Genomic DNA, 57,671 nt, shown 5'->3' with positions numbered 1-57,671 from the left:
CGACCTGGTCCTGCCGAAGGGCTCCGTCCTGCTGGCCGACGCCGAGGCCCTCGTCGTGCACGTCTCCGAGGCCACCGAGGTCTCCGAGGAAGAAGCATCCGCCGACACGACCGAAGGTTCTTCGGTCTCAGACGCAGCCGAGTAGTTCCGGCGATTTTCGGTGGCCGGGTCCCGTTGGGGCCCGGCCACCGTCGTCTGCACCGCCTGCCCACCTGCCGCCCGACCCGGACTGCCGCACCAAAGGACTGATCCATGACTGACACCTGGCTGATCGTCGGCCTCGGGAACCCCGGAGCCGAGTACGCCCACAACCGGCACAACGTCGGACAGATGGTCCTCGACGAACTCGCTTCCCGGATCGGGAGCGGCTTCAAGTCGCACAAGTCCCGGGCCCAGGTCATGGAAGGCCGCCTGGGCATCGGCGGCCCGCGCGTCGTGCTGGCCAAGCCGCTGAGCTACATGAATGTCTCCGGCGGCCCGGTCTCGGCGCTTTGCAAGTTCTACGACATTGAGCCCGGCCGCGTCATCGCCGTGCACGACGAGATCGACATTCCCTTTAATACGGTCAAGCTGAAGCTGGGCGGCGGCGAAGGGGGCCACAACGGGCTGCGCGACATCTCCAAGGCCCTTGCCACCAAGGACTACCTGCGGGTCCGGGTCGGCGTGGGACGCCCTCCGGGCAGAATGGACACCGCAGACTTTGTGCTGAAGGATTTTTCCGGTTCGGAAAAGAAGGAACTGCCGTTCCTGATCGACACCGCGGCGGACGCCGCGGAAGCCCTTGTCCACGACGGCCTGATGGCGGCGCAGCAGCAGTTCCACCCGGCGAAGACGCCGCAGCCGGAATAACCCTGGAACTTCCACCGCGGCGGAGCGCGTCACGCACCGCCGCAGACCCTCGGATTTCTTCCAAGCTTCCGGAAATGCCGATATGATCGCTCTACTCTCATGTCGGGGGATAGGGATACGCTACTTCTAAGCGGACGGTCTCAGGCTTGCTGTCCGCAAGGCGGTACGAAGGAAACAAGATGTCGAGGGATTCACTGGGCTGGGGGAATGTTTCCACTACATTGGCACCCGCCGAAGAAGGCACTGTAGGCGGTCCACTGGACCGGCACAGGTGGTCAGGTCTCGCGCGCAGCGCCGACGCCGACCGGGTTCGCAGAGCCCTGCTCGCGGAGGACCGCGTGGGCGTGGTCATCACCGGTGACCGCGGGGTGGGGAAAACCCAAGTGGGACGCGCCGCGATCGCGGGCTTCGGACCCGACGTCTACACCCTCCAGCTCCGCAGCTCCGGACCGGGCTCTGCTACGCCCTATGGTTGCCTGGCCTTCACGCTCGCCCGCCTGCCGCAAAGCTCCCTTGGCTCGCCGACAGCCATCCTGCACGGCATCACGTCCCTGATCCGCGACGACGCGGCCGGACGCAGGTGTGTCATTCTGCTGGACAACGCCGGATCCCTGGACGAGTTGAGCACCGGGGTGCTGCTCAACCTGGTGCAGACCCGGACCGCGCGGCTCGTTGCCACCGTCCAGCGCACAACGGACCTTCCTCCGGACTTTTACTGGCTCATCACGTCCGGACAGCTGGCCGAGGTCCGGCTCGCCAACCTCACGGAGGTCGAAACCCTCGAGGTGCTCCAGGCAGCGCTGGGGCACCGGGTGTCCAGCGCCCTGGCCAGCCAGCTGCACAATCTTGTGGGCGGCAGCCCGACCCTGCTGCAGGCCGTGGTCTTGGAGCAGATCGAACGGGGCAACCTCGTGCTCTCAGGATCCGTCTGGACCCTGGTGGATGAGGTGGTCCTGGACGGGCGCACCGCACTGGAAGACATCGTCCGGGCCAGGTACGCCCGCGAAACACCGGTGGCCCGGGAACTCATTGAGGTCCTGTCCTGTGCCCGCACCCTGCCGTTGGCTCGGCTGGCGCGGATGTACGGCCCCGGCGTCATCGCGGACATGGAAGATGCGGGTCAGATCGTGGTCGACCGGACGGGCCGGCACCTCGTTTCGCTCGGGGACCGCTATCTGGGCGACATCGTCCGCAACTGGCTCAGTGTGGAGCGCAGGCTGGAGTTGCGGGACAAAGTGCCCGGGCACCAGCAGGACGAGCTCAACGAGCTGACCGTGGAGGACCTGCTGGCCTACGCGGCCTGGACCCACGACTGCGATGCGCCCCTGGCGCCCGCCCACGCCGTGGCCGCTGCCGGAGCCGCTGTCCGGCTTTTCGACCCGAAATTCGCGCTCAAATGCGCTGGCAGCCTGAGCCCGAAGGATCCGGAATGGACCGAGGGCCAGCTGCAGAAATCCGCAGCCTACCTTCAGCTGGGGCTTCCCTTGCAGGCCATGGCGGCCCTGGACGATGTGTCCGAGGCACAACTCGGCGCCCTCGGCGCGGAGGCATACGCGGAACTGATCGCCGCGAAGGCGGACTGCATGTCCTGGCTCCAGGACCGGGCCGGTGCGGTCCCTGAGCTGATCCGGCAGGCCAGGCTGCGGCTCCGCGAACTCGCCGGGGGGCTGCCGACGGCGTCACCGAAAGGGCTGACCCGGGCCCGGCTGTGCCTGGACCTCTGCGAGTTCAACTACCTTTCCTTCGTCGGCGACTACGCGCCCATGATGGACCGGCTCAGTGCAGCGGCCGCCTCGGACGTGGACGACGTCGATCCCGTGCACCGGCTCAGATCAGGCATCATCCTGATGGAGGCCCTCTGCATGACGGGCAAGGAAGTCGAGGCCCGCAGGCTGATGCGCGAGATCGGCGGACAGCTGGGGGAATGGTCCAACGTTCCGCGGATCCGGGAAAACTATGCGTGGCGGTCCTTCAACGTGCTGCTCCTGTCCGGGTACTGGCGCCAGAGCATTGACATGCTCAAGGACGCCAGCGGCCGGGCCGGCCACGGGCTGCATTCCGGCAGCGCGCCGACTGATCTGGCTGTCGGTCTCGCCTATGTGTACGCGGGCCGCGGCTACATGGCCCTGGACCCGCTCCTGGCCGCGATCGCGCAGCTTGAAGTCCGGGCCAGCCTGCACTCGCTGCGGCAGGCGTATGCAGCCACCGCCTTTGCCTACGCCCAGACCGGCAACTCCGTGCAGGCCACCGTTTACCTGGACCGGGCCCGGTCAGCGGACGGTCCCGCGCGTTTCGCGGTCCGAAGCTCCGCGGATTTCTGCATGGACATGGCCTCGCGGTGGCTGGGGGATCCGGAGGCGAAGGACCGGCTGGTGCGCGCGGCCGAGGAACATCACCGGGCGGGCCGGTACACTCTGGCCGGCATCTTCATGCTTGGCGCGACGGTCAACGGCACCACCAAGGATTTCCAGTTCCTGGAGGACATCGCGGCGTTGCGTCAGGGGCCCCTCGCGGAGCTGTCCCGAACCATTGCCGTAGGCAGCCGTAAGAAGGACGCCGCCGTTATGCTTGAGGCTGCCAGCCAGGCCGCGGCCATGGAACTCGACGCCGTCCAGGCCAGATGCGCAGCCCTCGCCTTCGACTTCGCCAAGGCCGCGGGGCTGAGCGGGAAGGCCAGCGCCGCCCATGCCATCCTCGAGGGCCTCGCGGATTCCCTGCCGGCGCTGCCCATCACCCCCAGGAACAAGGGGCCGCTGCTCACGGACCGGGAGCGGCAGATCGCCACCCTCGCCGGCAACGGGGTTTCCAACAAGGACATTGCCCTGGCCATCGGCATTTCTGTGCGGACAGTGGAAGGCCACCTTTACCAGGTGTTCACCAAGCTGGGAGTTTCTTCGAGAAGTGATCTGCTTGGACTCATCTAGGAACCGCGCGGCCGCCCCCGAGGCGGCGGAAGCACCCAAAGCCCCGACCGGGCGGGTAGAGGACCTGCGGTCAGCGGTGGAGGCCATCCAGGGGAGCACCCACGTGGCAGTTCTGCTGCTCGGCGACAGCGGGATCGGCAAATCCACCCTCCTGGACGCCGTGGTGGCCGAACTGCAGCCGGCCGTGACGCCCGTCCGCATCCACGGCAGCCCCTCGCTGGCGAACGTGCCCTACGGCGTGCTGGGTCCGTTTATTGTCGGGCTGCCCGTGCAGGAGGCCACCTCGCAACTGGCGGTGCTCAGGACCTTCTGGTCGCGGCTGGAGGAAGAGCGCCGCGCTTCCCAGAAGCCCTTGCTGCTGGTCGTCGACGACGCCCATGACCTTGATGAGGCGACCGCCGGAATCCTGGTGGAACTCGCCGCCGCCGGCTGGGCGAAACTGCTTGTTGCCTCGGCCACCAGGCCGGGCTTGCCGGAACCGCTGCTGCAGCTGTGGTTTGAGGGTATAGCGGAACGCCTTGACCTCCGTCCCCTGACCCAGCAGCAGACCTACGACATCCTCGATCACACGCTGGATTCCCAGATCCTGCCGAGCGTTGCCGAAATCCTCTGGAAAGCTTCCGAAGGCAACCCACTGCTGCTCAGCGGTCTCATTGACGACGCGAAGAGCGACGGCACGCTGCTGCAACGCAACGGGGTGTGGCTGCTCACCCGTCCGCTCAACAGCCACGGTGACCGCTTGACCGACGTCGTGCGCCGGCAGTTGCTCCGGCGCTCCCCGCAGGAACGCCAGGCGCTGAACCTGATTGCCCTGGCGGAGCCGGTGTCCCGCGACTTGATTGAAGCCACGGTGGGCGAAGACCCGGTTGCGGCCCTCATCGAACACGAGATGATTCGGGTTACGCCGGCACCGCACCCGCAATTGAGGCTCTGGCACTCCATCTACGGCGACACGCTGCGCAACCTGATTTCACCGGCCCGCAGCCTCCAGCTCCGGCAGAGCCTCCTGCGGCTCATGGACAACGAACCGACATCGGCAGAAGGCTTGCTGCGCCAGGTGAGCTGGTCGATTGAATGCGGGGCGGAGGTTGACGATCGGCAGCTGCTGCGGGCAGCCGTGCTGGCCAGCCGGCTCCGCGAGGATGAACTGGCACGCAAAGCCGCCGCCCTGGTCAAGGACCCCGAGTTGCAGGTGACTGCACGGGCCGTGATGGCACGGACCTACTTCAACACCTCGGACTACGCGTCTGCCCGGGACATCCTCGATGCCGACTTCGCCAAGGGCCTCAGCGTGGCTGTCCTGCTCACGGGAACGATGATGTGGGCTGCGGTGCAGGCTGCCCTGGGCCAGGCGCCGGCCGACATCATGGACCGTGCCGGGGCTCTCCTGGAAGCGGCGGAGCAGCTGGCCCGGGACAACCCGGACGATGCCGAGCGAATCCTCGCGGAAACCCGGGAACGCTATGCCACCATTCACGCGATGGTGTTCGCGCTGGCGGGGGAATACCCGGACAGTGCCGGCATGGAAGCCGAAGGGGAGTCCGGCGCTCAGCTTCCGCCCAGCAACTCCTTGGAGGTTGCGTTCCGGCTGGCGCTGACCTCGGAACGGCTTCTCGTGCAGGGCAAGGCGCTCCAGTCGTTCGCCGCGGCGTCCGAGGCTCTGGAAAGCGCGGGCGGCGGATACGACGAACTGTACTTCCTCGCCGAGTTCCTCGTAGCGAGGGCAGCGGCGGCCGTGATCCACGGTGGCGACTGGGAAGCCGCCGAAAACCTCCTGGCCGGTGTCACCGCCGGACCGGGACGCAACCTCAACCCGTTCGACGGCGGAGTCCACGCCGCACAAGGCATCATCCTGCTATACCAAGGCAGGGCCGCTCAGGCCGTGAACACCCTCAGCGCGGCCCTGGAATCACTGCGGCTCGCTGATCCCCAGCAGCTCTTCGCCCTCACGTCCTCGATGGCCTTCGCCGCCGCCGCCGAAGTCGGAGACAAGTCCAAGGCCGGGGCATTCCTCGCCGACTACGAAGCCGCTCCGCGTGCGGTGTCACGCTACCTGCGCAACCTCTCGCAGATGGCAGTCATCTACGGAAAAGCCCGACTGGGGAACTACCCGGGCGCCGTCGACGAGTTGCGGGCGCTGGGCCGGCCCCACGGCGACGATTCCACGGCAGGCCTTGAGTTCGACTCGCTCGCCTTCTGCCTGGCACTGGGAGACCGGGACGCGGCCACCCGCCTGCTGGAACTGCAACCGGAACTGGAAGGCCCCCGGGCCGCCGCGATCTGCCGCTATGCGGCGGCGGTCAGCGCCGACCTGGCCGCCGACTATCTGGAGGCTGGCAAAAGCTGCGAAGACGCCGAGCTGTGGGGCTTCGCGGCACTTGCCTATGATGCAGCTGTGGCTGGCTACCGGGCAGCCGGCGACACACTGCGGGAACGCATGGCAATGTCCCAGCGGAAGCGGTGCCTGGACAGGGCAAACAGCATCGCCGGCCAGGAACAGGACGCCGACGCCGACGCCCTTGGCCTGCTGACGCGCCGGGAGCGCGACATCGTGGCGCTGGCGGTTCGCGGCCTGAGCGACCGCCAGATTGCCGCCGAGCTGCAGGTATCCATCCGGACAGTCGAAGGCCACCTGTACCGCAGTTACGCCAAGCTCAATATCAAAGGCAGGGACCAGTTGCCGGGAGTATCCTAGCCAGCTAGCTGGCTCCGGCCCTGTTTGCGGCCCGGCTGTTTCCGTCCCTCAGCCCTGCTGCCCGCGGCGGCCCGGTACGGACAGCGGGCATCAAGCCTTTCCCTCCCGCCGTGCGTAGCTCCGGGGGGCCGGCAAGTAGGCATCGGGCTGTCCGGGTATGGTGACCGCGTAGTCGGACCGCACAAGCGCCGCGAGCCGGACGCCGTGGCAAGTACCCTCGACGACCGGTTCAAACCGAATCCGCCACGAATTCGAGTACGGACTACCGGTGCGGGGTAGGCGTCCGAGTCGCTAGATTGTATTCAGGCACCAGGAACCACCTGAAAACCACCTGACGAAGGACTTTGAACGTGGAGCCATCAACGCGGAAGTGGCCCGGGCAGATCGATGAAGCTGCCAGGATCGCCTGCGTGGGGAACGATGGTCCGCACTGGTGCAACAGACTCTACAAACGCTCCTAATAGGTCTCCCGAATGGTTCCCGCCACGTGCGTGAACCCCTTTGACGGAGCCGACGGCGTCGGAACCTTCTGAGACCGAGGTTCCTCCCCCCAGCCGCCGTCGGCTCCCTAAGTTTTCAGTGGCCCAGTCCTGGCTCGGCCGCCCGCAGGCCGGGCGGCCGTGCCAGAACTGTGACGGCACGGAACAGGATCACACCGGGGCGCGGCAGCTTCCCAGGCCCGCGGCGACACGCACGCCAGCCGTGACAGACCCGTATGACGCGGCTACGGGCCGGTCCGACTACTTGGTTCAGAACACTTTCCGGCGCGCGGGTCCTGAGTACATCCACGTAGTTCAGGTCCCGCCCTCTCGTTGGTAATCGAGTAGCACTTACGCATCCGCAAATTTCCTGCTGTCAATAAGTTGGACGTATCGGTAGTCATTACTTTGATTGCGAAGGTCTCTCTCATGTTTCAGCAAGTAGCCGGCCTGCCTGTGGGCAGCGGCAGAACAGATGTGATTTCAGCCGTCCAACGTCCGGGGAAAGGGCGGACCGAGAAGCTCTACGCACGGCACAAAATAGTGGAAGACGTGGTGGCAGCGCTGACGTCGGGGTCGGGTTGCGGAGCTGTGCTCGTGGGGGAACACGGGACTGGAAAGTCCTTCATCGCCCAGCGGGCCCTCGAACAGCTGGGAGACGACTATCTGGTCGTCCAGGTCCGGGGCAGTTCCATTTCGTCCAAACTCCCGTACGGTGCCTTGAGCGTCCTGCTCAACGAACTCGACGCCTCCCACCTGGAACACCCGCTGATGGTGCTGCGCGGGTTGACTCAGCTGCTTCATGCCCGGGCCCAGGGCCGCAGTGTCGTGCTGTTTGTCGATAACGCCCATGACCTCGATGAGCTCTCCACCATGATGGTTGCCCAGCTCTGCGCCGGCGGCCACGTCCTGCTGCTCGCAGCATGCGTTGACCTGCCCAATCTGGGCAGCGACATCATGGGACTCTGGAAGGACGATCTGCTGCGCCGGGTGGACCTTGGCCCGTTCGATTTCCGTGAAACGGCCGACAGTCTTGCCCGGGAGTATGGCGGGCACTTCTCACACACCGCGGCGCGCGCCCTCTGGAACGCCAGTGGCGGAAACGCGCTCTTCCTGCACTCCCTGGCACGGGAACAGATCAAGCTCGGAACAATTGTCCGACACCAGGATTCCTGGGTTCTGGGGGGCAAACCGGTGGCTCTGGCCGGTGAGATCCGGGATGTGCTCAAGGCACGCCTGAACCGGCTCAGCCCCGGCCAGCGCGATGTGTTCGAGCTGTTGTCGCTTGCCGGAGCGTTGCCCCTGCAGACCCTGATGATCGTGTCCCGGGCGCAGGACATTGACACGCTGCAGGAGCGGACGCTGATCCGCGTCAACCATGACCACCCGCCCATGGTGAGCATCGCCAACCCGGTCACGGCCGGAATCGTTGCCAGTGTCGTGCCGCCCGGCCGCAGTGCGGAGCTTCGCCGCCGGCTGGGAGCTGTGCTCCAGGACCAGGACCTCGACAAATGCGCGGGGTCCACGGCCGTCGCGTGGGCCTTGGACTGCGGGGAAGAGGTGGACGCCAGGCTGGCCCTGGCGGCGGCCCGCATCGCGAACAAGGCATCCGACCCGCAGTCCGCCCTGAGGTTTGCCCGGGAAATCGCGGGCGGGGAGAAACTGGTGGAAGTGGCCGTTGAATCTGCCCGGGCGTTCATCGCCCTGCACAACGTCGAGGCCGCCCGCCGCATCCTGGCTGACGTTGAACAGCGGACCGGTGAAGGACTGGCACTGGAGGAGTGGGCCTCGCTGCAGCTGATGTGGGCTGAACTGGACCGGCGCAGCCCCGCAGCACCGGCCAGCGCACTGGCAAGGCTGCAGGAGATTGAACTGCGGCTCACGGTGGCCGGGGATGCCGGGGATGCCGGGGCGGCGCCGGGTCCGCTGGCCGAGCGGGTACGCCTGGCCTATGCCGAGCTGGCCACCTTCGAAGGCCGGTACGGCGATGTCCTGCAAATGTTCGAGGACGCGGATTCCACCGACCTCGGCAGCGAAGCGAAGATCATCGCCGCGAGCCTGCTGTGTGAGGCGAGGGCTGTCACCGGCGACGTCCTGGGAGCGGTGGGGCTCGGCAGGCAAGTCATTCAGGCCGCTGGCACCCTCGACCTTTCCGACGCGTCGATCCGGGAAATCCGTGGGAGGCTCCTGTTGCTCCTGCTGTTGTCCGCGAAGTTCCGGGAGGCAGCAGACTTCCTGGCCGACGCCTCGGAATCCTGGGACCAGCAAGCCCGGCTGGGCGGCATGTTCGAGATCGGCCAGGGGATCGTGGACCTCCATCGCGGCCATCTCACGGGGGCCGTCCAGCGGCTGCAGTCCGGGGTCTGGCAGCTCAGCGTGCACGATCCGGACGCTGTTGCCGGACTCGCAACCGCAGCCTGTGCGTACGCATTCGCGCTCCAGGGCGATGAGGAAAAAGCAGGCGCCCTGCTGGTGGACGTCGAGGAGCAGCAGCCCCGGGCATCGTGGCTGGTAAACCGCATTACCCGGTACTTTGAGCTGTCTGCCAAGGCGGAAATCGGCCAGAAGACAGAGGCCCTCCGCGCGCTGAAGCTGGAAGCTGACATCGACACTGACGCGTCGGCGCTGGCTACCGGACTGCAGTTCCTCTCAGCAGTGGCCCGGCTGGGAGACCGCCAGGCCAGCCAGAAACTCAGCGACCTTGCGGAACAGGTCACCGGGCACTTCGCCGGCCTGTGCTCTCGGCTTGCGGAAGGGCTGGCGGATGCCGACAGCGAGGAATTGCTGGCGACGTCCAAGGACGCCGACGCGGCAGGCCATGCGGTCTTCGCCAGGGACGTGACCAGGAAGGCGGTCAGCTGTGCCAACGACGCCGGGAACCGTATTTCCCTCCGGATGGCCCAGCGCACGCAGCAGTCCCTGGAAGACCGGTTCGGCAACCCCAGGAACGGCGTGCTCTCACTGCTGACCTCCACGTTGACAGCCCGGGAATCGGAGGTGGCGGTCAGGGCGGCCGCGGGTACGTCCAACCGAAAGATCGCGGACGAGATGCACGTTTCTGTCCGCACCGTTGAGGGTCACCTCTACCAGGTGTACGCAAAACTCCACGTCGCGAGCAGGTCGGAACTCAAAGATGTCATCTCCGGACCAGTGGAACACGCCCGCCTGGGCTGACCGACCCGGCGCCCTCACCTCCGGGCGGTCGGGGCGGACCCGGCACCCACGTCTCCGGTCGGCCCGGGAGCCGACGCGTGGCCGCAGGGAGGACAACAGGTGGAGAGCCTGACGGAGTCCGCCACCCTGGTGGGCCGGGCCGGCGTCGTCAAGGACATCGTCAGATGCCTGCGCGACGGCGGGAGCTCCGGTGCCCTCATCGTCGGCAACCCGGGCACCGGGAAGACCGCCGTCTCCCGGGCGGTCATCCGGGAACTCCAGCCCCACACCGCCGTGATCCGGCTCGCAGCAACATCGACACTGTCCGCCGTGCCCTTCGGCGCGCTCTCGCCCTACCTCGGCGAACTGCCCGCCCAGGACCTGGATTCCTATGCCGCCGTTGTCAAAGCCGTGACGGACAGCATCAAGTCCCAGCCCAGCAAGCCGCTATTCGTGATCGATGACGCCCAGTGCCTGGACCGCGGCACGACGCAGCTCGTTGCGCAGGCGGTCGCTACAGGTGCTGCCAGCGTCCTGGCCACATGCCGGCCGGGTTTGCTGATTCCCGAGGAATTCCTGGCCCTCTGGGATGACGGGATCGTTGCGAAGTTTGACCTTGAGCCGCTCACCCGGACCGAGGTGCACCAACTCTGCGAGCAAGTGCTCCGCGCCGATGTCTCGCCGTGGGCCAGCGCGCTGTTCGCCGATGCCTCCGCCGGAAACCCGTTCATGCTGCTGTCCCTCATCGAACACGCCCGGAGCACAGGGGCCCTGGCACTGCGCCACGGCATCTGGTTCCTCATCTCATTCCCCGGCCTGGCCGATATTCCGGTAGCTGACCTGATCGGTCACGAACTGCGGTCGATGTCACCCGAGGAAAGGACCGCCGCCGCGATAGTGGCCCTGGCCGGACCGCTGCCGCTGGGCCAACTATTGGGCTTCGGCGGGCCGAAGGCTGTCGACTCCCTGGAACGGGCCGGGATCATCAGCGTCTCACGAGGCGCCGACCGGACAGTCCGTCCCGCGAGTCCTCTGATCGGAGAGATACTTCGCCGATGGGTTCCGGCGGGAAAGAGCGCGGGATTGCGTGCCAGCTTTGTCTCACTTCCTCCGGGAGGGCCGGTGTCCCCGGCCGCATTTCTGAACCGGGTTCGGTGGGCGCTGGACTGCGGAGCCGCCGTGCCGCCGGACGAGCTCCTCAGAGCGGCGTGCACAGCCAACGCCGCCCTCGACGCCCGGTCCGCGATGCGAACCGCGGAGGCCATTTCCGATGTTGCGAAGCTGCCCGAGGCCCGCTTGCAGATCGCTTACGCGCGGTACCTGCTGGGCGACCGCCAGCAGTCCGCCAAATTCCTGCAGCTCGCGGAGCCCATGTCGAACGACAACGCCCGCTATCTGGCCGCCCTGCTCTCGGCCCGGCTGTCGGGACGAACGACGACGCCGGGGACCGGCGCGGCCGGAGCCGGGCCGTCGTGGCTGGAGCTGGCCGCGATCGCGCTGGCAGCGGGGATCGCCGCTGGCAGCAGCCAGCCGACCGCGATCCAATCTAGCGGCAGCCAGGAGGACCGTGAGGGCGGGCTAAGCAGGCTGGTGGTGGCCGCCGGGGATCGGCAGGAGCTCAAGATCCCGGCTGAGTCGCTGCTCGCCGAATTGCTCTGCGCCAAGGGCCGGGTGGTGGACGGCCTGGGGCTGGCCCGGGAGGCCTGGCAGGGCGCGCGAAGCGCCAGCCTGGCGTTGCCCCTCGTATATGAAGACCTTCTGGTGCGCTACAGCCTGAGCCTGAACTGGGCCGGAGAATGGGAAGCTCTCGCCGCAGCCCTCGATGAGTACGAGGCGGACTATCCCTCGCGGCTGCTGCTCAGCGGTGGCATCCTGCACCTGATGAGAGGCCTCGCCCGCGTCCGCCAGGGGCGCATGCCGGAGGGAATTGCCGAACTCACTCTGGGCGTCGAGGATCTCACGATTGCCGATCCCTGGGAATTGTTGCCCTTTGCCCACTCGGTCGCAGCATACGCTGCCTCCGTAGTGGGCCACGCGGGGGAGGCCGAGGAGCACGCGACCGCTTTCCGACTGTCCCGGTACCGCGGGCCGGGGGCACTCCCGTTGCTCGCCGAGGCGTACTCGACCGCGGCCGGCGGAGCGCCGGGCGGTGTCGCCGAGGTCAGCAGGAGGCTCGGCGGCCTGGCGGAGGAGGCCAGGCGGCAGGGTTTGCTGGGGATTGAGACAGACATCAGGCGACTGGCCGTGCGCCGCGGGGACACGGCGGCCGCGGAAGGTCTTGCCCGGAGCAGCCTCGCGGTTGAGGGGCGGGAGGCCGGCATGCTGCACGACTACGCGCTCGCGGTGCTTCACGCTGACGACGCCGCACTCGTCAGGATCAGTGACAAGGCGCTGCGGGCCGGCTATGTGCTGCTGGCACTCGAAGCGGCGCAACAGGCGGAACGATGCCTCGCCGAAAGCACCGACAAGCGGAAACTGCTGGCTGTCCAGCGCAAGATCCAGAACCGGATGACTGCTGCCGGCATGCCTGCCCACATTGACCTGGTCCGTCCTGAGCAGGATGCCGAACTCACCGCCCGGGAAACCGAAATCCTGGACCTGGTTTCCGGCGGAGCCACCAACGCGGAGATAGCCCAGCAGCTCTGCGTGTCCCAGCGGACCGTGGAAGGACACCTCTACCGGGTGTTTGCCAAACTGGGCGTCAGCCGCCGGGTCGACCTCATCGACACCGGCGGCGATTCGCACCGGCCCTGAGGTCCCACCCCCCAGCGGGACAACACGGGACAACACGGGACACCACGGCCCACCACGGAGCTTCGCAGAATTACCGGCAGAATCCGGTGCGCCGTTCCGTGGGATGATGGAAAGTAGTCCATTTCACCCGATCCGAGGAGGCCAGCGTGGCTTTTGTGCCGACGTCAGAGTCCCGGGCCCTGCTTTCGCCTGCCCTGAACGACGACGAAGTGTTGCGGATCCGCAATGACTTCCCCATCCTCTCCAGGCCCATGGGCGGTCACCCTCTGATCTATCTCGATTCCGGGGCGACCTCGCAGAACCCGATCAGCGTCATCGAGGCTGAGCAGGAGTTCTATGAGCAGCGGAATGCCGCCGTTCACCGCGGCGCGCACCTGCTGGCCGTGGAAGCTACGGAGTCGTTCGAGGACGCCCGCGAGACCCTGGCTGCCTTCGTCGGCGCGGGCGCCGACGAGATCATCTGGACCTCCAACGCCACCGAGGGCCTGAACCTGCTCAGCTACGCGTTCCTCAACTCGTCCCTGCCGGGCGCCCCCGGGCCGGCGGCACGATTCGCCCTGGGAGCCGGCGATGAGATTGTCGTCACCGAGATGGAACACCACGCGAACCTCATCCCGTGGCAGCAGCTCGCGCAGCGCACCGGTGCGAGACTTCGGTTCATCCCCGTCGACGATGCCGGTGTGCTGGACCTCGACTCCGCCGCCGGCCTTATCGGACCGGCCACCAAGGTCCTCGCCTTCAGCCATGCCTCGAACGTCCTGGGCACCATCAACCCGGTCAAGACCCTTGTGGCGATGGCCCGCCAGTTCGGTGCACTGACCGTGCTGGACGCCTGCCAGTCAGCTCCGCACCTGCCCCTTGACGTGAAGGACCTGGGCGTCGACTTCGCGGTCCTCTCGGGCCACAAGATGCTGGGGCCCACCGGCATCGGCGTGCTGTACGGCCGGTCGGATCTGCTGAACGCGCTGCCGCCATTCCTCACCGGGGGATCGATGATCACCACGGTGACGATGGAACGCGCTGCCTTCCTGCCCGCCCCGCAGCGCTTCGAAGCGGGGACCCAGAAGGTTTCCCAGGCCATCGCACTCGCCGCGGCGGCAAACTACCTCACCGAGACGGGCATGGACCGCGTTCACGCCTGGGAATCCCTGCTTGGGCAGCGCCTCGTCGAAGGCCTCTCATCGATTCCCGGCATCCGCGTCCTCGGGCCGGCCCCCGGAGAGGAACGGATCGGCCTCGCTTCCTTCGATGTCGCCGGTGTGCACGCGCACGACGTCGGACAGTTCCTGGACAGCAAGGGGATCGCCGTCCGGGTGGGCCACCACTGCGCGCAGCCGCTGCACCGGCGCCTGGGCCTGACGGCCAGCACCAGGGCCAGCACCTACCTGTACAACACAACGTCTGACGTGGATGCTTTCCTCGCGGCTGTCGCCGGGGTCCGAGCCTACTTTGGAGCCTAAGGACTTTTCCGCATGAGCCTTGAACAGCTGTACCAGCAGATCATTCTGGAACACGCGAAACTCCGTACCGGCAGCGGGCTGGCGGAGGCGCCGGTTCCCGCGGGGGCGACGTCCGGGCAGTCGCACCAGCTCAACCCAGTCTGCGGGGATGAGATCACGGTCCGCGTGGCGGTGTCCGACGGGAAGGTCGCCCAGCTGCGCTGGGACGGCGAGGGTTGTTCGATTTCGATGGCCTCGGCTTCGGTGCTCGCCGACCTGGCCGAAGGAATGGACGTCGGCAGCTTCACGGCGGTGATCGACAATTTCCGCGAGGTCCTGCGGTCCCGGGGGAAAGTGGCCGCGGATCCCGAGATCCTCGGCGATGCGTCTGCCTTCGAGGGCGTTGCCAAATACGCCGCCCGGGTCAAGTGCGCCATGATCTCCTGGGTCGCGGCCGAGGACGCTCTTCGCCAGGCAGGGGCCCAGCGGACCGTGACGGACTGATCACAGAAAAGCCCCGGCCGAGTAGCATCTCGACCGGGGCTGTCGTAACAGTGTGAGGAATTATCCACTGCTACTGCGGATACGTGACCATGATTCCCAGGATGAGAACCAGAAGGGTCAATGCTGTATACATTGACCAGTTTTGTCCACCGGGTTTGCGATGGTTGCCGTGCCACACACGCTCCATTCCGTCCATGCTCATGGGGCGATTCAAGTCCTGTCGGACGGCTTCGAACAGCGTGTTGTCCACTCAACTCACCGGCCTTTCGCCACTCGGTCGTCCCGGCTGCCTACTCGCACTGCTAGAGCAGGCCCGCAATCCCGATGGCCGCCGTCGCCGCCCCGAGCAGCATGGAGATGCTGACCAGGACGATGTGGACGGTGAGGAAGCGCGTGGCTTTGCCGTTCGTGTCGCGGGACCTTGGATCCTTCATGACCCGGCGCAGGAACTGCGGCCAGACCACCAGTGACCAGAGGCCGGCCACGATCAGGACGACGGCCAGGATTGCCGGCAGCTCCATGTGCTAGTGGCTTTCGAGCCAGGCCTGGGCCTGCGCGGACTGGAGGTTCAGGGCCTTGCCCACCATCGGCTCGGCCGCCTCGGCAATCTTGCCGCCCAGGAACGGGACCGAGGACGTCACGGTGCCCTCGAGCTCGATCCGGGTGCTGCCGCCGTCGGAGACGAGGCGCTGGACGGCGGTGACGTCCAGCGGCGCGCCGGAGACTTTCAGGATGATGTTGCTCAGCCGGGAGCCGTCGGCAGCAGGGGCGTCCCAGCTCTCGAGCTGCGTCACCTTCAGGCGTTCGCCGACGAACTTCCTGGCAATGTCCGGCATCCGGTTGGTCGGGATGGTCCGCACGGTTGTGGTGCTGAAGGCGCCGGCCGTGTCACCGTCGACGGAGAAGGATTCGAGCGTGCCGCCGACGAGTTCACTCGTGTGGCGCAGGAAGTCCTCATTGACGAAAACGGCGGTGACGCGGTCAACGTGGTGCGGAAGGTTGGTGGATGCACTCAATGCCATGGGGGTCCTCCGAGGGGTGGAACTGGTCGTTTCGGGCTCCAAACATCCTACGCGGTATGCCCGGCCGGCTCCGATTTCTCGTCCTGGAGAGCCTTCGCGGCGGCCGTGATATTCCGCGACATGGCAGGGAAGATCAGGCTGTGGAACGGCAGCACCGCCAGCCAGTAGAGGCGCCCGCTGAGACCCTTCGGGAAGAAGATTGCCCGCTGGCGGTACCGGCTGCCGGTTCCCTCCGGCTCCACCGAGAGCTCCAGCCAGGCCCGGCCCGGGGCCCGCATTTCGGCGCGCAGCCGCAGCAGCCGGCCGCGTTCGATCCGTTCCGCCCGCCACCAGTCCACCACCTCGCCTTCGGCCAGCTGGTGCGGGTGCCGCCGGCCGCGCAGGAGCCCGGCCCCGCCGGTGACCTTGTCCAGCAGGCCGCGGACACGCCAGGCCAGGGGCATGGAGTACCAGCCGTTCTGCCCACCGATCCCTTCGATGATGGTCCACACGTGCTTGGGATTGACGTCGCTGGAGTAGCTGCGCTCATCCAGGTAGACCAGGTGCCCGGCCCAGTCGGGGTCGGAGGGAAGCGGGTCGGCGTCGGCGCCGGCATTGGCCCACGTGGTCTGCACCTGGCCGTCGCGCTCCTTGCCCAGGGCGAGGGCCACCGCGCGGCGGTAAGGGGTGAGTCCGCCTTCCGGTGGGGGGATGTACGCGTCGATGTCGTGTTCCCGGGAGACGGCGTCGTGCTGGAGGGACTCCACGAGCGGCAGGGACATCGAGAGCGGAATCGGCGTGGTCAACGCGACCCATACGCCCGCCAGCTTGGGCGCGGGAATGGGCAGCGCCAGGACCACGCGGTGCGGGAGCCCGGCCTCCGCGGCGTATTCCTGCATCATGCCCGCGTAGCTGAGGACCTGGCGGCAGCCGATGTCGAACGTACGGTTGATCGGGCCGTCAAGCTCCGCGGCCCCGACGAGATAGTGCAGGACATCGCGCACGGCGATGGCCTCGATCTTGTTGCGCACCCAGCTGGGGGCGGGCATCAGGGGCAGTGTCTCGGACAGGTGCCGGATCATCTCGAACGACGCCGAACCGGAACCGATCACCACGCCTGCCTGAAAAACGATGGCGTCGACGGGACTGTCGAGGAAGACTTTGCCCACGGTTTCGCGGGACCGCATGTGGGTGGAGAGCTCGGCGTCGGCGGGGTGCAGGCCGCCGAGGTAGACGATCCTGTCCACGCCGGCGTCGGCTGCGGCCCGCGCCGCGGTCTCGGCCATCGCCTTTTCCTTGGATTCGAAGCCCGATCCGGCCGCCATGGAATGGACCAGGTAGTAGAGCACGTCGACGCCGTCGAGGGCCGCGCGCAGGGCATCGCCGTCGTCGAGGCTGGTCTGGACGACCTCGACGTCGGCCAGCCACGGAACGCCGGCGATCTTGGCCGGCGTCCGGACCAGGACCTTCACGGTGTGCCCGGCTTCGAGCAGCCGGGGGACCAGCCTGCCGCCGATGTAACCGGTGGCGCCGGTGACGAGTACCGTCTTCGGACTGCTGGTCGGGGCGGGAGTGGTCTGTGCGGATTCGGGGGTGCCGGTCATGGTGACTCCTTGTCGTCTATGAGGCATTCGGAGCGCCAGGCCGTTCGGACGGCCCTGTATCCTGCCAGCCTAGTCCGGCGGCCGCCTGAGCCGGGCAGGGTTCCGCGGCCCACCGCTCCCTCCTGCACCTCCTGCACCATCCGACCCAGCAGTCCCCAGAATTTCCCAAGGCCCCATGAGCAGACTGACGCCATCCAGTGAACCGAGCGACCACGTTGAGGGGGAAGCCGGTGCGACTCGATGGAGGAACGAACTATGGCGAAACATCGCAAGATCCGGGGGAGGGACGGTGGCACCCTGGCTCCAAGGACGTCACCAGGCGCCACGCGCAAAGTCGCGGCCGGTGCGCTCGCTCTCCTGCTCAGTGCCGGGGTCGTCCCGTCCGTGCTGGCGCCAGCGGTTTCCGCGGCGCCGACCGGTCAGGGATTCACGCTCAATTCCGGCGACATGCGGTTCATTCTGAAGCAGATCAAGATCGCCGAAAACCACGCCACCAAGGAGGACGCCCAGGGCAACGATGTTCCGGGCCAGCCGCTCATGGGCCAAGGCCCCAACCAGATCGCAAACCCGCTGCTGCCTTACGGTCTCCGCACGGTGGACGGCACGGAAAACAACCTGGTGGAAGGACAGAACGATTTCGGTTCGGCGAGCCGGGTGTTCCCGCGCCTCTCGGATCCTGAATGGCGCACGCCGGCCACCGGACCGGGCTACCAGTCCGTGAATGAGAACGTCACAGACAGCAACCCGCGCTTCGTCAGCAACGTGATCGTGGACCAGACCGCCGGCAACCCGGCGGCCGTGGCCGCCGCGGGGCAGGCGCACCGGACGGTCAATGACAGCCCGACCGCCGTGCCCTGCGACGGCGCGGGGCTGCCGGAAAACTGCGTGCCCGAGGGTGCGACCCTGGACATCCCGAATGTCACTACCGACTTCGGGCTCTCGCCACCTTACAACGGGATGTTCGCCTTGTTCGGACAGTTCTTCGACCACGGCGTGGATTTCACCAAGAAGACCAAGAACTACGTCATGATGCCGCTCGCCGCGGACGATCCGCTGTACGTTCCGGGCGGGCGCACGAACTTCATGCTGCTCAGCCGGGCGGAAAACCAGGCCGGCCCCGACGGCGACCTCGGCACCGCGGACGACATCCAGGACGCCACGAACACCGATTCGCCCTGGGTGGACCAGAGCCAGACCTACGCGTCCCACCCGTCCCACCAGGTGTTCCTGCGCGAATACGCGCTGAACGAGAACGGCGATCCGGTCGCCAACGGCGAGCTGATTGAGGGCGAACCGGGCGGCATGGCCACGTGGGCGCACGTCAAGGAGCAGGCCCGGGACCTTCTCGGCCTGGAACTGTCGGACTATGACGTCGCCGACATCCCCCAGATCGCGACCGACCAGTACGGCCGGTTCCTCCGCGGGCCCAACGGACTCCCGCAGTACGAGACCGCGACCGGCCGGGTGGAAGGCAACCTGGCCGACCCGGTCGCGCCGCCGGCCAACGTCAAGCGCATCGGCATCGCCTTCCTCGACGACATCGCGCATAACGCGGCGCCGTTCAATTCCCAGACCGGGCTTCCGCTGAACGCCGACGCGGGCGAAACTGCCGATCCGGTCAGTGTGCCGGTCGCGCCGGGGTTCTACGACGACGAACAGCTCGCGGCGCACTTCGTCGCCGGCGACGGACGGGTCAACGAGAACATCGGCCTGACCGCCATCCACCAGGTGTTCCACTCGGAGCACAACCGGCTGGTCGACTACATGCAGGACCTCGTCACCACGCAGAACATTGACCTGAACGAGTGGAAACTCCCGAACGGCCAGTGGAACGGTGAGCGCCTGTTCCAGGCCGCACGGTACGTCACGGAGATGGAATACCAGCACATCGTCTTCGAGGACTTCGCCCGCAAGATCCAGCCCGGTATCAACGGCTTCAACCCCTTCACCCAGTCGGACACCGGCATCGATCCCGCGATCAAGGCGGAATTCGCCCACGCCACCTACCGGTTCGGGCACTCGATGCTGACCGAGACGATTGACCGGAAGACCAACAACGGCACCGACATCGGCATGCCGCTGCTCGATGCCTTCCTCAATCCCACGGCCTACTACTCCAGCACGGCGGGCACCCTGAACCCGAAGCAGGCCGCCGGCGCCATCGCCATGGGCATGACGGACCAGGTGGGTGCCGAACTCGACGAGTTCGTCACCGACACGCTGCGGAACAACGTCCTGGGCCTGCCCCTGGACCTGGCCTCGCTGAACCTGGCCCGCGGCCGGGATACCGGTATCCCGTCGCTGAACAACTTCCGCTCCCAGCTGTACAACAGCACCGGCGAGTCCTCGCTGAAGCCGTATACCAGCTGGGTGGATTTCGGCCAGAACCTCAAGCACCCGGATTCCGTGGTGAACTTCATGGCTGCCTATGGCACGCACCCGACCATCACGGCCGCGACGTCGATCGTTGACAAGCGGGCAGCTGCCCAGCGGCTGTTCGACATGGACACAGCGGATACGCTGACTCCGACGGACTCCTTCGAGTTCGTCAACAGCACGGGCGCCTGGGCGAACGGGGCCACCGGCCTGGGCGACGTCGACCTGTGGGTCGGCGGACTCGCCGAGTACCAGAACCTCTTCGGCGGCCTGCTCGGCTCCACGTTCAACTACATCTTCGAACGTCAGATGACGGACCTGCAGGATGGGGACCGCCTCTACTACCTCTCCCGCACGTCGGGCCTGAACCTGCGGACCCAGCTGGAAGGCAACTCCTTCTCCGAGCTCATCATGCGCAACACCGATGCCGCAGCCCTCAAGGCTGACGTGTTCGGCGTCGCGGACTGCGAGTTCGAAATGAAGAACATCGTCGCCACCACCGGCAACTCTGTTGCCGATGATCCGGCCTCGTCCTGCGACGAAGCCGCACTCCTCATGAGAATGGCGGACGGCACCATCCGGTACCGCGTCAGCAACTCTGTCGACCGTCCCGGGCTCAATGCCCAGTCCACGTTCAACGGACTGGACAACGCGAACCCCGACCTTGCAGTCGACAGGATCTGGGGCGGCATCGACAACGACACCATCTGGGGCAACAACGGCGACGACATCATCGAAGGCAATGATGGCGCCGACGTTGTCCTCGGCGGCGACGGACGCGACCGCGTCACGGATTCACACGGTGACGACGTCATCAAGGGCGGACCCGGCAACGACGCGATCGACGCCGGACCGGGCCTGGACATCATCATGTCCGGTGAGGGCGACGACTTCTCCAACGGCGGCCTCAACGGCAACGAAACGTTCGCGGGTGAAGGCAACGACCTGGTCCTCTCCGGCGACGGTCCGGACGCCGTGTTCGGCGGCGGCGGCGATGACTGGCAGGAAGGCGGAAACTCCAACGACCTGCTCCAGGGCGACAGCGGCGCACCGTTCTTCGACGACATCAACGCTCCGGGCCATGACGTCCTTATCGGCGACTCGGGCGAAGATGACTACGACGCCGAAGGCGGCGACGACGTGATGGTCGCGGGCCCGGGCGTCGAACGCAACCACGGTGTCTTCGGCTTCGACTGGGTCACACACGCCCGCTCGATCGAACCGGCCGATTCCGACATGCGCCAGATCATCGTCGACGGGCCGAACGCCCTCAAGGACCGCTTCCTCCTGGTCGAGGCCCTCTCCGGCTGGGACAAGGACGACGTGCTCCGTGGCGACGATGAGGTGCCGTCAGTACCCAACACCGAAGTCAACGTCGAAGGGCTGACCAACGAGCTCGACGCGGCAGGCATCGCACGGATCAGCGGCCTCTCGGCCCTGCTGCCGGACGGTGCCACCACCTTCGGTGCCGGCAACATCATCATCGGCGGCTCCGGCAGCGACGAGATCTGGGGCAACGGCGCCGATGACATCATCGACGGCGACAAGTGGCTCAACGTCCGGCTCAGCGTTGTCAACGGCCGGGGCGAGGAAACCCGGACCGCCACGAACCTGACCGAACTACAGGCCGGCATCATGGCCGGCACCATCGATCCAGGAAATGTGAAAATCGTCCGGGAGATCCTCTCCACGCCGGGCGAGGCTGACATCGACACGGCAGCGTTCTCCGGGGCCATGGACGAGTACGACATCAGCACCGTCGACGGCGTCACCACGGTGACACATGTCGGCGGCCGGGCAGAAGACGGCACCGACCGGATCACCAACGTTGAAAGGCTGCGGTTCTCCGATCAGACCATCAACGTGGTCCCGGACGTTGTCGAGGCACCGGCTGCCCCCGCCGCTCCGACCGCCGTTGGCGGCAACACGACCGCAACCGTGAGGTTCGCAGCACCTGACGGTGCTGACACGCTCAACGTCCTGGTCCGCAACGGCAATACCGTCGTCGACACGATCGAAGGCATCGCCGCCACGGAGACGAGCCTTGTGGTGGTCGGCCTGGCCAACGGCACCGCCTACAACTTCCAGGTTGAGGCAGCCAACGCCGGAGGTACCAGCCCGCGGTCCGCGGCCTCGAACGAAGTGACACCGGCAGTTCCGGCATCGTCGATGAGGTTGAATGACTTCAACGGTGACGGCAACACGGACGTGATCTCCCGGGACGCCTCGGGTCGGCTGTGGTTGTACCCGGGCACCGGGACGGGTGACTGGGCCACCCGGATCGACCTCGGCGGCGGCTGGAACGTGATGACCTCGATCGTCAGCGCCGGCGACTTCAACGGCGACACCAAAGCCGACGTCATCGCCCGGGACACCAGCGGTGTGCTCTGGCTCTACCGGGGCACCGGGACCGGCGACTGGGAACCGCGGCAGAATCTCGGTGGCGGCTGGAACGTCATGACCTCCATCGTCGCGCCGGGGGACTTCAACGGCGACGACAAGCCGGACCTGATCGCCCGGGACAGCAGCGGTGAACTGTGGCTGTACCCGAACAACGGAGAAGGCGACTGGCACCAGCGCGTTGACCTGGGCGGCGGCTGGAACAGCATGACCTCCATCGTCGCCCCCGGGGACTTCAACGGCGACAACAAGGTGGACCTGGTGGCCCGCGACAGCAGCGGCGAACTGTGGCTCTACCCGGGCAACGGGCAGGACGAATGGTCCACCCGGGAAAGCCTCGGGTCGGGCTGGAACACCCTGAACTCCATCACCGCCCCCGGTGACATGGACAGCGACGGCCGGCCCGACGTCATCGCCCGCGACCTTGCGGGCCGGCTCTGGCTCTACCCGAACGACGGTGCAGGTGACTGGAAAACCCGCATCGACCTCGGCGCAGGCTGGAGCCCCATGACGGCGATCCTGTAACCGTCAGCTTCACAAAGGAAGGTCCTCCGCATCCCGTCCGGGAAGCGGGGGACCTTCCTCGTTGCCGCCGGGCACGCGCATCAGCCGGATCGAGCCGGACTGCGCGGTAGGCTGGACGTACCCGGGATTCTCACGAATTTCGGCTATTCGTGTTGCCTGCATCCCCGTGATCCCTTCAGGAGCTTCAGCCATGAGCCTCAACGGCCCCTCTCTCACCGGTCTGCGCCGTGTCCTCGCCGAAGACCGGAACTACGCCCGCGTCCGGGCCGAAGCCGCCCGCGGATTCGCCGCCCGCAGCGAGGACTACCAGATCAGCGCCCCCGCCGGGCTCCGCTCGGCGCTGCTCGCGGAAATGGCCGATGGGCTGGCTGCGTTAGCGGACAACACAGCGGACAACGCTTCGACGGCGGACGACAACAGCCTCGCTCCGGTCGTCCTGGCCATCACCGCGACCGGCCGTGAAGCCGAGGACCTCACCGAGGCGCTGCGCGCCTTCCTGCCGGCCGGCGCCGTCGCCGAGTTCCCCAGCTGGGAAACACTCCCGCACGAACGGCTCTCCCCGCGCTCGGACACCGTGGGCCGGCGACTGTCGGTGCTGCGCCGGCTCGCGCACCCCGAAACCTCCGCGAGCGGGGCGCTACGCGTAATCGTGGCCCCGGTGCGCGCCGTTGTGCAGCCGATCGTGGCGGGACTCGGCGATCTGGTCCCGGTCACCCTGAAGGTGGGCCAGGACGCCCCGTTCAGTGATGTCGTCCGGAGCCTCGCCGACGCCGCCTACGCCCGGGTGGACATGGTGACCCGGCGCGGCGAGTTCGCCGTCCGCGGCGGCATGCTGGATGTCTTCCCGCCCACCGAGGACCACCCCATCCGGGTGGAGTTCTTCGGCGACGAGGTGGACCAGATGCGCTGGTTCGCCGTCGCGGACCAGCGCTCGCTGTCCGCGCCCGGCGTGCACCACCCCACCGAACTGCACGCCCCGCCGTGCCGCGAAATCCTGATCACGCCCTCCGTTATGTCCCGGGCCGCGACGCTGAAATCCCAGCTGCCGGCCGCCGCGGACATGCTGGAGAAGATCGCGGGCGGCATCGCCGTAGAAGGCATGGAGTCCCTGGCGCCGGTGCTGGTGGACGCCATGGTGCCGTTCCTGGACCAGTTCCCGGCCGGTTCGATGGCCGTGGTAATCGAACCGGAAAAGGTCCGGACCCGCGCCCACGACCTCGCGGCCACCAACGAGGAATTCCTTGAGGCGGCCTGGTCGACGGCGTCCGACGGCGGGACCGCGCCCCTTGACCTGAGCTCCGCGGCGTCGGCGGCCCTGCACTCGGCCAGCTTCCGCTCCCTCACGGACACCCGCTCCGCGGCCCTCGAACACGAGGTGTCCTGGTGGTCCATCACCTCGCTGGCCACCGACGAGGAACTGCTGCCCGACGTCGACGTCCTGAACCTGCACGCCCGGGAACCCCGCGGCTACCAGGGCGACGTCGCCGAGATGATGGACTTCATCGGCTCCCACGTCCGGGAGCAGTGGCGGATCGTCGTCGTCACCGAAGGTCCCGGCCCGGCCCAGCGGCTCGCCGAACTCTTCCACGACAACGACATCCCCTGCGCCCGGGTCGATTCCCTCGACGATGACCCGCAGGCCGGGCTGATCGAGGTGACGACGGCCGCCGTCGGACGCGGTTTCGTCCTGGAGCCGCTCAAGCTCGCGCTGCTGACCGAGGCGGACCTGCTGGGGCGGACCTCCGCCGGCTCCACCAAGGACATGCGCCGGATGCCGTCGAAGCGGCGGAACGCCGTGGACCCGCTGCAGCTCGTGACCGGGGACTCCGTGGTGCACGAACAGCACGGCATCGGCCGGTTCGTGGAACTGATCCAGCGCCGTGTGGCCGGGGGCGGGGACGGGGTGCGCGAATACCTCGTCCTGGAATACGCGCCGTCCAAGCGCGGCGCCCCGGGCGACCGGCTGTTTGTGCCCACCGACCAGCTGGACCAGGTCACCCGCTATGTCGGCGGGGACACCCCGGCGCTGAGCAAGATGGGCGGCGCGGACTGGGCCAGCACCAAGTCCCGGGCCCGCAAGGCCGTCAAGGAAATCGCCGGCGAGCTGATCCGGCTCTACTCGGCCCGGATGGCCTCCCGCGGCTACGCCTTCGGCCCCGACACCCCGTGGCAGCGCGAACTCGAGGAAGCCTTCCCGTATGTGGAGACCCCGGACCAGCTGACCACCATCAACGAGGTCAAGGCGGACATGGAGCGGGAGATCCCGATGGACCGGCTGATCTCCGGCGACGTCGGCTACGGCAAGACCGAGATCGCGGTCCGCGCCGCGTTCAAAGCCGTCCAGGACGGCAAGCAGGTCGCCGTGCTGGTGCCCACCACGCTGCTCGCCCAACAGCACTACGAGACCTTCACCGAACGGTTCTCCGGGTTCCCGCTCGTGGTCAAGCCGCTGTCCCGTTTCCAGGGCGGCAAGGAGGCCAAGGAGACCGCCGAAGGGGTCAAGGCCGGTTCCGTGGACGTCGTGATCGGCACCCACCGGCTGCTGTCCAAGGACTTCGCGTTCAAGGACCTCGGCCTCGTGATCGTGGACGAGGAGCAGCGCTTCGGCGTCGAGCACAAGGAAGCGCTGAAGAAGATGCGCACCAACGTGGACGTCCTGGCGATGAGCGCCACCCCGATTCCCCGGACCCTGGAAATGTCCCTCACCGGCATCCGCGAGACCTCCACCCTGGCCACCCCGCCGGAGGAACGCCACCCGGTGCTGACCTACGTGGGCCCGTACACGGACAAGCAGACCTCGGCGGCGATCCGGCGCGAACTCATGCGCGAGGGCCAGGTGTTCTTCGTGCACAACCGGGTCTCCACGATCGACCGCACCGCGGCGAAGATCCGTGAACTCGTCCCGGAGGCCCGGGTGGAGGTGGCGCACGGACAGATGTCCGAAAGCCGGCTCGAGCAGATCATCGTGGACTTCTGGGAGAAACGCTTCGACGTGCTGGTCTGCACCACCATCATCGAGACCGGCCTGGACATCTCCAACGCCAACACCCTGATCGTGGACGGGGCGGAGAAGTACGGCCTCTCCCAGCTGCACCAGCTGCGCGGGCGGGTGGGGCGTGGCCGCGAACGCGCCTACGCCTACTTCCTGTACCCGTCCGAGAAGCCGCTGGGCGAGGTGGCGCTGGAACGGCTCAAGGCTGTCGCCACCCACAACGAGCTTGGTGCCGGCATGCAGCTGGCCATGAAGGACCTCGAGATCCGCGGCGCCGGCAACCTGCTCGGCGGGGAGCAGTCCGGGCACATCCAGGGGGTGGGTTTCGACCTGTACATCCGCCTGGTCGGCGAGGCCGTGGCAGATTTCCGGGGCGAGGCCGAGGAGAAGGCCGCGGAGATGAAGATCGAACTGCCGGTCAACGCGCACCTGCCGCACGACTACGTGCCGGGCGAACGGCTGCGCCTGGAGGCGTACCGCAAGCTCGCCAGCGCCATCACCTACGAGGCGATCGACGAGGTGCTCGCGGAGCTCGTGGACCGCTACGGGGAGCTGCCGCTGCCCGCGAAGAACCTGATCGACGTCGCCCGCTTCCGGGTGGGTGCCCGCGAAGCCGGGCTCAGCGACGTTGCCCTGCAGGGAAACTTCATCAAGTTCTCCCCGGCGCAGCTGCCGGAGTCCAAGCTCATGCGGCTCACCCGGATGTACCCCGGTGCGCAGTCCAAGCCGGCCCTGGACGCGGTGCTGATCCCCAAGCCCAAGACCGCCCGGATCGGCGGCCGCGACCTGCAGGACGCCGAGATCCTCGAGTGGGCCAACGGTGTCATCCGCAACATCTTCTCCGACGCCCCGCTGGCGGTGAAGTAAGAGAATGATGGGTGGACACCACGCCGCGTCGGGGGCCGCGGCGTGGGTGGCTATTGCCTCGACGGGGCCCTACGCGCTGGGCTGGTATCCGCTGGACGCGACCGGGATTGTGATCGGCGGGATGGCGACGGCGGGAACGGCCCTGGTCTGCGACTGGGACCACCGCTCCAGCACGGTGGCGCACTCGCTGCCGCCGCTGTCGAACGTGATCGCCGTCGGCATCGAGAACGTCTCCGGCGGGCACCGGCAGGGCACGCATTCCCTGCTCGGGGCGGCGTTCTTTGTGCTGCTCGCGGCGCTGGCCGGGCAGTTCCAGCTGCAGACCGACTGGGGGCTGCTGTCGGTGGGCGCCGGGCTGCTGTGCATGTTTATGATCAACATCGCCGCCAAGGCGCTCAAACTCTTCCCGAAGTACGGCTGGATCAGCAATTGGGTCTTCGCCCTCACCATGGCCGGGTTGGTGACCTGGTTCGCGCCGCACCAGTGGACCTGGCTGCCGGTCTCGATGCTGACCGGGGTGCTGGTCCACATTGTCGGGGACATGATCACCACCGGGGGAGTGCCGCTGCTCTGGCCCATCGTGATCAAGCCGCCGAAGTTCCTGCGGAAACTGCCGCTGCTGCGGAACGTCTGGAGGTCCAACGGGGCGTTCTCCATCCCCCTGCTGGGCCGTGCCGGCTCGCGGCGGGAATGGTTCGTGCTGATCCCGGTCAGTGCCTACGCCACGATCGGCATGTTCGGGGCGGTCCTTGCCCTGGCCGAGGTGCACTGGCCGGACGCCGTCGCCGTGGGGAGCGGGCTGGTCCAGAACCTCCTCGGGGTGCTCGCGTCCGCATAGCATCCCCTTCTTAACGCACTGAAGCTCCGGAGCTTCAGTGCGTTAAGAACGTGGTGTTTAGAATTCGCCCGCGGAATCCGAACGGCCGGTGACGGTCTGCGGAATCCAGAATGCCAGGGCGAACAGGATGAGGCAGACGGCCATCGGCCACGGGTTGCTGAGCGTCAGGAAGCTCAGCGAGTACAGGGACCCGGCGAAGAGGGCCATCATCAGGACGAACAGGATGATGGTGGAGCCGAGGCTGTTCTCGTTCTGCGGCGTCGTGGCAGTGGTGGTCTTGCTGGACATTCGTTCCTCCTCGGCCCCGTGGGGCTCAAAACTGTGGCGGCTGCCGGAACGGATCAGTACGCGGACGAACCCTGTTCACCCTTGACGATCGCGATGCCGGAGCTGGCGCCAATACGTGTTGCACCTGCAGCAATCATAGCCTGAGCGTCGGCGAGCGAACGCACCCCGCCCGAGGCCTTGACACCGAGGTCCGGGCCCACGGTGCGGCGCATCAGCGCGACGTCCTCGGCCGTGGCTCCGCCGCCGTTGAAGCCGGTGGACGTCTTCACGAAGTCGGCGCCTGCCGCGACGGCCGCCTCGCAGGCCAGCACCTTCTGGGCGTCGTCCAGCAGCGCCGTTTCGATGATGACCTTCAGGATGGCGCCGCCGTCGTGCACGGCCTCGGCGACGGCCGTGATGTCATCAACCAGGGCGCCCTTGTCGTTGGCCCGGGCCGCGGCAATGTTGATCACCATGTCCACTTCTTCGGCACCGTCCAGCACCGCGCCGCGGGCCTCGAAGGCCTTGACGTCGCTCGGCGTGGCGCCCAGCGGGAAGCCCACGACCGAACACGTCAGCACGCCGGAGCCCTTCAGCGCCTTCTTGACCGTCTTGACCCACACCGGGTTGACGCACACGGACTTGAACCGGTACTCGGCGGCCTCGGCACAGACCTTGAGGATCTCGGCCTCGCTTGCCTCCGGCTTGAGCAGGGTGTGGTCAATGTAGGAGGCGATGTTAGCGGGGGTGGTGCTTCCGGCAGACGCGGCGGCTTCGTTGCTCATGGGGTCCCTTCGTGGCTTCTCAGGTGTCCATCTTGCCACAACGGGCCGCGCGCCGGAGGGCGTCTGCGCCGGGGCCAGGCGGCGGTTCAGGCAGCGTCGGCGAAGGGCTCGGCCAGCCCGGCCCGGAGCAGCTGCGAGGCGCAGACCGAGGCGGCGGAGGAGGCCGCCACGAGCAGTCCCAGCCGGACGCCGTCGAACACGGCGGCATCCCCGATAGCCCAGATCCCCGGGACGGACGTGCGGAAGTCACGGCCGATGACAAACCCGCCCTGGCGCGCTGTCTTCAGGCCGGCGCTGACCGCGAGGGCGTCGCGGGCGATCGGCTCCTCGGCCAGGACCACGAGGTCCCCGGCCATGCTGGAGCCGTCCTCGAACACAATCCCGGCGGCGGCGAGCGTCGAACCGGCGAGGGAGGGAACGACGGAGGCGGGCCGCTGCGTGGTGCGGATCGGGCTGACGCCGCGGGCGCGCAGCACGGCCTCGGCCTGGCCCGCGGCCGTTCCGGTGCCGACCAGGATGCCCAGCGGCCGCCGGCCCAGGACCCGGGTGACATCCTTGACGGCCTCACCCAGCCGGGCGGCGTCGTCGATCGTGGAGTAGTTCAGGCACCGGCCTTCCCCGGCCAGCGGCGCGCCGGCGGGGGAGGACCCGGTCGCGATGACCAGCTGGTCGTAGTTGAACTCCAGGCCGTCCGACGTGGTGACGTAGCGGCTGTCCGGGTCGATGTAGCTTGCCGGCTGGCCGAACCGGACGGAAACCTGCGGGAGGGCGGCGAGTTCGAGCAACTCCTCGGGAGCGTCATCCCGGTTGCTGAGCACCGTGATCCCGCCGGCGAACGGGGTCCGGGTGAGCTGGCGGACGAGGGCCTGCGCGGCGGGGCCGGCCCCGGCGATGACGATCCGGGGCCGGGTCTGGGAATCGGCGGAAACAGTGGGGGTGGCGGACATGGTGAGGCCCTTTCGCTGGTGGCCCGTGGTGTGGCCTGACTGCTTGATGAACCCAGCGTAGGCGGGTGATCTTTCCGGCGTGTTTCCCCGGTGTTGCGGGATTTTCGCCGCCCGTTCGCCAATGTTTACCGGCCAGTAATGCCGTGGGTCACACCCGGATCCGGTAGCCGCGCTTCACCACGGTTTCCACAAGGCGGCCGTCCGGCAGGGCGGAACGCAGCCGGCTCACCGTCATGTCCAGGGCATGAACCGAACCCCGGAGTTCCAGCAGTTCGGACAGCGACTCACGGGACAGCACCGCACCGCCGGCACCCAAGAGCGCCCGCAGCAGCAGCAGCGGGGCGGGAGCCAGCTCCACGGCCGCACCGTCGATCCGCAGCGAGCGGCCGCGGAGCTCCACGCTGCCCGAGACGGTATCCAGGCGGCGGACATGGTTGAGGGCCAGGTGCTCCACGACGAGCCGGATCAGTGCGCCCATCCGGAACCGGTCCGGGACCAGCGGCTGCAGCCCGGCGTCGATAAGCGGCTGCGCCGTGACCGGTCCGACGACGGCGGTCGCCACGGTGGTCTTCAGGCTCTCCACGAGCTGCTTGTACAAGCCCATCTCGTGCGCGGTGCTCCACATGGCGTCCACTGCGGGGGCGCTGGTGAAGGTCAGCACGTCCAGGTTGCCGCTGCACGCGGCCTCGATCAGCCGCGGCAGCCGGTCCGCGCCGTCGGGCTTGACCCAGCGGTACGGGGTGACGGTCAGGACCGTGGCACCGGACATCCGGAGGCGTTCGAGCTGGCGGACATCGGTGTAGCCGTGCAGCTGCACCGCGACGGTCTTGCCGCGGACCCCCTCGGCAAGGAGCATGTCCACCAGCGTGGCGGTGGTTTCGTCGCTGCTGATCCCGACGTCGGCCAGCCCGGCCGCGCGGACGGCGCCGCGGGCCTTGGGCCCGCGGACGAACATCCGGGTGGCGCCGAGGGTCTCCAGCAGCTGCTCGCCGATCCCGAAGGTGTCGGCGGCCTCGCACCAGCGCCGCATGCCGTAGGCGGTGGTGGCGATGCACAGCTCGGGGCGTGCGGCGATGATGGCCCGCGTGTCCTCGATCAGGTTCACGTCCTCCTGCACCGGGGCGATCTTCAGGGCCGGCGCATGCAGCACCTCGGCGCCGCGCCGTTCCAGGGCCTCGATCAGGTCCTGGGAACGGCGGTGCGAGGTCACACCGATCCGGAAGCCCTCCAGCGGCAGCTCCACGGTCTCGGCGACAGCCCCCGGGGCTGCCTCCGAGATGGCTGCCGGCACCGGGCGGGGGCCGGAGCCGGGCGGGCCGGCCGGGGCGATGGCGTTGAGCGCGCTCACGTTCTTCACGCTCCCAACAGGGACGCGGCGAGGCGGTCCAGGTCGGCTTCGGCTTCCGCGCAGCCGCGGTTGGCCTCGGCCACCCGGACGACGTCGCCGATCACCAGCACGGCGGGGTTGCTGCACTCCGCAGCCGCCGCCGTGATGGTGCCCAGCTCGGCGATGGTGGTCCGCTGTCCGGGGCGGTAGCCGCGCTCGACGACGGCCATCGGCATGTCCGCGCGCATCCCCGCCCGGCGCAGCCCGGCGGCGAGCTGGTGCAGGGTCCCGATGCCCATCAGCACCACGATGGTCCCGCCGAGCCCGGCGAGGTGCATGTGCTCCTTCTCGGTCAGCGGGGCGTGGCCCGAGACCACGGTGAACATGTGGCTGACCTCGCGGTGCGTGACCGGGATCCCGGCCGCGGCTGGGACCGAAATGGCGCTCGTCACCCCGGAGATCACCCGGACGGGCACACCGGCCTTCACGCAGGAGGCGACTTCCTCGCCGCCGCGGCCGAACACGTACGGGTCTCCGCCCTTGAGCCGCACCACGTTCTTCCCGGCCAGCGCGGCCTCCACCATGAGGTCCTCGATGCCGGACTGGCTGACCGGGTGGTGGCCGGGGCGCTTGCCCACATCCACCAGCTCGGCCGTGCTCAGCGCGGGCAGTTCCTGGTACGGGGCCAGCCGGTCGTAGAAGACGACGTCGGCGTCCCGCAGGGCCTTGACCGCGGCGACGGTCAGCAGCTCGGTGGTTCCCGGGCCGCCGCCGACCAGGGTGACGTGGCCGGCGGGGCCAGAGGCCGGCTCCACCGCGACCGGGATGCCGGTTTCGCGGCAGCGGTCCAGCAGCGATTCCCAGCCGGGCTGGCCGTCGTCGACCGCGGCGACCAGGAACGGACGTTCCGGCAGCGGGCCGTCATGGCGGGCACCACCCGGGCTGCTCAGCCGGGAGACGACGGCGCCGGCCGCCCGGTAGCGGCGGACGGCCTGGCGTGCGGCGGTGTCCGAGCCGGTGACAAGGACTTCGCGTCCGCTGAGATCGATGCTGAGCTGCATGATTAGACCTTACTTTCCTGTGCAGGGGCGCCGGTGTCGGAGGGCCGGACCGGGATGCTGGAGGCGATCACGACTGGCTGCTGGGCGGCCAGCGCTTTCTCCTCCGCCGTGGCGGGGCGCATCTGGCCGCGCTCGTCGGGGACGAAGGTGATGGAATCGTCCTTCTGGTCCGGGGCGTTGACGAAGGAGCGGAAGCGGCGCAGGCGCTCGGGATCCTTCAGCGTGTCGGCCCACTCGTCCACATAGGTGTCCACGTGCCGGGCCATGGCGGCCTCGAGGTCCTCGGCGATGCCCAGGGTGTCATGGACCACCACGTCCTCGACGTGCTTGATGCCGCCGGCGAGCTCCTCCTGCCACCGCGCCGTGCGCTGCAGGCGGTCGGCGGTGCGGATGTAGTACATGAAGTAGCGGTCGATGTACTTCAGCAGGGTTTCGTCGTCGAGGTCCTTGGCCAGCAGCTGGGCGTGCGCCGGGGTGGCGCCGCCGTTGCCGCCGACGTAAAGGTTCCAGCCGTCCGCGGTGGCGATGACGCCGACGTCCTTGCCGCGGGCTTCGGCGCATTCCCGGGCGCAGCCCGAGACACCCATTTTGAGCTTGTGCGGGCTGCGCAGGCCGCGGTAGCGCAGTTCCAGCGCGATGGCCATGGCCACCGAGTCCTGGACCCCGAAGCGGCACCAGGTGGAACCGACGCAGGACTTCACCGTGCGCAGGCTCTTGCCGTAGGCCTGGCCGGACTCGAACCCGGCGTCGACCAGTTCCCTCCAGATTTCCGGGAGCTGCTCCAGCCGGGCGCCGAACATGTCGATCCGCTGGCCGCCGGTGATCTTGGTATAGAGGTTGTACTTCTCGGCCACGGCGGCGATGACGCCGAGCTTCTTCGGGGTGATCTCGCCGCCGGCGATGCGCGGCACCACGGAGTAGGTGCCGTCCTTCTGCATGTTGGCCAGGGCGCGGTCGTTGGTGTCCTGCAGGGTGCCGCGGCCCGCGTCCAGGACGTAGGCGCTGTTCTGGCTGGCCAGGATGTTGGCGATGGTCGGCTTGCAGATATCGCAGCCGTCACCGGTCCCGTACTTGACCATGACCTCCTCGAAGGAGGTCAGCTCCAGGACCCGGATGGTCTCGAACAGTTCCTGGCGGGACAGCTCGATGTGCTCGCAGAGGGCCTTGGAGACCTCGACGCCGGACTTGGTCAGTTCGGTTTCGAGCAGCTTCTTGAGCATCGGCACACAGGACCCGCAGCTGGTCCCGGCGCGGGTGCAGCCCTTCAGCTCGCCGAGCTCCTGGACGGGGGCGTTGCCGTCGCAGGCCCCGCAGCCGTTGACGGTGTCGCGGATGGTGCCGGCGGACACGTTGTTGCAGGAACACAGGATGGCGTCGTCCGGGAGTTCCGTTTCCGGGGCGTCGCCGCCGCCGGCCGCGGTGAGGTAGGCGCCGGGTTCGGCGGCCAGTTCGCGGCCCAGCATGGGCCGCAGAGACGTGTACGGGGTGGCGTCCCCGACGAAAATGCCGCCCAGCAGGGTCTTGGCATCGTCCGTGGTGACGATCTTCTGGTAGACACCGCGGGCCGGGTCGGCGTAGACGATTTCCAGCGCGTGCTCGGTCCGGGCGAAGGCGTCGCCGAAGCTGGCGACGTCGACGCCGGAGAGCTTGAGCTTGGTGGCGGTGTCGAAGCCCGGGAAGGTCGCGTCCCCGCCGTGCAGCCGGTCCGCGACGATCTCCGCCATGGTGTTGGCCGGAGCCACCAGGCCCAGGCACATGCCGCCGAAGTTGGCGACCTCGCCGATCGCCCAGATGCCCGGGACCTGCGTTTCGCAGCCGTCGGAGATGACGACGCCGCCGCGCGGGCCGAGGTCGAACAGCGGCGCGGCACCCTCGCCCTCTGTGCCTTCAGCCGCCGTGCCGGCCGTCGCCGGGCCGTTGCGGAACAGCTCGTCGCGGGGTTTGACGCCGATCGCGACGATCACGAGGTCGGCGTCGATGATGCGGCCGTCGGCCATCAGCACGCCGGTGACCTGGCCGTCGTCGTCGGACAGGACCTCGGAGGGGAACACGCCGCCGTGGACGGTGAAGCCCTTGGCTTCGATCAGGCGGCCCAGAGCCTGCCCGGCGCCCTGGTCCAGCTGGGTGTTCATGAGCCAGGGGGAGCCATTGATGACGATCGGGGTGGCGCCGAGCTGCTCGGTGCCGGCCGCTGATTCCAGGCCCAGCAGGCCGCCGCCGATAGTGACCGCGGTGACCTTGCGGCCCAGCTTCTCCGTCAGGCCGGCGATTGCCTTGTTGATGGCCCAGACATCTTCGAGCGTGCGGTAGACGTGGGTGAGCTCGGATCCCGGGATCGGCAGGCGGGCGGCGTCGGAGCCGGTCGCGACGACCAGTTCGTCATACGGGTACACGGTGCCGGCCGCGGTGGTCACGGTCTTGCCCGCAGTGTCGATGCCGGTCACGCGCTCGCCGGTCTGCAGGGTCAGCGCCTCGTGGTCCCACATCGCGGCGCTGCCCAGGGTGAGGTCGACGTCGGCGTCGGTGAGGGCCTTGCTCAGCGCAACGCGGTCATAGGGGAGGTGGGCTTCCTCGGTGAGGACGGTGACGTTCCAGCCGTCCAGGCCCCGGGCGTGCATGGCGTCGGCGAAACGGTGGGCGGCAGGGCCGCCGCCGGCCACCACGACGCGGCGCGGTGCTGTGGCGCGCTCTGCGCCCTGGATCTGGGGGCTTGAAGTCTGTCCGGTCACGGTGGGCCTTTCGCATGGGCCGCGGTAAACGCATTGCGGCCTTCTCAATCGAGGTGTCCATCCAGACTAGGCAACCGCAGTTTCGCTTCAGTTTCCCTTATGTTTCGTGATCTTAACTTCTGCATCACGGACACGTTTCCGACTGGGTGAGGTCTCTTTTACCCGCCGGACACATTCACTGCATTCAGCCGAAACACCCGCGACCTAGCTTTGGTATGTGGCCGCAGGAGCGGCTGAGCCCGGGAGAGATGTATCAGAGAGGGGCCGAAATGACTGCCGTACTTGAGAGCGCAGCACAAAGCTTTGTCCAACACCCCAGCTATGGGACCGGCTGGCACCGGGTGTGCGCCGTGGAGGACCTGGAACCGGCCTGGGGCGAGGCCGCACTCATCGCGGGGCGCCAGGTGGCGTTGTTCCGCACCGTGGCCGGTGAGGTTTACGCCGTCGGCCAGGAGGATCCGGCCACCGGCGCGTACGTGATGGCCCGGGGCATTACCGGCTCCCGCGGGGCACGCCCGACCGTCGCCTCGCCGCTGCACAAGGAGGTCTACGACCTCCGCACAGGGGAATGCCTGGGCACGCCGGAACTGCGGCTCCCGACCTTCGGTACCCGGATTGTGGGCGGGTACATTGAGGTCGAGCTTTAGCGGCTGACCCCCGGCGTTACAGCCCCAGCGCCTCGCGGACGTCCGCCAGGACGGCGTCGAGCGCGACGCGTGCCTCGTGCCGTGCCTCCGGCAGTTCGGCGGCAGAGCCGACGTTGCGGATGACCTCCAGGTAGCACTTGAGCTTGGGTTCGGTCCCGCTGGGGCGGATGATGATGCGGCTGAGATCCTTCGTCAGATACAGCAGGCCGTCGGTGGGCGGCAGCTGTGCGCTGCCCTCGGCGAGGTCAGTGACGGTTTCGACGGCGGAGCCGCCAAACGATGCCGGCGGGCTGACACGCAGCCGGTTCATCATGGCGTCCAGCAGGCCCAGGTCCGCGACCCGGATGCTGAGCTGGTCGCTCGCATGCAGCCCGTGCACCAGGTACAGCTCGTCGAGCGTATCGAAGATGGACTTGCCGTCGGCCTTCGCCGCCGCGGCGAATTCCGCGATCAGCACCGCCGCGGATATCCCGTCCTTGTCCCGGACCAGGGAGGGCGCGACGCAGTAACCCAGCGCCTCCTCGTAGCCGTACAGCAGCCCGGGAACACGGGCAATCCACTTGAAACCGGTGAGGGTTTCCTCATGCGCGTAGCCCGCCGCGGCGGCGATCCGTGCGAGCAGCCGCGAGGACACAATCGAATTCGCGAACACTCCTGCAGGGGTTTCTCCGCCGCCGCTGCCCCTGCCGGCGGCCAGCCGCGCCACGATGTGCGCGCCAAGCAGGGCGCCGACCTCGTCGCCGCGCAGCATCCGCCAGGCGCCCGTGTCCGGATCCTTCGCGGCGACCGCGGCGCGGTCCGCGTCCGGGTCGTTGGCGATCACGATGTCCGCGTCCCCCCGGGCCGCGGTGTCGAGGGCCAGGTCCAGGGCGCCGGGCTCTTCGGGGTTGGGGAAGTTCACGGTGGGGAAGTCGGGATCCGGCTCCGCCTGCTCGCTCACCAGGGTGACGTTGGTGAAACCGGCCGCGTTCAGCACCCCTACTGCGGTTTCGCCGCCCACGCCGTGCATCGGAGTCAGGACGATCTTGAGGTCGCGGGCCGGGAACCGCTCCGGCTTGGCCAGGGCGGCGACGGCGGCCTCGTAGTCGGCGGCGACGGACGGATCCAGCACGGTCCAGCCCCCGGCGGCCAGGGCGACGCCGGAGAGCTCGCCGACGGCCTCGATTTCCGCCGCGATCAGCGCGTCGTAGGGCGCCACGATCTGCGCGCCGCGTCCGCTCTCCTCGACGGCGTGGCGGCCCAGGTACACCTTGTAGCCGTTGTCCTGCGGCGGGTTGTGGCTGGCGGTGACCATCACACCGCCGTCGCACTCCAAGGCCCGCACCGCATAGGCGAGCAGCGGGGTGGGCAGCGGGGCCGGCATCAGGAAGGTCTCGACCCCGGCGGCCGTGAGGACCGCCGCGGTCTCTTCCGCGAAGATGTCCGAGTTGTGCCGGGCGTCGTAGCCGACGACGGCGCGCGGCCGGGTGCCGGGGGAGGCGCGGGCGACGGCGCCGGTCAGGAAAGCGGTGAATCCCGCGGCGGCGCGGCGCACCACGACGCGGTTCATCCGGTTCGGGCCCGGGCCCAGGGCTGCCCGCAGGCCTGCTGTGCCGAACTGCAGGGTGCCGCTGAAGCTGTCGGCGAGCTCCTGGCGGGCCGCCGCGGCGCCTTCGTCGGCGAGCCGGACCAGTTCGGTCAGGGTGGCGGCGGTGGCGGGATCCGGGTCCTGGGCGGCCCAGGTTCGGGCGTCGCCCAGCAGGCGCGTGAGATCGGCATCAGAAGACGTCATAGGAACCAAACTAGCGTCATTCGCCGCGGATGCCTCCCCGACAAGCGAGAGTCCGCCACACAGATCAAATTTCAGCAGTCCCGTTCCCCAGCCCTTGACAGCCAATTTTCCGGACACGTAGCGTCTGGAATATGAAGATGGGCCGTGGCGTGGAATGGGCCATACACAGTTGCGTCAACTTGGCCTGGACCCCGGCCGGCGAGGCGGTCAACAGCGCCCGGCTGGCAGAGTATTACAAGCTCCCCGGCGCCTATCTGAACAAACAACTCCAGGCGCTGGTCCGCGCCGGGATCCTCGGCTCCGTCTCCGGCCCGCGCGGCGGTTTCCACCTGGCGCGCAGGCCCGAGAACGTCACCGTCCTGGATATCGTCCTGGCCCTGGAAGGCCCCGATCCGGTGTTCCGCTGCGAGGGCATCCTGGCCAACGTCCCGGACGCCGACTCGGAGCCTAACTACGTCCGGACCTGCCTGATCTCCCAGACCATGCGCCAGGCCGAACTCGCCTGGCGGCAGGCCCTGGCGCGGCAGACGATCGCCGGGATCGCGGACTCGATGGAACGGCGCTTCCCGCAGGACAAGGCAAAAGCGCTGCGCTACCTGGCCACGGGGGCCTAGGGCCTCAGAGTTTCGCGATGATCTCCGCCAGCAGTTTGGAGATGCGCGGGCCCGCGGCGTGGCCGGCCTCGAGGACTTCCTCGTGGCTCAGCGGCACCGGGCTGATGCCGGCGGCGAGGTTGGTCACGAGCGAAATGCCGAAGACCTCCATGCCCGCATGGCGGCCGGCGATGGCCTCCAGCGCGGTGGACATGCCCACCAGATTCGCGCCGATCCGCTTGGCGTACTGCACCTCGGCCGGGGTTTCGTAGTGCGGGCCGGTGAACTGGGCGTAGATGCCTTCGTCCAGGCTGGGATCGACTTCGCGGGCCAGGCCGCGGATCCGTGCGGAGTACAGGTCGGTGAGGTCCACGAAGGTGGCGCCTTCCAGCGGTGAGGTCGCGGTGAGGTTGATGTGGTCGCTGATCAGCACGGGGGTCCCGGGCGTCCAGTCCTCGTTGAGGCCGCCGCACCCGTTGGTCAGGACGAGAGTCTTGCAGCCGGCCGCGGCAGCGGTGCGGACTCCGTGCACGACGGCGCGGACGCCTTTGCCCTCGTAGTAGTGGGTGCGGGCGCCCAGAACCAGGGCGCGCTTGCCCTCCCTGGTCAGCACGGAGCGGATGGTGCCCACGTGGCCCACCACCGACGGGGAGGAAAATCCGGGGACCTCGTCCGCGGAGAGCGTGGCGGTGGTCTCGCCGATCAGTTCGGCGGCGTCGCCCCAGCCCGAGCCGAGCACCAGGGCGACGTCGTGCGCGTCGATCCCCGTCTCTTCGGCGATGTAGTCGGCGGCGGCGCGGGCGGCGTCGAAGGGGTCCGTGTTCAGGAATTCTGTTGTACTCACCGGTACAAGTTATCCTGCCGGCGGCGCGCTGCCCAGCACCCGGTCCTGTATACGGTCCTGCATTCTGCCTGGTGTGTGATGCGGGACCGTATTCCCGGGTGTGATGCGGGACCTGATTCTTGGTGGTGCCGGTTCGGATGGTGGACAATGGCTGATTGTGACTACGCATCCCGATTTCAGCTCACCCCGCATCGCAATCCTGGGCGGAGGGCCCGGCGGCTACGAAGCTGCCATGGTCGCCGCCTCCCTGGGCGCGAAGGTCACCATCATCGAACGGGCGGGGCTCGGCGGCTCCGCGGTGCTGACCGACGTCGTGCCGTCCAAGACCCTGATCGCGACGGCGGACCTGATGACCCGCGTCGGCGAGGCCGGCGAGCTCGGGGTCAAGTTCGACCTCGACGGCGGCGACTGCACCCCGACGATGCGCGCGGACCTCAAGCACATCAACGACCGCCTGCTGCGGCTGGCCCGGCAGCAGTCCACGGACATCCAGAAGGGCCTCGAGAACCAGGAAGTCCGGATCATGCTCGGCTCCGGCAAAATGCTGGACAGCCACACCATTGAGGTCATCACCGCCGACGGCACGGAAATCATCGAGGCGGACGCGGTCCTGCTGGCCGTCGGTGCCCACCCGCGCGAGCTGCCCACCGCCCGCCCGGACGGCGTCCGGATCCTGAACTGGGCGCAGATCTACAATATGGACGAACTCCCCGAGGACCTGATCGTCGTCGGCTCCGGTGTGACCGGTGCCGAGTTCGCCTCCGCCTACAACGGCCTGGGTTCCAAGGTCACCCTGATTTCCAGCCGCGACCGCGTGCTGCCCGGCTCGGACGCCGACGCCGCCGAGGTCCTCGAGGGCGTCTTCGAACGCCGCGGCGTCAAGGTGCTGTCCCGCGCCCGTGCCGAGACCGTGGAACGCACCGAGGACGGCGTCATCGTCACCCTCGGCGACGGCTCCAAAGTCACCGGCAGCCACTGCCTGGTCGCCGTCGGCTCCATCCCGAACACCGCCGGGATCGGCCTCGAGGAAGCCGGCGTGGCGCTCACCGAGAGCGGTCACATCAAGGTCGACGGCGTCTCCCGCACCACCGCGCCGAACATCTACGCCGCGGGCGACTGCACCGGCGTGCTGGCCCTTGCGTCCGTGGCCGCCATGCAGGGCCGGATCGCGATCGCGCACTTCCTGGGCGACAGCGTGACGCCGCTCAAGCTGCACCAGGTCGCGTCCAACATCTTCACCTCGCCCGAGATCGCGAACGTGGGCGTCTCCGAGGCCGAGATCGAATCCGGCAAGTACCAGGCCGACGTCGTGAAGCTCTCGCTGCGCAGCAACGCCCGGGCCAAGATGCGCAACCACAAGGACGGCTTCATCAAGATCTTCGCCCGGAAGGGCTCCGGCACCGTGATCGGCGGTGTGGTGGTGGGACCGAATGCGTCCGAGTTGATCTTCGCGATCTCCCTCGCGGTGACCCAGAAGCTGCACGTCGACGACGTCGCGAGCACCTTCACCGTGTACCCCTCGCTGAGCGGGTCCATCTCCGAAGCGGCCCGGCGCCTGCACGTCCACATGTAGCAAACAGATGTAGCACAACGGAGGCCGGAGCCATGCAGAGTCCCCGCACCCTGGTTGAGTCGGTGGAACACAACCCCGAGCTGCCCTCCGGCCCGGAAGAACGCTTTGCCGGCTACGGCGTGATGGGCGTTCCGTTCAGCTCCGGCTACATCCTGGCCCTGCGGCATTTTCCCGCCTCCTCCGTCGGCCCGGGCTACAACTCGGTCTGGATCCGCGATCCTGCCGGCGTCTGGACGATGTACAGCACCGCCGCGCCCGGATTCTCCTGTCCCCGCTACTTCGGCAGCGCCCTCGGATCGGCGTCGACGGGCGGGATCTCCATCCGGTGGCGTGACGACTACTCCTTCAGCGTGGAGGTCGGCGACGGGGTGGACCTGAACTGGGACGTGACCCTGGCCGCAACCCCGATCACCCGGCTCATGTCGGCGGTGGCCGGGTCGGTCCCGGAGCGGCTGTGGCGCAACCGGACGTTCCTGCGCGCCATGGGGGCTGTCGCCGGCCCGGTGCTGGGGGCCGGGCACATCGGGCTGACGGGCAGGGTGCCCAACGGCCAGACCTTTGGTGCGCGCCCGCGGCAGCTGTGGTTTGTCCGCGAGAGCACAGCACACCTGCAGGGGCACAACCTGGGACGGGCGTCGGCACTGCCCGTCCAGGACAGGCTCGGGGACTTCTGGATCCCGCAGCGCGGCGTCTTTATGATCGGCTCGTCAGTGTTCGAACCTTTCGACCCCGCCACCTCCCGCGCCGCAGGGCACTGAACCACATCGGGAGGGGTGCGGTGCGCATTCGAGACGGCGGTGACATTCGGCCCTACTTCTTCACCGCGGTGCGAGGGCACAGTGGAGCATGGCCAACATCTATGTCCCCTACGGCAGCGTTCAAGGGCAGACAGCCCAGATCGCCGAGTACATCGCAGAGCTGATCCGGGCCCACGGGCACCGGGCGGAGGCGGCGGACCTTAAACACGCCGGGGACACCCTTCCGGGCGGCTACGACGCCGTCATCGTGGCGGCGTCGGTGCACAGGGGGAAGCACGAGGGGTTCGTGACCGACTTTGTGAAGAAGAACCGCGGAGAGCTCGATCGCCTGCCGTCAGCCCTGGTTTCGGTCAGCCTTGCCGCCCACGGAGACGAGCAGAGCGCGGAGGGCTATGTGGAGAAGTTCGAGGAGGAGACGGGGTGGCGGCCCGCGCATGTCGGGTTGTTCGCCGGCGCCCTGCTCTACACCCACTACGGCTTCATCAAAAGGCACATCATGAAGAGAATCACCAAGGACAAGGGGTCCACGGACCTGGATACGACCCGCGATTACGTCTACACCGAATGGGACGGCGTGCAGCGGTTCACCGAGGACTTCCTGGCCGGACTGGCTTCAGCGCCGCGTTAGCAGCGGGCAGGGCTTTCGGTCAGGCCCAGGGCTCAGGAGCAGGCGTAGGGCGGGACTGTGTCCCAGGCGTTGTAGGGCTTGAACCAGTGCTCGAAGCCCAGCCGCTCGGCGTCGTCCTCGAGGACGTCGAGGCTGTCCGAGAACAGCGCCTCGCTGTCCGCGTCCTCCAGCAGGACTTCCTCCACCTGCGCCCGCCAGTCCTGCGGGAGGTCCAGTTCGTAGATGTCCTCGGTGATTTCCGCCTGATCGAGCAGGCACCGGACGGCGAGTTCGGCGGCGAGGCATCCGGGAGCCGCCCAGCCGCGGACCAGGGCCGCGGTGACGTCGGCGGCGACCACGATGAATCTCCGGGTGAAGTTCGTGTCGTAGCTGGCGGCGAACTGCGGCGGCAGCGAGGACAGCACCGACGTTCCGGCGATGTCGGACGGGGTGGCGGACTCCAACGCGCTGAGGGTGCCCAGGTCGCGGAAGAGCTGGTCGATGAGGATGCTCGAGGAGTTCCACAGCAGGCCGGCCAGCAGGCGGGTCTGGCGCACGGCGCTCTGACGGTCCTCCGCCGGGACGGCGGCCATTTCTTCCAGGTCCGCCGGGTCGAACAGGAGCCGTTGCTCCGGCGACATGTCATCCGGATGCGGGTCGAGACCGAGCAGCTCGAGGCTCAGCCCGGTCAGCTTGTCGGCGTCGGTCAGGAGTTCTTCGGTGATGTCGTCGTCGTCGGCGCTCATGGCCCCGATGCTACCCGCCATCCGGTCCCCGCCCGATTCCTGTTACGAGGACGTGTGCGGCCGCTGTCAGGCCGCGGCGGCCCGCGGATTGCCCGACGCCTGACTGCCGCTCGCCATCCGGTCGGACGCGACATATACGATCCCGCAGATCAGCGGAACCACGCTCGCCGCCGTGAGCGAGGCGACCTGGCCCGACCTTCCGATAATCGTGATCAGCAGCGGCAGCACGCCCAGGGCTACGAGCAGCCAGCCGGCCAGCGCGGTCCGTTTCAGGCCGAGCACGGCGGCCGGGAACGACAGGGCGACGATGCTGACGGCGATCACCGGTCCGTTCTCGCTAATGAATTCACGCAGGGCGGCGGGGTCGAAGGCGAGCCACACACACGCCGCGATGAAGGCGGACGCGAGCGCGAGCAACAAGGGAGCGGTCGGGGCCGGCCAGAACCAGGCCGAGACCGCGAGGATAAGCATCGGCAGCACCCATGCGAGCGTGATCAGCAGCCCGGTATTGCCGCCCGGATCCTGCATCGCGTAGCCGCCGATGAAGACGCCCGCGACGACCGTAAACACCGCCATGACCGCCGCCCCGGTGCGTTGAAGTGCCGCGGCCCGCCGCTGCGGATCCTTTTCTCGTGCGAAGACAATGCCGAGCACGACGACGACCACAACGATCGCGCCGAGGGCCAGGATGATGGGGACGTCCATGGAGTGCCTCCTGCGGATGAACGGAACCTAGTTTCAGTACACGCCCGCAGGGCGGGCTGGCCAAGGGCAAAAAGGCCCGCTTCGCGGCGGGGGGATGGGTTGATTGCCCACATGTCCGGGCTACCAGTCGTGTGATCGGTTCTTGCACGTCAACGACGTGTGGATAATCCCGCAGGCTGATATTGCTGACACCGTTACGCCTTCGGCGCGGTCCTTGCCCGTGTCGAGCGCACACCTGCAAAGATGGCACCTTGATGGGACAAGGCCAAGAATTCAACGAAAGGGCCACGACATTGATTATCAGGGGGAGTAGCGGCTCGGCATACCGACAGGCGGTAGCCGGGCTGGACAATTTTGGCGCCTCTGCTGAGGAGCTAATAAAGCGACTACTACGTGCGGGCAACGTTGCCTTCTACTCTGTCGACCACAGAGTCAAGTCTGAAGAGAGCGCCTCTCTGAAGCTTGCAGACCCAGAGGGAGCGTATGACAGCTTTCCGTCGCTCCACGACCTGCTAGGTCTTAGAGTGACCTGCTACTTCTCGGATGACGTAGACAAGGTGGTCGAAATCATCGAGAAGGAATTTGACGTCGACCCCGAAAAGTCAGTAGACAAGGGCAAGCTGCTTTCCCCCCAGGAATTCGGTTACAGGTCGGTTCACCGGGTTGCGAGACTAGGACCCCAGCGCGCTTGTCTTGCGGAGTACGCAGACTATAAAACCAAACGGTTTGAATTGCAGATCCGGACCGTGGTGCAGCACGCCTGGGCTGAGATAGAGCACGATCTCGGTTACAAACAGGAGACAACACCAGAGCCGATCAGTCGTAGGTTCTCGATGTTGGCGGGCGTGCTGGAGCTCGTGGACTACGAGTTCATGGCGTTACGTGACGAGTTGCTTGAATACCAGATGGCTGCCGATAAGGAGGCACAGTCACCCGAGCCCGCCATGGCCCTGGATCAGGCCACCCTCGCCGCCGTTTTCAAGGTGCCAACCTCGTTCTGCAACTTCCTGGACCGGGCTGTAACCGGAGCAATAGACATAAAGCTGCATAAGAATATGCCGGACTCCAATAGCGTGAGCCAACGCGTCCGACAGATGCATGACGTCGGAATTGTAGACATGTCCCAATTGCAGGAAGCAGTGAAGAGCTGGGAACCGCATGTTCTCGACTTTTCCGACAGGTGGGTTAAGCGGCCGGACTCCATGAGAACTGTGAAGCTGAGCAGTCAGCGCCGTCTCCAACTTCTGCAACGTGGGCTGCCCCGAGGCATAGGACTTTTCTACATGTGGCTGGTGATGAGGGCTGAAGCCGCAGCCAACGGCGATGGAGAAGCGCCGAAGATAATGGATTGGGACGCTGTTCCGGAGATTTGGACGGAAACGGTGAGTGAACTGGGAAGCGCGCCACGGCTACCGCCACGAAGGAGTCAGAGTAAAGGCTGATTAGTCGTCCAAAGGCGACCGTGTGATGTGCGTCAGCAAAGTCCGGGCTACCGAAGTTGTGGGTGGTTGGTTTTACCGGCCGCGTAGCTCCAAGGGAGTGGGCCTCGGGGTTAATTCCTGGTTGCACGTGCACGTCTATCGGCGGCGGACTCGTTCTGCCGGTGAACGTCACGAACTGCCGAGTCCCAGCGAATGCTCAGCTTGTGGGTGTATGTGGCTATAGTTCCTTTTGGGGGGACGAACCTGTCATCTGGTCTGACACAGGGCTACATCTCAGTGACACCGCACGGCGGAGAAGCCACCCAGAGAAACCAGCCAAACCAGTTAGACAGGATCTGCAATGACAGAGAACACAACTTTGCCGGACGCTGCGCGTGACGGCAAAGCCCAGGCAGCAGCGGACAAGGCATATCGCAAGGCGTCGCGGCCTTGGTTCAAGAAGAAGCGCTTCCTTTTACCTCTGATTATTGTCGCGCTAATGATCATTTCGGGTATTTCAAACGCTGGCAAGGGCGATTCTTCAGCTACTGTCGCTCCTTCCTCGGAGACGCCGGCAGCGGCGCCTGCTGCTGCGGCCCCCGCAGCAACGGCAGCCTCCGAGGCCCCCGCAGCCCCCGCAGCAGCGGCAGCCCCTGCAGTCCCTACCGAGTACAAGTCCGCGCTGAAGAAGGCGGAGTCCTACTCCAAGACTATGCACATGAGCAAGATCGGCATTTACCAGCAGCTCACATCGGAATACGGCGAAAAGTTCTCGCCTGAAGCAGCGCAATATGCGGTTGATAACCTAGTGGCAGACTACAAGGCAAATGCCCTGGCGAAGGCCAAGAGCTACCAGGAGACTATGTCCATGTCTCCGGAGGCCATCCGCAAGCAGCTGACATCGGAGCATGGCGAGAAGTTCACGCCGGAGGAAGCCGAATACGCGGTTCAGAACCTGAGCTAGAAGGCACCAAAGAGAAGGGGCCCCCTTTGGGGGCCCCTTTGTTGTGTGCCGTTCTAAGTGGCACTAAAGGCGTTATGACGTGCGTCCAACGTTCTGCCCGGAAACCATGGACTGTGCGTCAAAGAGTTCGGGACTTCCCGCCCCATAGGCGTTCCTGGTGCCGTACCGGCGGGGCCCTGCACCCAAGGAAAACCCAAGCAGGCTGGACGAGAATGCGAGGCACGGCCTGCGCATGGCCCTGAAGTGCTACGAGGTACGGGAGAAGAGGGCGACGTGAAGAGCATCAAGATCATAATGACTCTTCTGGCTTGGCGTTCGGCTGGTTTCGGATAGTCCCCGGAAGTCACTGGTTCAGCGGGGATAGGGTAAAAAGACCCTATCTCCGGGCGTGACGCGTATGCGATGGTGTCGCCATGTGGATCGTCGTCCTGCTCGCCGTTGGGGTAGTGATCGCTCTCTGGCAAGTCGTCCTGGCCGGGCTCGTCCTTTGGGCGCTTGTGGCCTGCATCCGGTGGTGGATAGCGGCCGTCACGGTGCCGAGGCCGAGCTACCCCCGAAGGCCTGTCCAAACCCGGCCCGTGGCCAGGCCCGTCCAGACCCGGCCTGAGCCCAAGCCCAGGAAGCCCGTGCCCGTCCGCGAGCTACCCGCGCCCGACTACCTGCCCAAATGGACTGCGAGCCGGCGGCTGGATGCCGGCCGCGAACATGCCCTGTGGCAGGAGAAGTTCGACAACGCAGGGCAGTAAGACCCCGCCGGCCGAGTTCCGCCAAGGGTAGCGCGCCCGCGCCGGTGGCCTGCCCGTGTTCAGCGCTGTCCAGCGCTAGGCTACGGCCCCCTGAAAGTGCTTTTCGATAAGTCCCTTGATGTCGTCGTGGCAGCCGCCGCATCCTGTCCCGGCGCGGGTGGCGCCGGAGACCTCGGCCACCGTCCCGCAGCCGTCGGTCACCGCGGCAGCGATCTTGGTCCCGCTGACTCCCGCGCACCGGCACACGGTGCGCTCCGGGTCGGCCGCGCCGGCAGCGGCCGCCTGGTCCGGCCCGTCGAGGCGCAGCAGCAGGGACCGGTCCGCCGGGAGTTCGGCGCCGCGCTCGAAGAGCTGCACCAGCTCTGCCCCGGTGCGGGGCATGCCCACGGCCACCAGGCCTTCGAGCACTCCGGCGCGGGTGGTCATCTTCACGTAGCGGCCGTGCTCGGGATCGGCCCACTGGGCGATCTGCAGCCTGGCGCGGCCGTTCACGGCACCGGCAGTCAAAGCTTCCTCGTCCCACGGGTCGGCGGAAACATCCCCGGCCACGGCCATGTTCATGCCGCGAGCCTTGAGCACAACCACGCCCGGAAGTTCCGCCGGGAGCGCCGGCAGCAACTCAGCGTCAGGCGACTCGGAAGCCAGCAGCGTCAGGTACTCGGCGAGCCATTCGGCCTGCCGCCAGCCCGGGCCGACCAGCCCGGACGGACCGCGCGCGGTCCGGCATTCAGCACAGTCCGGCTCGGGGCAGCGGACCTCGGCGCAGTCGCCGATCGCGAAAATGTGCGGCTCGTGGTGTGCCCGGAGCTTGTGGTCCACCAGGATCCCGGCGGCGGTGGAGAGCCCGCAGCCCTCGGCGAGCTCGGTCCGCGGCCGCACGCCGCAGGAGAGCACCAGCAGGTCGCCGTCGATCGCGGACCCGTCATTGAGCAGCAGCGCGGAGAAGCCGCCGTCGGGCGCATTGTGTTCGACGCCGGTGGACCGGGCGTTGCCCGCCACGCGCACGCCGCAGTTCCGCAGCGAAGCCGCGAGCACTGCGCCGCCGCCGCGGTCGATGTTGCGGCCCAGCGGATGCGGGCCGTTGTGCACCACGGTCACGGTGGCGCCTTCCTCGGCTGCGGCGAGGGCCGTCTCGAGGCCCAGCACGCCGCCGCCCAGCACCACCACGCGCTTGCCGCCGGCTACCGCCGCCTGCAGTACCGAAGCATCGCGCAGGTCCCGGAGCGCGGTGACGCCGGCTGGCAGAACCGGCGCGGCCGGGTCCGGGTTGAGCCCGGTGAGGTTGGGGATCACCGGGCGGGAGCCGGTGGCGAAGACCAGCCGGTCGTAGCCGGGGGAGGTGCCGTCGCTGAGGACCAGCTGCTGCCGGGCGCGGTCCACGCGGCGGACGCGGACGCCCAGCCGGACGTCGACGCTGTCGGCAATCAGCGCGGCGGCGTCGGAGAGCGCCAGGGCCGACGCCGTGGTCCGGCCGACCCCGAGATCCGCCACGAGCACTCGGTTGTACGCAGCCTCGGCCTCCTCGCCGACCACCGTCAGGTGCGCGAGTCCGCTGCGGACCGCCGGCAGCAGTTCGTCGACCAGCCGCGCGGCCACCGGCCCGAAGCCCACAACAACAATGCGCTCAGTCATGACGCACCTTCCTTCTGCAGTTCATTGGCGCGGAGATTGGCAGCGCCGGGCTTGACCCAGACCTTGCTGAACTTGAACTCCGGCATCCCGGAGATCGGATCCGTGGCCGCCTCCGTGAGGCGGTTAGCGCTCTCCAGCTCCGGGAAGTGGAACGGGAGGAACACCGTTTCGGGCCGGATGTCCGTGCTCAGCTCGGCGCGGCAGGACACCTCGCCGCGCCCGTTGGAAATCGAAACGACGTCGCCCTCGGCGATGCCCTGCGCGGCCGCGGCCGCCGGATGGATTTGCAGCCGCGCTTCCGGCTGGGCCGCGGCCAGCGCGGCCACCCGCCGGGTCTGCGCACCGGACTGGTAATGCTCCATCAGCCGCCCGGTGATCAGGGTCATCGGCTTGCCGGCCCGGTCCCCGGCGTCGGCAACGGCGAAAGACGAAGAAGCAGCACGACGGCGGGGCGTCACCGGAGTGAACACGGCCCGCCCGTCCGCGTGGGCAAAGGAGTCAAGGAACAGCCGCGGGGTCCCCGTGCTGCCGGCGGGGTAGGGCCAGTAGGCGGCCTCGCCGCGGTCCAGCATGGCGTAGTCGATCCCGGAGTAGTCGGCCAGACCGCCGGAGGACGCGAGCCGGAGTTCCTCAAAGACGGTCTCCGGGTCCTCGCTGAACATCGAGGGGGCGTCCAGGGCCTCGGCCAGCCTGGCCATGATCCACAGCTCGCTGCGCACCCCGGGCGGGGGAGCGAGGGCCCGGCGGCGGCGCAGCACCCGGCCCTCAAGGTTGGTCAGGGTGCCTTCCTCCTCGGCCCACTGGGTGACCGGGAGGATCAGGTCCGCCTCCGCGGCGGTCTCGGAGAGGAAGAAATCGCAGACCACCAGGAAGTCCAGGCTCCGCAGGCCGGCGATCACGGCGTTGGCGTCCGGCGCGGAAACCGCCACGTTGGCGCCGTGCACGAAGAGGCACCGGACGCCGTCGGGCTGTCCCAGGGACTTCAGGAGCTGCACGGCGGGCAGGCCGGGGCCGGGAATGAGCGATTCCGGCACGCCCCAGACCGCAGCCATGTGTGCGCGGGCGGCTGGGTCGGTGATCTTGCGGTAGCCGGGGAGCTGGTCCGCCTTCTGGCCGTGTTCGCGGCCGCCCTGGCCGTTGCCCTGGCCGGTGAGGGTGCCGTAGCCGCTGCGCGCGGAGCCGGGCAGGCCCAGCAGCAGGGAGAGGTTGATGGCGGCGGTGGCGGTGTCCGTGCCGTCGACGTGCTGTTCCACGCCGCGGCCGGTGAGGATGTAGCTGCCGCCCCGGCGGGAGCCGTCGGCAAGCCGGCGGGCGGTGTCGCGGATCATCCCGGCCGGGACGCCCGTGAGCGACTGCACGCGCTCGGGCCAGTAGGAGGCGACGCTGCGGACGACGGCGTCGTACCCGGCGGTGCGGGCCGCGATGTAGCCGGCGTCGGCCAGGCCCTCGTGGATCACGACGTGGGCGAGGCCCAGCAGTAGGGCGAGGTCGGTGCCGGGCAGCGGCTGCAGGTGCAGGCCTCCGCCGTCGGAGGTGAATGCCGCGGTGGCGGAGCGGCGGGGGTCCACCACGATCAGGCCGCCGGCGTCGCGGGCGCCCTGCAGGTGCTGCACAAACGGCGGCATGGTCTCGGCGACGTTGGAGCCGAGCATCAGGATGGTGCTGGCGGAATCGAGGTCCGCCAGCGGGAAGGGCAGGCCGCGGTCCAGGCCGAAGGCGCGCATCCCGGCCGCGGCGGCGGAGGACATGCAGAACCGGCCGTTGTAGTCGATCCGCGAGGTGCCCAGGGCCAGCCGGGCGAACTTGCCCAGCTGGTAGGCCTTCTCGTTGGTGAGCCCGCCGCCGCCGAAGACTCCGACGGCGTCCGCCCCGTGGCGGGCACGGGTGGACTTCACGGCCGCGGTGATGCGCTCCAGCGCCTCGTCCCAGCCGATCGGGCGGTGGACGCCGTCGGCGCCCTTGAGCAGCGGTTCGGTGACACGGCCGGGGTGGTTCAGCAGCGACGCAGAGGTCCAGCCCTTGCGGCACAGCCCGCCGCGGTTGGTGGGGAAATCCCGTCCGGCCACGTCCAGGAGGGCCGCGGCGGGCTGCTCCGGCACGGGGACTGACCCCGGCTGGGAAGCCGGGGTCAGAGCCGCTGGGGTGGTGAGCGTCATGGCGCACTGCAGAGCGCAGTAGGGGCAGTGCGTGTCGGCGCCGGTGGTCATATTAGACGTGTCCCATCGCGTTTCGGTTGGCGTTGCGGATGTAGCAGAACCAGCAGACGACCAGCATCAGGACATAGGCCCCGACGAAGCCGTAGAACGCCGGGGTGTAGGAGCCGCTGGCGCTGTTTGAGGCGTTGAGGACCTGCGGGATGACGAATCCGCCATAGGCGCCGATGGCCGAGATCAGGCCGAGGGCCGAGGAGGCGAGCCGCTGCGTGGTGACCGTGCTGGCGCCGGCCTTGGCTGCCCGGCTGGAGGTGGCGAAGATGATCGGGATCATCCGATAGGTTGCACCGTTTCCGAAGCCGCTTGCGGTGAAGAGCAGCAGGAACAGGCCCAGGAAGAGCCAGAAGTTCTTCAGCGGCAGGGTCCAGATCATGGTCAGGGTGATGATGGCCATCGCGGCGAAGGCAGTGACGGTCATCCGGGCGCCGCCCATGCGGTCCGCCATGCGTCCGCCGTAGGGGCGGGCCAGCGAACCGACCAGCGGGCCCAGGAAGGCGAGGGACAGGGCCACGGTGCCGACGCCGATGGAGGAGAACGCCGGGAAGTAGTCCTTGATGAGCTTGGGGAACACACCGGCGAAGCCGATGAAGGAGCCGAAGGTGCCGATGTACAGCAGCGCCATGATCCAAAGGTGCGGTTCCTTGAGCGCGGCGAGCGAGCCTGCGACGTCGCCCTTGGCGCTGGTGAGGTTGTCCATGTACTTCCAGGCGCCGAACGCGGCGATCAGGATGAAGGGGACCCACATCCAGCCGGCCATGGGCAGGTTCACGGTGCCGATGGCCAGCAGGGTGATGGCAATCGGGACGGCAAGCTGTGCGACGGCGGCACCGAGGTTTCCGCCGGCGGCGTTCAGGCCCAGCGCCCAGCCCTTCTCGCGGGCCGGGTAGAAGAAGGTGATGTTGGCCATCGAGCTGGCGAAGTTGCCGCCGCCGAAGCCTGCCAGGGCGGCCACGAACAGCATGGTGCCGAACGGGGTCTCCGGGTTGGAGACGCACATGGCCAGGCCGATCGACGGGATCAGCAGCAGGAGGGCCGAGACAATGGTCCAGTTGCGGCCGCCGAAGCGGGGGACCATAAAGGTGTAGGGGATCCGGAGGGTGGCACCGACCAGGCTGGGCATCGAGATCAGCCAGAAGATTTCCGAGGTGGTGAAGGTGAAGCCGGCCGCGGGCAGCTGGACCACGACGATCGACCAGAGCTGCCAGACGACGAAGCCGAGGAACTCGGCGAAGATGGACCAGTTCAGGTTGCGGCGGGCAATGCTGCGTCCCTGGGACTCCCACTGCTCCTTGTTCTCGGCATCCCAGTTGGCAATCCAGCGGCCGGGACGGAACTCAAGGGCGGGACCGCCGAGGGTGGTGCCGGCATTAATTGTGGGGGAAATGCCGGTTGGGGCATCTGCGGTGCGTTCAGCAGTCACGGGGACCTCCTTGGGGGATGTTGTCCCTCCAAGGTAGGTAATCCGCGTTTCCGGAACCGTCGCCGTTTGTTAACGTGCTGTGACGTTTGCCTATCGGCGCGTTTGTGACGGGGTGAGGAGGGCGGAAATGAGGCGTAGTGTGATGACCAACACTTGAGACACTTTCAGGTGTCCAAATAGTGGAACATTCGTCCATTGAATGGACACCCGGATCTAATATGTAATCCTACTTATCCTCATCCGGACGGTCTCAACCAATCTCAGTCCGGACCCAATGAAAGCGCTATTACATGTCATCCACTTCCACCTCCACGGAGCATGGGTCCGCCCAACCGGTAAATTCACGCGGCCGCGTCATCGTCGCCAGCCTGATCGGCACCACCGTTGAGTTCTACGACTTCTACGTGTACGCCACCGCCGCTGTGCTCGTTTTCCCCTCCTTGTTCTTCCCGAACCAGAACGAGACCACCCAGCTGCTGAGTTCCTTCGCAGTGTTTGGCGTCGCGTTCATCGCCCGCCCGCTCGGGTCCATCGTCTTTGGACACTTCGGTGACAAGTTCGGCCGGAAGGGCACCCTGGTGGCGTCGCTGCTGACCATGGGTATCGCCACCTTCCTGATCGGCTGCCTCCCGACGGCGCTCGTGCCGGGCTGGGAATTCTGGGCACCAGCCCTGCTGGTCGTCATGCGCTTCTTCCAGGGCCTTGCCCTCGGCGGCGAATGGAGCGGTGCCGCGCTGCTGGCCACCGAGAATGCCCCTGCTAACAAGCGTGCCATCTACGGCACCTTCCCGCAGTTGGGAGCCCCGATCGGCTTCATCATCGCCAACGTGATCTTCCTGGTCTTCAGCTACACGCTGTCGCCGACGGCCTTCATGGAGTGGGGCTGGCGCGTGCCGTTCCTGCTCAGCGCTGTCATGGTGATCATCGGCCTCTACGTCCGGCTCAAGCTCATCGAAACGCCCGCCTTCACCAAGGTCCTGGAGTCCAACGAGGTGGCGAAACTGCCTCTCGCCCGGGTCTTCAAGACCAGCTGGCGTCACCTGATCCTGGGCACGTTCATCATGCTCGCCACCTACGTGCTGTTCTACCTGATGACCACGTTCACGCTCACCTACGGAACCCGGGCCTCCAGCCTGGATGCCGCCAAGGCCGCAGCGGAGAAGGCGGGCAAGCCGATGAGCGAGGCCGCGGCCGCCGCGTTCGTCCCCGGTCTGGGCTACACCCGCAACGACTTCCTCTGGATGCTGATTGCCGGCGTCGTGTTCTTCGGTATCTTCACCCTGGTCTCCGGCCCGCTGGCGGAGAAGTACGGCCGCCGCAAGATGCTGATCGCCGTGACCTTCGGCATCATCGCGTTCGGTCTGCTCTTTGTCCCGCTGTTCAGCGCCGGTTTCGTCGGCACGATGGCCCTGCTGATCCTCGGCTTCTCCCTGATGGGGCTGACCTTCGGGCCCATGGGTGCGCTGCTGCCGGAGCTGTTCCCGACAAACGTCCGGTACACCGGCTCCGCCATCAGCTACAACTTCTCCAGCATCCTCGGTGCGGCCGTGGCTCCGTTCATCGCTGTCTGGCTCTGGGAAATGGGCAAGGGCAGCCCCGCGCTGGTCGGCGTCTACCTCGCCTCCATGGCGGTGCTGACGCTGATCGCACTGTTCGTCAGCAAAGAAACCCGCGACCTGGAGTACACCAACAACGTCGCCTGACGCCCGTTCCCGGGCTTGGGGCTGACGCTCCAGCCCGGTTACCGGCAGAAATGCCCGGTGTGTTCACTGAACACACCGGGCATTTCCATGTCGGGTGGTGGGAGCCGGGACGGCAACCGGGCAGGAGCGTCGCCCGAACGCCGGCGGCAGGTCCGGCTTAGCGGGCGTAGAGTTCCACGAAGTTCCGCAGGATCTTCATCGGTTCCGTGGCCGTGAACTGCCGGGCGTCCTCCATCAGCATTTCGGCAGATTCCGGCGGGAAGTAGCCGGCATGGCGGTAGATGTCGATCCTGGTGACCAAGCCCTGCGCATCGAGTTCGGGGTGGAACTGGGTGGCGTACAGGTTCGTCTTGATCCGGAACATGTGCACCGGGCAGGCGGCGGAGCTGGCCAGCAGCACGGCGTGGGAGGGGAGCTGGGTGCAGGCTTCCTTGTGGCCGGTGAAGGCCGTGAAGCTGTCCGGCAGCCCCCTCAGCAGGGGGTCCGCCAGCCCTTCCTCCGTCAGCTTGATGGCCACGCCGCCCAGCCCTTCGCCGTAGGTCCGGTCGATGACGGCGCCCTGGTGCAGGCCCAGCGTGCCGACCCCGTAGCAGGCGCCGAGGAAGGGGAAATCCTCCGGCACGATCCGGTCGAGCAGGGCCGCGAGCTCATGCTCCACCCGGTGCTGGACGTCACTCTTTTCCTCGGCGGGGTCGCTGGACGTGAACGGACTGCCGCCCACAATCACCCCGGAGTACTCGGAGAGGTCCAGCCGGGGCAGCGGCGCGGCTTCCAGTCGGATGCGCCGCAGCTGCGAGGGCTCGAGCCCGCCGTAGCGCAGGTAGGCTTCGTATTCGTCCTCGGCGGCGGCGTCCTCGGCCCGGGAGGCCAGGAGCAGAAAAGGTTTCACAGACCAAGTCTGCACGGGCGGGACGCGGGGGCGCCAGAGGCGCGCCTGCGTCCCGCCCGGCTAACGGCTACTCGGCGACGTCGTCCTCGATCAGGGCGATGATGGCGCCGGCGGAGACGGTCTCGCCGGCCGTGGCGGACAGGCCGATCACGATTCCGGCGCGGTGCGCGGTGAGCGGCTGCTCCATCTTCATCGCCTCCAGCACTACCACCAGGTCGCCCTCGGCAACGACGTCACCCTCGAGGACGGCCACCTTCACGATGGTGCCCTGCATCGGTGAGGTCAGGGCGTTGCCGCTGGCGGCCGCCACGGCGCCGCCGCTGCGGGACCGCTTCTTGGCCTTGGCCGGCTTGACGGCCGCTGAGCCGCCTCCGGTGCCCAGCGACGCCGGGAGGACGACCTCCAGGCGCTTGCCGCCGACCTCGACGACGACGCGCTGGCGTTCGCCGGCGTCGGGCGTTTCGGCCTCGGTGCCGGACGGCGTCCAGGCGGGAATGTCGTTGACGAAAGCCGTCTCGATCCAGCGGGTGTGGACCTTGAACGGGCCCTCGGCGGGGGCGAAATCGGGGTTGGTGACCACGGCGAGGTCGAACGGGATGACGGTGGGGATGCCCTCCACCACCATCTCCTCGAGGGCGCGGCGGGCGCGCTGCAGGGCCTGCGGGCGGGTAGCGCCGGTGACGATCAGCTTGGAGAGCATCGAGTCGAAGTTGCCGCTGATGACGTCGCCCTGCTCCACGCCGGAGTCGATCCGGACGCCGGGGCCGGTCGGGTTCTTGAGCAGCGTGATGGTGCCGGGGGCGGGCATGAAGTTCCGGCCCGGGTCCTCGCCGGTGATGCGGAATTCGATCGAGTGGCCGCGGACTTCCGGGTCCCCGTAGCCGAGTTCCTCGCCGCGGGCCAGCCGGAACTGCTCGCGGACGAGGTCGATTCCGGTGACTTCCTCGGAGACGCAGTGCTCCACCTGGAGGCGGGTGTTGACCTCGAGGAAGGAGATGGTGCCGTCCTGGCCCACGAGAAACTCGCAGGTGCCGGCGCCGAGGTAGCCGGCCTCCTTGAGGATGGCCTTGGAGGATTCGTAGAGCCGGCGGTTCTGTTCCTCGGTGAGGAACGGGGCCGGTGCTTCTTCGACGAGCTTCTGGTTCCGGCGCTGCAGCGAGCAGTCGCGGGTGGAGACCACCACGACGTTGCCGTAGGCGTCGGCGAGGCACTGTGTCTCGACGTGGCGCGGCGCGTCCAGGAAGCGCTCGATGAAGCACTCGCCGCGGCCGAAGGCGGCGACGGCTTCACGGACGGCGGATTCGAACAACTCCGGGATTTCCTCGCGCGTGCGGGCCACCTTGATGCCGCGACCGCCGCCGCCGAATGCTGCCTTGATGGCGACCGGCAGGCCGAACTTGTCCACGAACTCAAGGATTTCCTCGGCGGACTCGACCGGGTCGGCGGTGCCGGGAACCTGGGGGGCGCCGACCTTTTCGGCGATGTGGCGCGCCTGGACCTTGTCGCCCAGGGCGGAGATCGCGGCGGGGGAGGGGCCGATCCAGGTGATGCCGGCGTCGATCACCTTGGCGGCGAACTCGGCGTTCTCGGCCAGGAAGCCGTAGCCGGGGTGGATGGCGTCGGCACCGGAGCGGTGGGCCACCTCGATCAGCTTGTCCATCACGAGGTAGGACTCGGCGGCGGTGTTGCCGCCCAGGGCGTAGGCCTCGTCAGCGAGCTTGACGTGCAGGGCGTCGCGGTCCGGATCCGCGTAGACCGCCACGGAGGCGATGCCCTCATCGCGTGCGGCGCGGATGATGCGCACGGCGATTTCGCCGCGGTTGGCGATCAGCACCTTGCTCAGCGGATGGGTGACTGCGGCGGTGCCTTCTTTGGCTGATCGCTGCACGGTATTTGCGGACTGCTCCGAATTTGCTGACAAGGCGTCTCCTTCTTTCCTTCAGGGAGCCTAGCGCGGTTTTGTGGGTTCCGCCGATATTACTTGCGGATTCCGCGGGTAAAGCGCCCCACCTTTGTAGGTTTACTACAAAGGGCTGCGAATTAGCTCACTCGGCCCGGAGCAGCGCGGGATCCGCGGCGCCGGTGGTCCAGAGTTCCGTGATGCCCACCTGCGCCTGGCCCAGCAGCCCGCGGAGGGTGGAAATGGACAGCCCGACGACGGCGTGCGGGTCGCCGTCGACCTTGCTGATGAAGGCCCCGCCGTAGCCGTCGATCGTAAACGAGCCGGCGCACTGCAGCGGCTCGCCCGTGGCGATGTAGGCGTCGATTTCCTCGACGCTCATCTCCATGAAGTGGACCTCGGCCGAGGTGACGTGACCAAGGGTTGCGCCGGAGCCGGCCGCCCCGGATTCGTCGGTCTCCTCGGTGTCCCGGCAGTCGACGAGCCAGTGGCCGGTGTGCAGCACGCCCTTGCTGCCGCTCATCCGGAGCATCCGCTCCCTGGCGACCTCGGCCGTGTACGGCTTGCCGTGCGCCTCGCCGTCGAACTCGAAGACCGAATCGCAGCCGATCACCAGCGCGCCGTCGGCTTCGGGCAGGGAGGCGACGGCCTCGGCCTTGGCCCGGGCCAGCAGCAGTGCGGTGTCGTGCGGGTCGGTGACGCCGTAGCGGGCCTGGACGGCGTCCTCGTCTACATCCGAAACGAGGATCTCGTGCCGGATGCCGGCGTCGGTGAGCAGCTTGGTGCGGGCGGGGGACTGGGAGGCAAGAATGAGGCGGGTCACCGCACCAGCCTAGTTCCTGGTGCTCGTCGTCGCCGCGCCTTTTTGTCACAGGTCGGTGGGAACGTTAATTTATGGACGGGAACCAGGGACCGAAAGACGAACTCCGCAGCGTGATAGAGATGTGCGGGCGCGCGCTTGAGGAGGCTACTTTGCCCGAGAGCAGCGCAGGGCAGATTGAAGCCTGTCGGCGGTTGGAGGAGCTGAGCGCCGCTTTTGCCACTGTCAGGACGCGTTTTGAAGTGGCGCTGGTCCTAAGCCGCGTGCCGATATCTGCGTCCGGGGCGGGGACTACCGCCATGGCCTCCGAAGCGGTTGACCGGCTTCTGTTGGCCCTCAATAATGTCTTAGCCCTCCGGGACACTTGAGCCATGGACAGTACTCAGTCAGCCGCGGGGGCTCTGCCTGTGGGGGGGTGCGACTGCGCCTGTGGATGCGGGAAGATGCCGGCAACCGGAGACGCAGGCACAGCGCCGTCCGGGGACGTGTCTGGGCTGGATGGTGCGTGTTTGATTGCTGAAATCCGGACTCTGGAAGATCGAAAGTCTGCCCTTTCTGCCCGTCAGGCCCGGCTGTCCGTCGCCTTCGACCTGATCCAGCGCCGCGAACAGCGGAACCTCGGGGTGCCGGCGGCGGAGCTTGGCTCCGGGGTCGGCGCGCAGATCGCCCTGGCCCGGCGGGAATCCCCGGCCCGCGGTGGACGGCTCCTGGGCCTGGCGAAGGCCCTCGTCACCGAAATGCCGCACACCCTCGCCGCGCTGGAGACCGGCCGGCTCAGCGAATGGCGCGCCACCCTGCTCGTGCGTGAAACCGCGTGCCTGTCCGCGGAGGACCGGGCCGCCGTCGACGCCGAACTCGCCCCCGACACCGGGACCTTCGACGGCGCCGGGGACCGGACGATCATCGCCGCGGCCCGCACCGCCGCCTACCGGCGGGATCCGCGTTCGGTCACCCAGCGGGCCAGCCACGCCGCGGCCGAACGGCACGTCAGCCTCCGCCCGGCCCCGGACACCATGTGCTACCTCACCGCCCTGCTCCCCGTCGCCGCCGGCGTCGCCGTCTACGCCGGCCTCACCCGGCACGCCGACACCCAGCGGGCCTCCGGGGACCCCCGGACCCGCGGGCAGCTCATGGCCGACGCCCTGGTCGAACGCACCACCGGGACCCCCGGCGGGATCAGCGGGATCGAGATCCAGCTCGTCA

The 57,671-nt window shown here is 67.7% G+C and carries 41 protein-coding genes (1 of these 41 running past the window's edge); 22 read left to right on the top strand and 19 right to left on the bottom strand.

Annotation, left to right across the window (positions count from 1 at the left end; genetic code table 11):
• The 8 genes from ACZYZ5_RS11435 to sufU form a co-directional block, all read left to right on the top strand.
• A protein-coding gene (locus tag ACZYZ5_RS11435; protein ID WP_463901844.1) for a 50S ribosomal protein L25/general stress protein Ctc crosses the window boundary here: on the top strand, positions 1–145 show its 3' end. 458 nt of this gene lie to the left of the window's left edge; only the last 145 of its 603 coding nucleotides appear in the window; its start codon lies off the left edge, out of view; its stop codon occupies positions 143–145.
• A 107-nt stretch (positions 146–252) separates the two neighbouring features.
• Positions 253–849 (top strand): aminoacyl-tRNA hydrolase, encoded by a 597-nt coding sequence (gene pth, locus ACZYZ5_RS11430; RefSeq protein WP_463901843.1) that lies wholly within the window; start codon positions 253–255, stop codon positions 847–849.
• A 179-nt stretch (positions 850–1,028) separates the two neighbouring features.
• On the top strand, positions 1,029–3,773 hold the full coding sequence (locus ACZYZ5_RS11425) for a helix-turn-helix transcriptional regulator (RefSeq protein ID WP_463901842.1): 2,745 nt from the start codon (positions 1,029–1,031) through the stop codon (positions 3,771–3,773).
• Positions 3,760–6,468, top strand: coding sequence for a LuxR C-terminal-related transcriptional regulator (locus ACZYZ5_RS11420; protein ID WP_463901841.1), 2,709 nt, complete (start codon positions 3,760–3,762; stop codon positions 6,466–6,468). The genes ACZYZ5_RS11425 and ACZYZ5_RS11420 overlap by 14 nt, the downstream gene beginning before the upstream one ends.
• Before the next feature lie 908 nt (positions 6,469–7,376).
• Positions 7,377–10,121: a helix-turn-helix transcriptional regulator gene (locus ACZYZ5_RS11415; RefSeq protein ID WP_463901840.1), complete on the top strand. Its 2,745-nt coding sequence runs from the start codon at positions 7,377–7,379 to the stop codon at positions 10,119–10,121.
• 99 nt (positions 10,122–10,220) lie between these two features.
• Complete coding sequence (locus ACZYZ5_RS11410; RefSeq protein ID WP_463901838.1) at positions 10,221–12,854, top strand: LuxR C-terminal-related transcriptional regulator; 2,634 nt, start codon at positions 10,221–10,223, stop codon at positions 12,852–12,854.
• A gap of 155 nt (positions 12,855–13,009) precedes the next feature.
• Positions 13,010–14,314 carry a SufS family cysteine desulfurase gene (locus ACZYZ5_RS11405; RefSeq protein WP_463901908.1) on the top strand — a complete coding sequence of 435 codons (1,305 nt, stop codon included), beginning with the start codon at positions 13,010–13,012 and terminating at the stop codon, positions 14,312–14,314.
• A gap of 12 nt (positions 14,315–14,326) precedes the next feature.
• Positions 14,327–14,797 (top strand): Fe-S cluster assembly sulfur transfer protein SufU, encoded by a 471-nt coding sequence (gene sufU, locus ACZYZ5_RS11400; RefSeq protein ID WP_463901837.1) that lies wholly within the window; start codon positions 14,327–14,329, stop codon positions 14,795–14,797.
• 302 nt (positions 14,798–15,099) lie between these two features.
• On the opposite strand, the gene ACZYZ5_RS11395 is transcribed toward sufU, so the two are convergent.
• Genes ACZYZ5_RS11395 through ACZYZ5_RS11385 form a run of 3 tightly spaced genes read right to left on the bottom strand, consistent with a single transcriptional unit; the run spans position 15,100 to position 17,402 of the window.
• Positions 15,100–15,318, bottom strand: coding sequence for an SCO4848 family membrane protein (locus ACZYZ5_RS11395; RefSeq protein ID WP_463901836.1), 219 nt, complete (start codon positions 15,316–15,318; stop codon positions 15,100–15,102).
• Between the two features lie 3 nt (positions 15,319–15,321).
• A complete protein-coding gene (locus ACZYZ5_RS11390) occupies positions 15,322–15,819 on the bottom strand; it encodes a DUF2505 domain-containing protein (RefSeq protein WP_463901835.1) in 498 nt (165 codons plus the stop codon).
• A gap of 47 nt (positions 15,820–15,866) precedes the next feature.
• A complete protein-coding gene (locus ACZYZ5_RS11385) occupies positions 15,867–17,402 on the bottom strand; it encodes an SDR family oxidoreductase (protein ID WP_463901834.1) in 1,536 nt (511 codons plus the stop codon).
• 255 nt (positions 17,403–17,657) lie between these two features.
• Between ACZYZ5_RS11385 and ACZYZ5_RS11380 the strand changes: the two genes are divergently transcribed.
• The 3 genes from ACZYZ5_RS11380 (at position 17,658) to ACZYZ5_RS11370 (ending at position 27,400) form a co-directional block, all read left to right on the top strand.
• Positions 17,658–22,703, top strand: coding sequence for a peroxidase family protein (locus tag ACZYZ5_RS11380; protein WP_463901833.1), 5,046 nt, complete (start codon positions 17,658–17,660; stop codon positions 22,701–22,703).
• A 190-nt stretch (positions 22,704–22,893) separates the two neighbouring features.
• Complete coding sequence (mfd, locus tag ACZYZ5_RS11375; protein WP_463901832.1) at positions 22,894–26,562, top strand: transcription-repair coupling factor; 3,669 nt, start codon at positions 22,894–22,896, stop codon at positions 26,560–26,562.
• A 4-nt stretch (positions 26,563–26,566) separates the two neighbouring features.
• Positions 26,567–27,400, top strand: coding sequence for a metal-dependent hydrolase (locus ACZYZ5_RS11370; RefSeq protein ID WP_463901831.1), 834 nt, complete (start codon positions 26,567–26,569; stop codon positions 27,398–27,400).
• Positions 27,401–27,457: 57 nt separating this feature from the next.
• On the opposite strand, the gene ACZYZ5_RS11365 is transcribed toward ACZYZ5_RS11370, so the two are convergent.
• From ACZYZ5_RS11365 to nirB, 6 genes are all read right to left on the bottom strand, one after another.
• Entirely contained in the window at positions 27,458–27,688 is a 231-nt protein-coding gene (locus ACZYZ5_RS11365) for a hypothetical protein (RefSeq protein ID WP_463901830.1), read from the bottom strand.
• 53 nt (positions 27,689–27,741) lie between these two features.
• Positions 27,742–28,452 carry a deoxyribose-phosphate aldolase gene (gene deoC / locus ACZYZ5_RS11360; protein WP_463901829.1) on the bottom strand — a complete coding sequence of 237 codons (711 nt, stop codon included), beginning with the start codon at positions 28,450–28,452 and terminating at the stop codon, positions 27,742–27,744.
• An 86-nt stretch (positions 28,453–28,538) separates the two neighbouring features.
• Complete coding sequence (locus ACZYZ5_RS11355; RefSeq protein WP_463901828.1) at positions 28,539–29,399, bottom strand: FAD-dependent oxidoreductase; 861 nt, start codon at positions 29,397–29,399, stop codon at positions 28,539–28,541.
• Between the two features lie 148 nt (positions 29,400–29,547).
• Complete coding sequence (locus tag ACZYZ5_RS11350) at positions 29,548–30,690, bottom strand: uroporphyrinogen-III synthase (protein ID WP_463901907.1); 1,143 nt, start codon at positions 30,688–30,690, stop codon at positions 29,548–29,550.
• 62 nt (positions 30,691–30,752) lie between these two features.
• Positions 30,753–31,787, bottom strand: a complete 1,035-nt coding sequence (gene cobA, locus ACZYZ5_RS11345) for a uroporphyrinogen-III C-methyltransferase (RefSeq protein ID WP_463901827.1) — start codon at positions 31,785–31,787, stop codon at positions 30,753–30,755.
• A gap of 2 nt (positions 31,788–31,789) precedes the next feature.
• Positions 31,790–34,516: a nitrite reductase large subunit NirB gene (gene nirB / locus ACZYZ5_RS11340; protein ID WP_463901826.1), complete on the bottom strand. Its 2,727-nt coding sequence runs from the start codon at positions 34,514–34,516 to the stop codon at positions 31,790–31,792.
• 269 nt (positions 34,517–34,785) lie between these two features.
• On the opposite strand from nirB, the gene nirD reads away from it, so the two are divergent.
• The gene (gene nirD / locus ACZYZ5_RS11335; RefSeq protein ID WP_463901825.1) at positions 34,786–35,163 is read left to right on the top strand and encodes a nitrite reductase small subunit NirD; all 378 of its coding nucleotides are present in this window, start codon (positions 34,786–34,788) and stop codon (positions 35,161–35,163) included.
• Positions 35,164–35,179: 16 nt separating this feature from the next.
• Here the strand turns inward: nirD and ACZYZ5_RS11330 are convergent, their stop codons facing one another.
• Positions 35,180–36,934 carry a phospho-sugar mutase gene (locus tag ACZYZ5_RS11330; RefSeq protein ID WP_463901824.1) on the bottom strand — a complete coding sequence of 585 codons (1,755 nt, stop codon included), beginning with the start codon at positions 36,932–36,934 and terminating at the stop codon, positions 35,180–35,182.
• 131 nt (positions 36,935–37,065) lie between these two features.
• Here ACZYZ5_RS11330 and ACZYZ5_RS11325 point away from each other — a divergent pair, with 131 nt between their 5' ends.
• Positions 37,066–37,548, top strand: a complete 483-nt coding sequence (locus tag ACZYZ5_RS11325) for an RrF2 family transcriptional regulator (protein WP_463901823.1) — start codon at positions 37,066–37,068, stop codon at positions 37,546–37,548.
• A 4-nt stretch (positions 37,549–37,552) separates the two neighbouring features.
• On the opposite strand, the gene ACZYZ5_RS11320 is transcribed toward ACZYZ5_RS11325, so the two are convergent.
• Positions 37,553–38,371: a purine-nucleoside phosphorylase gene (locus tag ACZYZ5_RS11320; RefSeq protein ID WP_463901822.1), complete on the bottom strand. Its 819-nt coding sequence runs from the start codon at positions 38,369–38,371 to the stop codon at positions 37,553–37,555.
• 157 nt (positions 38,372–38,528) lie between these two features.
• Here ACZYZ5_RS11320 and ACZYZ5_RS11315 point away from each other — a divergent pair, with 157 nt between their 5' ends.
• The 3 genes from ACZYZ5_RS11315 (at position 38,529) to ACZYZ5_RS11305 (ending at position 41,330) form a co-directional block, all read left to right on the top strand.
• Complete coding sequence (locus tag ACZYZ5_RS11315) at positions 38,529–39,944, top strand: NAD(P)H-quinone dehydrogenase (protein ID WP_463901821.1); 1,416 nt, start codon at positions 38,529–38,531, stop codon at positions 39,942–39,944.
• 32 nt (positions 39,945–39,976) lie between these two features.
• The gene (locus ACZYZ5_RS11310) at positions 39,977–40,702 is read left to right on the top strand and encodes a hypothetical protein (RefSeq protein WP_463901820.1); all 726 of its coding nucleotides are present in this window, start codon (positions 39,977–39,979) and stop codon (positions 40,700–40,702) included.
• Positions 40,703–40,790: 88 nt separating this feature from the next.
• Positions 40,791–41,330, top strand: a complete 540-nt coding sequence (locus ACZYZ5_RS11305; protein ID WP_463901819.1) for a flavodoxin domain-containing protein — start codon at positions 40,791–40,793, stop codon at positions 41,328–41,330.
• A gap of 32 nt (positions 41,331–41,362) precedes the next feature.
• Here the strand turns inward: ACZYZ5_RS11305 and ACZYZ5_RS11300 are convergent, their stop codons facing one another.
• Positions 41,363–42,055 (bottom strand): hypothetical protein, encoded by a 693-nt coding sequence (locus ACZYZ5_RS11300; protein ID WP_463901818.1) that lies wholly within the window; start codon positions 42,053–42,055, stop codon positions 41,363–41,365.
• 66 nt (positions 42,056–42,121) lie between these two features.
• Positions 42,122–42,760 carry a hypothetical protein gene (locus ACZYZ5_RS11295; protein WP_463901817.1) on the bottom strand — a complete coding sequence of 213 codons (639 nt, stop codon included), beginning with the start codon at positions 42,758–42,760 and terminating at the stop codon, positions 42,122–42,124.
• Positions 42,761–43,014: 254 nt separating this feature from the next.
• Here ACZYZ5_RS11295 and ACZYZ5_RS11290 point away from each other — a divergent pair, with 254 nt between their 5' ends.
• The 3 genes from ACZYZ5_RS11290 (at position 43,015) to ACZYZ5_RS11280 (ending at position 45,891) form a co-directional block, all read left to right on the top strand.
• On the top strand, positions 43,015–44,202 hold the full coding sequence (locus ACZYZ5_RS11290; RefSeq protein WP_463901906.1) for a GTP pyrophosphokinase: 1,188 nt from the start codon (positions 43,015–43,017) through the stop codon (positions 44,200–44,202).
• A gap of 340 nt (positions 44,203–44,542) precedes the next feature.
• Positions 44,543–45,145, top strand: a complete 603-nt coding sequence (locus tag ACZYZ5_RS11285; protein WP_463901816.1) for an Ltp family lipoprotein — start codon at positions 44,543–44,545, stop codon at positions 45,143–45,145.
• Between the two features lie 413 nt (positions 45,146–45,558).
• Positions 45,559–45,891: a hypothetical protein gene (locus tag ACZYZ5_RS11280; protein ID WP_463901815.1), complete on the top strand. Its 333-nt coding sequence runs from the start codon at positions 45,559–45,561 to the stop codon at positions 45,889–45,891.
• 75 nt (positions 45,892–45,966) lie between these two features.
• Here ACZYZ5_RS11280 and ACZYZ5_RS11275 read toward each other — a convergent pair whose 3' ends face one another.
• From ACZYZ5_RS11275 to ACZYZ5_RS11265, 3 genes are read right to left on the bottom strand one after another with little or no spacing between them, the layout of a single operon-like run.
• Entirely contained in the window at positions 45,967–47,523 is a 1,557-nt protein-coding gene (locus ACZYZ5_RS11275) for an FAD-dependent oxidoreductase (protein ID WP_463901814.1), read from the bottom strand.
• Complete coding sequence (locus ACZYZ5_RS11270) at positions 47,520–49,730, bottom strand: molybdopterin oxidoreductase family protein (protein WP_463901813.1); 2,211 nt, start codon at positions 49,728–49,730, stop codon at positions 47,520–47,522. The genes ACZYZ5_RS11275 and ACZYZ5_RS11270 overlap by 4 nt, the downstream gene beginning before the upstream one ends.
• A gap of 1 nt (position 49,731) precedes the next feature.
• A complete protein-coding gene (locus ACZYZ5_RS11265; RefSeq protein WP_463901812.1) occupies positions 49,732–51,156 on the bottom strand; it encodes an MFS transporter in 1,425 nt (474 codons plus the stop codon).
• 290 nt (positions 51,157–51,446) lie between these two features.
• Here ACZYZ5_RS11265 and ACZYZ5_RS11260 point away from each other — a divergent pair, with 290 nt between their 5' ends.
• The gene (locus tag ACZYZ5_RS11260) at positions 51,447–52,859 is read left to right on the top strand and encodes an MFS transporter (RefSeq protein WP_463901811.1); all 1,413 of its coding nucleotides are present in this window, start codon (positions 51,447–51,449) and stop codon (positions 52,857–52,859) included.
• Between the two features lie 157 nt (positions 52,860–53,016).
• On the opposite strand, the gene ACZYZ5_RS11255 is transcribed toward ACZYZ5_RS11260, so the two are convergent.
• The 3 genes from ACZYZ5_RS11255 to ACZYZ5_RS11245 all read right to left on the bottom strand — a co-directional run bounded on the left by ACZYZ5_RS11255 (position 53,017) and on the right by ACZYZ5_RS11245 (position 56,471).
• Complete coding sequence (locus tag ACZYZ5_RS11255) at positions 53,017–53,748, bottom strand: glutamine amidotransferase (RefSeq protein WP_463901810.1); 732 nt, start codon at positions 53,746–53,748, stop codon at positions 53,017–53,019.
• A gap of 67 nt (positions 53,749–53,815) precedes the next feature.
• Positions 53,816–55,636 carry an acetyl/propionyl/methylcrotonyl-CoA carboxylase subunit alpha gene (locus tag ACZYZ5_RS11250; protein WP_463901905.1) on the bottom strand — a complete coding sequence of 607 codons (1,821 nt, stop codon included), beginning with the start codon at positions 55,634–55,636 and terminating at the stop codon, positions 53,816–53,818.
• Positions 55,637–55,793: 157 nt separating this feature from the next.
• Entirely contained in the window at positions 55,794–56,471 is a 678-nt protein-coding gene (locus tag ACZYZ5_RS11245; protein ID WP_463901809.1) for a Maf family protein, read from the bottom strand.
• Positions 56,472–56,542: 71 nt separating this feature from the next.
• Between ACZYZ5_RS11245 and ACZYZ5_RS11240 the strand changes: the two genes are divergently transcribed.
• Both ACZYZ5_RS11240 and ACZYZ5_RS11235 read left to right on the top strand, forming a co-directional pair.
• Positions 56,543–56,836, top strand: a complete 294-nt coding sequence (locus ACZYZ5_RS11240; RefSeq protein ID WP_463901808.1) for a hypothetical protein — start codon at positions 56,543–56,545, stop codon at positions 56,834–56,836.
• A 75-nt stretch (positions 56,837–56,911) separates the two neighbouring features.
• A partial coding sequence (locus ACZYZ5_RS11235) for a DUF222 domain-containing protein (RefSeq protein ID WP_463901807.1) occupies positions 56,912–57,671 on the top strand: 760 nt, incomplete at its 3' end.

This window comes from Pseudarthrobacter ribosi (assembly GCF_055412865.1).
This window is presented reverse-complemented; position numbering and strand designations above follow the sequence as displayed.

Excerpts from the sequence above, each read along its gene's own strand:
- ACZYZ5_RS11365 (WP_463901830.1), bottom strand. The coding sequence starts at position 27,688 with ATGTCCAGCAAGACCACCACTGCCACGACGCCGCAGAACGAGAACAGC.
- ACZYZ5_RS11380 (WP_463901833.1), top strand. The coding sequence starts at position 17,658 with ATGGCGAAACATCGCAAGATCCGGGGGAGGGACGGTGGCACCCTGGCT.
- ACZYZ5_RS11395 (WP_463901836.1), bottom strand. The coding sequence starts at position 15,318 with ATGGAGCTGCCGGCAATCCTGGCCGTCGTCCTGATCGTGGCCGGCCTC.
- ACZYZ5_RS11325 (WP_463901823.1), top strand. The coding sequence starts at position 37,066 with ATGAAGATGGGCCGTGGCGTGGAATGGGCCATACACAGTTGCGTCAAC.
- ACZYZ5_RS11305 (WP_463901819.1), top strand. The coding sequence starts at position 40,791 with ATGGCCAACATCTATGTCCCCTACGGCAGCGTTCAAGGGCAGACAGCC.
- ACZYZ5_RS11385 (WP_463901834.1), bottom strand. The coding sequence starts at position 17,402 with ATGACCGGCACCCCCGAATCCGCACAGACCACTCCCGCCCCGACCAGC.
- ACZYZ5_RS11415 (WP_463901840.1), top strand. The coding sequence starts at position 7,377 with ATGTTTCAGCAAGTAGCCGGCCTGCCTGTGGGCAGCGGCAGAACAGAT.
- ACZYZ5_RS11390 (WP_463901835.1), bottom strand. The coding sequence starts at position 15,819 with ATGGCATTGAGTGCATCCACCAACCTTCCGCACCACGTTGACCGCGTC.
- nirD (WP_463901825.1), top strand. The coding sequence starts at position 34,786 with ATGACTGCCGTACTTGAGAGCGCAGCACAAAGCTTTGTCCAACACCCC.
- ACZYZ5_RS11295 (WP_463901817.1), bottom strand. The coding sequence starts at position 42,760 with ATGGACGTCCCCATCATCCTGGCCCTCGGCGCGATCGTTGTGGTCGTC.
- ACZYZ5_RS11300 (WP_463901818.1), bottom strand. The coding sequence starts at position 42,055 with ATGAGCGCCGACGACGACGACATCACCGAAGAACTCCTGACCGACGCC.
- ACZYZ5_RS11425 (WP_463901842.1), top strand. The coding sequence starts at position 1,029 with ATGTCGAGGGATTCACTGGGCTGGGGGAATGTTTCCACTACATTGGCA.
- ACZYZ5_RS11240 (WP_463901808.1), top strand. The coding sequence starts at position 56,543 with ATGGACGGGAACCAGGGACCGAAAGACGAACTCCGCAGCGTGATAGAG.
- deoC (WP_463901829.1), bottom strand. The coding sequence starts at position 28,452 with ATGAGCAACGAAGCCGCCGCGTCTGCCGGAAGCACCACCCCCGCTAAC.
- pth (WP_463901843.1), top strand. The coding sequence starts at position 253 with ATGACTGACACCTGGCTGATCGTCGGCCTCGGGAACCCCGGAGCCGAG.
- ACZYZ5_RS11370 (WP_463901831.1), top strand. The coding sequence starts at position 26,567 with ATGATGGGTGGACACCACGCCGCGTCGGGGGCCGCGGCGTGGGTGGCT.
- ACZYZ5_RS11285 (WP_463901816.1), top strand. The coding sequence starts at position 44,543 with ATGACAGAGAACACAACTTTGCCGGACGCTGCGCGTGACGGCAAAGCC.
- sufU (WP_463901837.1), top strand. The coding sequence starts at position 14,327 with ATGAGCCTTGAACAGCTGTACCAGCAGATCATTCTGGAACACGCGAAA.
- ACZYZ5_RS11270 (WP_463901813.1), bottom strand. The coding sequence starts at position 49,730 with ATGACCACCGGCGCCGACACGCACTGCCCCTACTGCGCTCTGCAGTGC.
- ACZYZ5_RS11310 (WP_463901820.1), top strand. The coding sequence starts at position 39,977 with ATGCAGAGTCCCCGCACCCTGGTTGAGTCGGTGGAACACAACCCCGAG.
- ACZYZ5_RS11260 (WP_463901811.1), top strand. The coding sequence starts at position 51,447 with ATGTCATCCACTTCCACCTCCACGGAGCATGGGTCCGCCCAACCGGTA.
- ACZYZ5_RS11290 (WP_463901906.1), top strand. The coding sequence starts at position 43,015 with ATGGGACAAGGCCAAGAATTCAACGAAAGGGCCACGACATTGATTATC.
- ACZYZ5_RS11280 (WP_463901815.1), top strand. The coding sequence starts at position 45,559 with ATGTGGATCGTCGTCCTGCTCGCCGTTGGGGTAGTGATCGCTCTCTGG.
- mfd (WP_463901832.1), top strand. The coding sequence starts at position 22,894 with ATGAGCCTCAACGGCCCCTCTCTCACCGGTCTGCGCCGTGTCCTCGCC.
- ACZYZ5_RS11355 (WP_463901828.1), bottom strand. The coding sequence starts at position 29,399 with ATGTCCGCCACCCCCACTGTTTCCGCCGATTCCCAGACCCGGCCCCGG.
- cobA (WP_463901827.1), bottom strand. The coding sequence starts at position 31,787 with ATGCAGCTCAGCATCGATCTCAGCGGACGCGAAGTCCTTGTCACCGGC.
- ACZYZ5_RS11275 (WP_463901814.1), bottom strand. The coding sequence starts at position 47,523 with ATGACTGAGCGCATTGTTGTTGTGGGCTTCGGGCCGGTGGCCGCGCGG.
- ACZYZ5_RS11330 (WP_463901824.1), bottom strand. The coding sequence starts at position 36,934 with ATGACGTCTTCTGATGCCGATCTCACGCGCCTGCTGGGCGACGCCCGA.